At 43.8% G+C, this 53044-nt stretch carries 41 protein-coding genes and 2 pseudogenes; 22 read left to right on the top strand and 21 right to left on the bottom strand.

Annotation, left to right across the window (positions count from 1 at the left end; genetic code table 11):
- Positions 1–41 precede the first annotated feature (41 nt).
- Positions 42–1922 (bottom strand): ABC transporter ATP-binding protein, encoded by a 1881-nt coding sequence (locus V5G28_RS33815; protein WP_332986909.1) that lies wholly within the window; start codon positions 1920–1922, stop codon positions 42–44.
- A gap of 464 nt (positions 1923–2386) precedes the next feature.
- Here V5G28_RS33815 and V5G28_RS33810 point away from each other — a divergent pair, with 464 nt between their 5' ends.
- Both V5G28_RS33810 and V5G28_RS33805 read left to right on the top strand, forming a co-directional pair.
- Positions 2387–3889 (top strand): vWA domain-containing protein, encoded by a 1503-nt coding sequence (locus V5G28_RS33810; RefSeq protein ID WP_332986908.1) that lies wholly within the window; start codon positions 2387–2389, stop codon positions 3887–3889.
- Positions 3864–4850: a toll/interleukin-1 receptor domain-containing protein gene (locus V5G28_RS33805; RefSeq protein WP_332986906.1), complete on the top strand. Its 987-nt coding sequence runs from the start codon at positions 3864–3866 to the stop codon at positions 4848–4850. The genes V5G28_RS33810 and V5G28_RS33805 overlap by 26 nt, the downstream gene beginning before the upstream one ends.
- A 198-nt stretch (positions 4851–5048) precedes the next feature.
- Here the strand turns inward: V5G28_RS33805 and V5G28_RS33800 are convergent, their stop codons facing one another.
- The 3 genes from V5G28_RS33800 to V5G28_RS33790 all read right to left on the bottom strand — a co-directional run bounded on the left by V5G28_RS33800 (position 5049) and on the right by V5G28_RS33790 (position 10387).
- A complete protein-coding gene (locus V5G28_RS33800) occupies positions 5049–7298 on the bottom strand; it encodes a hybrid sensor histidine kinase/response regulator (protein ID WP_332986904.1) in 2250 nt (749 codons plus the stop codon).
- Positions 7299–7418: 120 nt separating this feature from the next.
- Entirely contained in the window at positions 7419–7844 is a 426-nt protein-coding gene (locus V5G28_RS33795) for a response regulator (protein WP_096571561.1), read from the bottom strand.
- 14 nt (positions 7845–7858) lie between these two features.
- Positions 7859–10387 (bottom strand): GAF domain-containing protein, encoded by a 2529-nt coding sequence (locus tag V5G28_RS33790; protein WP_332986903.1) that lies wholly within the window; start codon positions 10385–10387, stop codon positions 7859–7861.
- A 226-nt stretch (positions 10388–10613) separates the two neighbouring features.
- Here V5G28_RS33790 and V5G28_RS33785 point away from each other — a divergent pair, with 226 nt between their 5' ends.
- Positions 10614–10889 carry a GNAT family N-acetyltransferase gene (locus tag V5G28_RS33785; RefSeq protein WP_332986902.1) on the top strand — a complete coding sequence of 92 codons (276 nt, stop codon included), beginning with the start codon at positions 10614–10616 and terminating at the stop codon, positions 10887–10889.
- 38 nt (positions 10890–10927) lie between these two features.
- Here V5G28_RS33785 and V5G28_RS33780 read toward each other — a convergent pair whose 3' ends face one another.
- Both V5G28_RS33780 and hisG read right to left on the bottom strand, forming a co-directional pair.
- Entirely contained in the window at positions 10928–11632 is a 705-nt protein-coding gene (locus V5G28_RS33780; protein ID WP_096569931.1) for a class I SAM-dependent methyltransferase, read from the bottom strand.
- Positions 11633–11738: 106 nt separating this feature from the next.
- Positions 11739–12383 carry an ATP phosphoribosyltransferase gene (gene hisG, locus V5G28_RS33775; protein ID WP_096569933.1) on the bottom strand — a complete coding sequence of 215 codons (645 nt, stop codon included), beginning with the start codon at positions 12381–12383 and terminating at the stop codon, positions 11739–11741.
- A gap of 79 nt (positions 12384–12462) precedes the next feature.
- Here hisG and rppA point away from each other — a divergent pair, with 79 nt between their 5' ends.
- Positions 12463–13149 (top strand): two-component system response regulator RppA, encoded by a 687-nt coding sequence (gene rppA, locus V5G28_RS33770; protein WP_332986900.1) that lies wholly within the window; start codon positions 12463–12465, stop codon positions 13147–13149.
- 268 nt (positions 13150–13417) lie between these two features.
- Here the strand turns inward: rppA and V5G28_RS33765 are convergent, their stop codons facing one another.
- The 3 genes from V5G28_RS33765 to V5G28_RS33755 all read right to left on the bottom strand — a co-directional run bounded on the left by V5G28_RS33765 (position 13418) and on the right by V5G28_RS33755 (position 17172).
- Positions 13418–14434 (bottom strand): 1-acyl-sn-glycerol-3-phosphate acyltransferase, encoded by a 1017-nt coding sequence (locus tag V5G28_RS33765; protein ID WP_332986899.1) that lies wholly within the window; start codon positions 14432–14434, stop codon positions 13418–13420.
- 275 nt (positions 14435–14709) lie between these two features.
- The gene (locus V5G28_RS33760) at positions 14710–15894 is read right to left on the bottom strand and encodes an aspartate aminotransferase (protein ID WP_332986898.1); all 1185 of its coding nucleotides are present in this window, start codon (positions 15892–15894) and stop codon (positions 14710–14712) included.
- Between the two features lie 102 nt (positions 15895–15996).
- Positions 15997–17172 (bottom strand): iron-containing alcohol dehydrogenase family protein, encoded by a 1176-nt coding sequence (locus V5G28_RS33755; RefSeq protein WP_332986897.1) that lies wholly within the window; start codon positions 17170–17172, stop codon positions 15997–15999.
- 323 nt (positions 17173–17495) lie between these two features.
- Between V5G28_RS33755 and V5G28_RS33750 the strand changes: the two genes are divergently transcribed.
- Positions 17496–17984, top strand: coding sequence for a peptidoglycan-binding domain-containing protein (locus V5G28_RS33750; protein ID WP_332986896.1), 489 nt, complete (start codon positions 17496–17498; stop codon positions 17982–17984).
- 69 nt (positions 17985–18053) lie between these two features.
- Here V5G28_RS33750 and V5G28_RS33745 read toward each other — a convergent pair whose 3' ends face one another.
- Positions 18054–18587, bottom strand: a complete 534-nt coding sequence (locus V5G28_RS33745; protein WP_332986895.1) for a Ycf51 family protein — start codon at positions 18585–18587, stop codon at positions 18054–18056.
- Positions 18588–18722: 135 nt separating this feature from the next.
- Here V5G28_RS33745 and V5G28_RS33740 point away from each other — a divergent pair, with 135 nt between their 5' ends.
- From V5G28_RS33740 to V5G28_RS33715, 6 genes are all read left to right on the top strand, one after another.
- Positions 18723–19958 (top strand): hypothetical protein, encoded by a 1236-nt coding sequence (locus V5G28_RS33740; RefSeq protein ID WP_332986894.1) that lies wholly within the window; start codon positions 18723–18725, stop codon positions 19956–19958.
- Between the two features lie 7 nt (positions 19959–19965).
- Positions 19966–20613: a class I SAM-dependent methyltransferase gene (locus V5G28_RS33735; RefSeq protein WP_332986892.1), complete on the top strand. Its 648-nt coding sequence runs from the start codon at positions 19966–19968 to the stop codon at positions 20611–20613.
- Between the two features lie 198 nt (positions 20614–20811).
- The gene (locus tag V5G28_RS33730; protein ID WP_332986891.1) at positions 20812–21543 is read left to right on the top strand and encodes a glycosyltransferase; all 732 of its coding nucleotides are present in this window, start codon (positions 20812–20814) and stop codon (positions 21541–21543) included.
- On the top strand, positions 21536–22309 hold the full coding sequence (locus V5G28_RS33725; RefSeq protein WP_332986890.1) for a polysaccharide deacetylase family protein: 774 nt from the start codon (positions 21536–21538) through the stop codon (positions 22307–22309). Before V5G28_RS33730 ends, V5G28_RS33725 begins: the two co-directional genes overlap by 8 nt.
- The gene (locus tag V5G28_RS33720) at positions 22290–23015 is read left to right on the top strand and encodes a class I SAM-dependent methyltransferase (RefSeq protein WP_332986889.1); all 726 of its coding nucleotides are present in this window, start codon (positions 22290–22292) and stop codon (positions 23013–23015) included. Before V5G28_RS33725 ends, V5G28_RS33720 begins: the two co-directional genes overlap by 20 nt.
- Positions 23016–23143: 128 nt before the next feature.
- A complete protein-coding gene (locus V5G28_RS33715; protein WP_332986888.1) occupies positions 23144–23392 on the top strand; it encodes a hypothetical protein in 249 nt (82 codons plus the stop codon).
- A 40-nt stretch (positions 23393–23432) separates the two neighbouring features.
- On the opposite strand, the gene rfaE1 is transcribed toward V5G28_RS33715, so the two are convergent.
- The 3 genes and pseudogenes from rfaE1 to V5G28_RS33700 form a co-directional block, all read right to left on the bottom strand.
- On the bottom strand, positions 23433–24461 hold the full coding sequence (gene rfaE1, locus V5G28_RS33710; RefSeq protein ID WP_332986887.1) for a D-glycero-beta-D-manno-heptose-7-phosphate kinase: 1029 nt from the start codon (positions 24459–24461) through the stop codon (positions 23433–23435).
- Positions 24462–24586: 125 nt separating this feature from the next.
- Positions 24587–25239: pseudogene (locus V5G28_RS33705) on the bottom strand (DUF6391 domain-containing protein).
- A gap of 450 nt (positions 25240–25689) precedes the next feature.
- Positions 25690–25959: a helix-turn-helix domain-containing protein gene (locus tag V5G28_RS33700; RefSeq protein WP_073627546.1), complete on the bottom strand. Its 270-nt coding sequence runs from the start codon at positions 25957–25959 to the stop codon at positions 25690–25692.
- Between the two features lie 450 nt (positions 25960–26409).
- Here V5G28_RS33700 and V5G28_RS33695 point away from each other — a divergent pair, with 450 nt between their 5' ends.
- From V5G28_RS33695 to V5G28_RS33685, 3 genes are all read left to right on the top strand, one after another.
- A complete protein-coding gene (locus V5G28_RS33695) occupies positions 26410–27387 on the top strand; it encodes a carbohydrate kinase family protein (RefSeq protein ID WP_332986886.1) in 978 nt (325 codons plus the stop codon).
- A gap of 268 nt (positions 27388–27655) precedes the next feature.
- Positions 27656–28555 (top strand): AraC family transcriptional regulator, encoded by a 900-nt coding sequence (locus V5G28_RS33690; protein ID WP_332986884.1) that lies wholly within the window; start codon positions 27656–27658, stop codon positions 28553–28555.
- A gap of 172 nt (positions 28556–28727) precedes the next feature.
- Positions 28728–29156: a GFA family protein gene (locus tag V5G28_RS33685; RefSeq protein WP_332986882.1), complete on the top strand. Its 429-nt coding sequence runs from the start codon at positions 28728–28730 to the stop codon at positions 29154–29156.
- A gap of 402 nt (positions 29157–29558) precedes the next feature.
- Here V5G28_RS33685 and V5G28_RS33680 read toward each other — a convergent pair whose 3' ends face one another.
- The 3 genes from V5G28_RS33680 to V5G28_RS33670 all read right to left on the bottom strand — a co-directional run bounded on the left by V5G28_RS33680 (position 29559) and on the right by V5G28_RS33670 (position 33385).
- On the bottom strand, positions 29559–31061 hold the full coding sequence (locus V5G28_RS33680) for a calcium-binding protein (RefSeq protein ID WP_332986880.1): 1503 nt from the start codon (positions 31059–31061) through the stop codon (positions 29559–29561).
- Between the two features lie 435 nt (positions 31062–31496).
- Entirely contained in the window at positions 31497–31982 is a 486-nt protein-coding gene (locus tag V5G28_RS33675) for a gluconokinase (protein ID WP_332986879.1), read from the bottom strand.
- An 80-nt stretch (positions 31983–32062) separates the two neighbouring features.
- On the bottom strand, positions 32063–33385 hold the full coding sequence (locus V5G28_RS33670; protein ID WP_332986878.1) for a 3-isopropylmalate dehydratase large subunit: 1323 nt from the start codon (positions 33383–33385) through the stop codon (positions 32063–32065).
- A gap of 197 nt (positions 33386–33582) precedes the next feature.
- Here V5G28_RS33670 and V5G28_RS33665 point away from each other — a divergent pair, with 197 nt between their 5' ends.
- On the top strand, positions 33583–34914 hold the full coding sequence (locus V5G28_RS33665) for a hypothetical protein (RefSeq protein ID WP_332986877.1): 1332 nt from the start codon (positions 33583–33585) through the stop codon (positions 34912–34914).
- A gap of 609 nt (positions 34915–35523) precedes the next feature.
- Here the strand turns inward: V5G28_RS33665 and groL are convergent.
- Together groL and groES are read right to left on the bottom strand one after the other, a co-directional pair.
- Positions 35524–37164, bottom strand: a complete 1641-nt coding sequence (gene groL, locus V5G28_RS33660) for a chaperonin GroEL (RefSeq protein WP_073627768.1) — start codon at positions 37162–37164, stop codon at positions 35524–35526.
- Positions 37165–37251: 87 nt separating this feature from the next.
- On the bottom strand, positions 37252–37563 hold the full coding sequence (groES, locus tag V5G28_RS33655; protein ID WP_096569956.1) for a co-chaperone GroES: 312 nt from the start codon (positions 37561–37563) through the stop codon (positions 37252–37254).
- A gap of 246 nt (positions 37564–37809) precedes the next feature.
- Between groES and V5G28_RS33650 the strand changes: the two genes are divergently transcribed.
- Positions 37810–38193, top strand: coding sequence for a ferredoxin (locus V5G28_RS33650; RefSeq protein ID WP_332986876.1), 384 nt, complete (start codon positions 37810–37812; stop codon positions 38191–38193).
- Positions 38194–38637: 444 nt separating this feature from the next.
- Entirely contained in the window at positions 38638–39285 is a 648-nt protein-coding gene (locus tag V5G28_RS33645; RefSeq protein ID WP_041038172.1) for a response regulator transcription factor, read from the top strand.
- A gap of 134 nt (positions 39286–39419) precedes the next feature.
- Here the strand turns inward: V5G28_RS33645 and V5G28_RS33640 are convergent, their stop codons facing one another.
- The 3 genes and pseudogenes from V5G28_RS33640 to V5G28_RS33630 all read right to left on the bottom strand — a co-directional run bounded on the left by V5G28_RS33640 (position 39420) and on the right by V5G28_RS33630 (position 41573).
- Positions 39420–39728 carry an NIL domain-containing protein gene (locus V5G28_RS33640; protein ID WP_096569954.1) on the bottom strand — a complete coding sequence of 103 codons (309 nt, stop codon included), beginning with the start codon at positions 39726–39728 and terminating at the stop codon, positions 39420–39422.
- Positions 39729–39984: 256 nt separating this feature from the next.
- Positions 39985–40606: pseudogene (locus tag V5G28_RS33635) on the bottom strand (Uma2 family endonuclease).
- Positions 40607–40682: 76 nt separating this feature from the next.
- On the bottom strand, positions 40683–41573 hold the full coding sequence (locus V5G28_RS33630) for a LysR family transcriptional regulator (RefSeq protein WP_332986875.1): 891 nt from the start codon (positions 41571–41573) through the stop codon (positions 40683–40685).
- A 131-nt stretch (positions 41574–41704) separates the two neighbouring features.
- Here V5G28_RS33630 and V5G28_RS33625 point away from each other — a divergent pair, with 131 nt between their 5' ends.
- From V5G28_RS33625 to V5G28_RS33605, 5 genes are all read left to right on the top strand, one after another.
- Complete coding sequence (locus tag V5G28_RS33625; RefSeq protein ID WP_332986874.1) at positions 41705–43033, top strand: Na+/H+ antiporter NhaC family protein; 1329 nt, start codon at positions 41705–41707, stop codon at positions 43031–43033.
- 128 nt (positions 43034–43161) lie between these two features.
- Positions 43162–43671: a GNAT family N-acetyltransferase gene (locus tag V5G28_RS33620; protein ID WP_332986873.1), complete on the top strand. Its 510-nt coding sequence runs from the start codon at positions 43162–43164 to the stop codon at positions 43669–43671.
- A gap of 34 nt (positions 43672–43705) precedes the next feature.
- Positions 43706–44242, top strand: a complete 537-nt coding sequence (locus tag V5G28_RS33615) for a cation diffusion facilitator family transporter (protein WP_332986872.1) — start codon at positions 43706–43708, stop codon at positions 44240–44242.
- A 24-nt stretch (positions 44243–44266) separates the two neighbouring features.
- Entirely contained in the window at positions 44267–47395 is a 3129-nt protein-coding gene (locus V5G28_RS33610) for a two-partner secretion domain-containing protein (RefSeq protein ID WP_332986871.1), read from the top strand.
- A 333-nt stretch (positions 47396–47728) separates the two neighbouring features.
- On the top strand, positions 47729–52522 hold the full coding sequence (locus V5G28_RS33605; RefSeq protein WP_332986870.1) for a two-partner secretion domain-containing protein: 4794 nt from the start codon (positions 47729–47731) through the stop codon (positions 52520–52522).
- The last annotated feature ends 522 nt before the right edge of the window (positions 52523–53044 follow it).

Below are 53044 nucleotides of genomic sequence, written 5' to 3'. Positions count from 1 at the left end.
TACAGTTAAATGAAAATTTAAAATCTAACATCCAAAATTGTTCAACTTCCTAACATCTGTAAATTGTGCAAAGTGGCGTACATTCCTCCTGTTTGCAGCAACTCTTCATGACTTCCCTGTTCTATTAACTCTCCGCGCTTGAGTACAAAAATCCGATCCACATTGCGAATTGTAGACAGGCGGTGAGCAATAATGATGGCGGTACGTCCCACTAAAAGTTTATTTAAAGCTTCCTGAATTAAAGCTTCTGTCCCAACATCCAGACTAGCAGTTGCCTCATCCAGAATCAAAATTTCTGGGTTGCGAATTGCAGCACGCGCAAATGCTAAAAGTTGCTTTTGACCGCTAGAAAGATTTGTACCCCGTTCTCGGAGTTGGGTATCATAACCTTGGGGCAGTTGTTCAATAAACTGAGTGATGTTGGTTTTGGCTGCTGCTTGTTGGATTTCCTCAAAACTGTAGCTGTCCCCTAACGTAATGTTGCTTTTGACATCACCAGCAAACAAAAAACCTTCTTGCAAAATCACAGCCATGTAACGCCGCAGTTCTGCTTGGGGTATTTCCCGGATATCTATCCCATCCACCAAAATACGTCCTTGATTTGGTTCGTAAAGGCGACACAAAAGACGGATGATGGAACTTTTACCCGCACCTGTGGGACCTACTAATGCGACTTTCTCACCAGGATGAATGGTCAAGTCTAAATCCTTAATAACATAATCATCGTCTTTGTAAGCAAACCAGACGTGTTCAAAGCGGATTTCTCCGAGTTCAGCTTGTGAATTTTCCGTTGGGAACTCAGGATTATGACTTATTCCGTCTATATAACCCAAGCGAGAATCCAAAATTGAGAATCTGGGATTACCGCGATCGCGTATTTCTATCGGTTCATCTAAAATTTCATTCACGCGTTCTATAGCGGTGAAACCAGATTGAATGACAGTGAATTTTTCCGCAAACTCGCGTAAGGGGTCAAATAAGCGCTGGGCATATAATATAAATGCAGATAAGATGCCGAAAGTCAAGTTTTTGCCCAGTAGTAAAGAACCGCCCACCCACAAAACACCTGCAACGGCAATCAAGGCAATCCATTCCAGGGTTGCTGAAACCGCTGAATCATAAAAGATAGTATTATCTACCTCGTGGACGTAACGTTGATTATTATTGCGAAACAACTGTGCATTGAATTTTTCCCGCCGGAACAATTGCACAACATTTATGCCAATAATATTTTCTTGTAGCTGAGAATTCAGTACAGAAAGTTCTTCCCTGACCTTATAATTAGCTTTGCGGTATTCTTTTTGCAAGTATACTATAATACACGCTACTGGCAACAAAACCATCAGCAGCAAAAAAGCAAGTTGCCACTGCATAGAAAACATAAAACCAAGAATCACCAGCATGGAAAACAAATCTGAGACAATGCCGATCGCCCCAGTGGAAAAGACATCTCCCAACACTTCCACATCACTGGTAAGCCTGGTGATTAATTTACCTACGGGTGTTTTGTCAAAAAAGCGCACCGCCAGAGATGTGACATGATGAAACAAGTCTTGGCGAATTTCCGCAGTGATTTGCTGACCTAGCTTTTGTACCAAATAACCCTGAAAACCTGTAAATATCAATCGTACGCTGACTGTGATCAGTAACAAGGCTTCAATGATATTTAGCCCTTGTAACAACGGACGGTTTTTGAGAAACTCATAGGTGCTTGGTTCATTGCGAATCAGGGAGATTACTTGTCCAATCAGCAGTGGTTGTACAGCGTTAGCAACTGCTATTGGTACCAGCAGCAAAATACTAACGAAGAGCGATCGCCCATGACGACGGGCATAAGGTACGAGACGCAAAAATAACCGCCAGTCATTCTCACGCCGACGGTAACCTGTGTGAATTTTTTTTTGGGGTTTGGAAGTGCTCATAATAAGAGCATTATATTAATTTTTACAACACAAAAAGCACATCTCCTTAATGTAGTGTTTCCATTCCTACTTTGACACCATGCTAGAGGGCGATCGCTTGCCTTTAGTCTAAACTTCAGTAGGTATAAACTGCTTTGTAACTTATTGCAATTAGTGAAGGCGAACCTCCGGAATCATCTATGAAGATTGTGAAGTCTTAGAAGAACCCTTTTGGGTACTGCCAGTTATAGAGTGAGTCTTACACACTAGTAGTCCGCCAAATCAACTTTGCCTAGTTTGTAGTCAGGACTTTAGTCCTGAAAAAGCGATCTTCTCGCTTACTACCAAAGAAAGCAAACTTTGTTTGGTAAACCACTAGGAACAAAGTCTATTCAGAAGCTGGCAGATCTACGTCAGAAGAAATTTCTACCAGCTTCAATTTACATTTATTAACAGAGTCAGGAAACCCAAAACTGGAGGAAACAATGTCAACCGATCAGCTAAGTCTTCAGGTCATCGCTGAGCGCCCCGTTGTCCGTAATGACCAAATCTCTGACATTGACATAGCAATCGATCTTCTCACAACCAAGACTATTGGGCCGCAGTCAACCAACTATGCGATCAATCTCTGTATTGTGATTGATCGCAGTGGGAGTATGGCAGGTGAAAAGCTAGAGCAAGCAAAGAAAAGCTGCGTAGACATATACGAGAGTCTCAACTCGAGTGATCGATTAACTGTGCTTGCATTTGATGATGAAGTGATATCTGTTGTAAACCCTCAAACCCCTTCAAATTTAATTAAGGAGCGCATAATGGCTCTTGAGGCAGGGGGAGCTACTAATCTGTCCAAAGGTTGGTATCTCGGTCTTTTGGAATTGCAAACTTATACCACTGATAAGCATATTAACCGACTTATATTATTATCGGACGGGCAAGCTAACGCAGGAGAACAAAAGCCAAGTACTCTTGGTGCTGAGTCAAGCCGAGCGAGAAATGAGATGGGAATTACTACATCAACAATTGGTATAGGAACGGATTTCCAAGAGGATATTCTTGCTGCTCTGGCACATGAATCTGGAGGTCGGTTCAGGTTTATCGGTGAAGCTCGGATAGAAGATATTATCAAAGAGGAATTTGATGGGGCACTTTCAGTATTTTTAGAACGTCCTAGGATAGAGTTAAATCTTCTCCCTGGTGTCATAATAATACGAGAGCTCAACAACCTTCACAAAACCTCTGATCGCTATCTTATTCGACCAATTAAGGCAAACGATCAGTTCTGTTTTGCATTAAGACTGCGGGTAGATCCGTCTAAAGTTGACGGCAAAGAGTTAATCATCAGCGCAACTTTACTGAATGGTACAGACCTGGTGCAGAAAACCGAAACCAATTTAAGTCTTGGCTCCATGGAAGAATATGTTCAAAGCCCTGAAGATTCTCGTGTAGCAATGGTTGTAACAAAGTACTTAGCAGCCACCTTTGATGAAGAGATGGCTGAGGAAATGGGTACTGGAAATGTGACCACAATGCTTCAAATGCTGCAAAGCCAGTCCAACCTGATGAAGGAGTTAGAGTCTAAACTTGCAGGAGCTACAGCGATTTCTTGGGAGACAATGACAGAGCAGGAGAGGGAAAAAGCTGAAATGGAACGTCAGCGACATGAACGCGAACTTTCCCAACTTCGTATGGAAATTGAAGAAAATGAGGCACTTGCCGTTGTTATTCAGTTGACTGACCTTGCTCAGGGATTGGGGCAAGCAGAACAAGCAAGCAGGCTCATCGCGGTGTACCGTAAACTGTCCAAGGGTAGGGAAATGAGAAAAAAAGGATGGGCTGAGCGGGGAGACAGTGATGATTGGGTTGCTAGGAAAGTGCTTGAGGAAGCTTTGGATCTTGTAGATAGTCTGATGAATAGTTTTCCAGATATGCAAGAAGAGTTTTTGGACATCAGCGAGAGGATCAATGAGCAACTGGCAAATTTTTCCTAAGAAAGCATGGTCTCCAATTGGTAAAGTCTTAAGCGGTTTTGGTAATGGAGAGGGAGTTTACAAAACTGCCTATGCAATCAATGCAGATGCTGGTTCATTTTTGAATGGACGAGTGTCGGCTTACATTCGCATTGCAGGAAATCGACCAATTAATGGTGCAGGAGTTATTTGTCGTGCAAATAAAATGTATTCATTCGTTGCATTTCACGTTGTAACTGACGACAATTCTCCCGATTTATACAGTGTTCGCCTTGTAGCATTAAAATATGGCAAGATCCAATCATTAGTTGGTTTAAAGCATCCCATTTCAATTCCCAATCGCCAGTTTCATATTTCTCTACAGTTCTTTTCTGGTGAGATGATTGGGGAAGTAGTTACGGAGACTGAGACACACACTCTAACCTACCTTGTGCCAGAACTTCCATTTCCTGGCAACTGTGGTGTAGTTCGCTTCTATGGTTCATCTGTTACAGTACAAAAAATCCAGGTCGAGGAGATTAAAATGAAGCCAATTTTACCAGAGGAAGACAAGGAGAGCGAGCAGCCAACACATCCCATTTCTGTATTTCTTTCGCATTCTAGTGCTGACAAGAAAACAGTGTTAAAAGTGATTGAAGCTTTTAAAAACGCTAATATTTCATATTGGGTTGACCACGAACAAATCAAATTTGGCGATGGTATAGTAGCCAAAATTGAGGAAGGATTACAAAAAAGCAAATATGTTGTGGTATGCCTAAGTGAAAAATTAATAACCTCCGGTTGGTGTCGGGCGGAATATGGCGCTATTCTCTACAGGGAATTTAGCGGAGATACATCTAGGAGAGTTATTCCTCTCAGTCTCGACGGCTCAAATAACAGTAACGGCATACCCTTGCTACTGTCTGACAAGTTACGTGCTGATTTCACAAATCAAAATAATTTCTCAGAATTCATCCAATTTCTTCATGAATCTTCTAAGTAAAGGGTAAGACTTGAATTGCAAGTTTGAGCGATAATTAGGTTAAAATATGGATGCATCTGTAGAAACGCTTCAAACAGCGCGTCTGTACAGAAGTTGTACACAAAGAAAATACTTTATCTAACCCGTATTGGCTTAAATTTGACACTCCCTTCAGCTTCAGTCAAGGGAATGTCAATAGTAGGGCAACTATTGCCCACCCTAGTTTTCACTAAGAACCATCTGTAAAGTGTGCAATAATTCCTTGAGTGTGTAAGGCTTCGACAAAAATGTTTTGGCACCACTGCCCATAACTGCTGCCAGCTTACTGCTAGACATCAGCCCGCTAGAAGCAATAATTTTGACTTGTGGGTTAATTTTTTGCAAAGTACGCATCGCAGTTAAACCATCTAAGGCAGGTAGCATCATATCAATCAACACAGCACTAATTTCGTGCTTATGTTGGGCGTATAAGGCGATCGCCTCAATGCCATCATGAGCAGTGAGAATTTTATAATTGTATGTTTCTAAAGAAGCTTTGGTAATTTCTTGAATCGAGGGTTCATCATCCACAACCAGAATCAATTCTCCTTGTCCCGCCAGAATCTCCACCTCTTGTACTGGCTGTGCTTCCATTTCCTGCACTGCTGGTAAGTAAATCTTAAAACTCGTGCCAGATCCCACCTCACTATAAACGTTGACAAAACCACCGTGACTTTTGACAATGCCAATAACAGTGGAAAGACCTAGCCCTGTGCCTTTACCTTGTTCTTTAGTTGTGAAAAATGGCTCGAAAATTCTGTCTAAAACTTCACGAGGAATCCCAACTCCAGTATCCGAAACAGTCGTCACAGTATACGGTCCCGTTTTGGCTTCTAAGTGCATCCGCGCATAGTTTTCATCAATAAACAGATTTTCCGCACAGATGCTTAAAGTCCCGCCATTCGGCATAGCATCGCGGGCGTTGACACAAAGGTTCATCAGCACCTGATGAAGTTGTGTACCATCTCCAGAAACTAACCACAAATCTGGCACTATGTCAATAAACACCTCAACGGATTTAGGGAACGTCTCTTTAAGAATCTTCACCACTTCCCGGATCAGGTGTTTGAGTTGTAAAGCCATGCGCTTCCCTTCCACGCCTCGCGCAAATGACAAAACCTGCTTAACTAAGTCTGCTCCACGTTTGGCGCTGTTTTCTAGTATTTCCAGCAGGTGGTTATCTTGCTCGTAGACGTCAGGAAATTTCAGGGGTAACAATTGAGCCACTGCTAAAATCGGCGTCAGGATGTTATTTAGATCGTGGGCGATACCACTAGCTAAGGTACCAATACTTTCCAAGCGTTGGGCGCGGAACAATTGTGATTCCAAGAGTTTTTTCTGGGTGATATCTGTGTCAACGCTGAGAATGGATAAGGGCTTTCCTCGTTCATCACAGACTAATGTCCAACGGCTTTGTACGAGAATTTCCTTACGACTTTTAGTAACTTTACATACCTCACCCTGCCACTGACCTTTGCTGATAACGGTTGAAAGAGCTGCTTCTACTTCTGGTGGTATTTCCTTGTACAAAACCTCGTTGGCATTTTTGCCAAATACCTCTTGAGCCTGCCAACCGTACAAATTCTCTGCACTTTTGTTCCAGAATAAGATGCGATTTTCTAAATCTCGGACAATAATCGCATCAGTAGTAACATCAAGTAAAGCCGCTTGTTGGCGGATTTTCTCTTCAGCAAGTTTGCGCTCACTAATATCGATGCTAGCGCAGGTGATGCCTACGACTTCTTGCGACTCATTCTGCAATGGCTCTACAGTTAAATCGTAATACCGCATTCCAAGAGCCGTTGTAATAGAAACTTCCTCTCTCGTTCCTATACCCGTGGTGAGTACACGACGCTTAATAGTGGTTAAACGCTCTGCATCTTCAGCACAAATAAAATCGCTGTCTCGCTTGCCTAATATCTCTTGTGCCGTCACCCCAAAACCTGGATTATAGATCCAGGTGTAGCGTAACTCCTTATCTTGATTAAAGACAAAGATAGGAGAGTTCTTCAGAGCAACCCGAAATCGCTCCTCACTCTGTCGCAGAGCTTGCTCCGTTCGCTGACGCTCAATAGCATAACGCATTGAGCGCACCAGTAAGTCACCATTCACCTGCCCCTTGACCAAATAATCTTGAGCGCCTTCTTGCATTGCCCTAGTCGCCAAGGTATCATCATCAAAACCTGTTAACACGATAATGGGAATAGTAGGAGCCTGATGATGGACTTTGATAAACGTTTCTAGTCCCTCGCTATCCGGAAGTAAAAGGTCTAGCAAAATGACATCAAACCTTTCTTGCTCCAAAAAGCGCAGCGCCTCTTCTAATTCCTGCGCCTGCTTCAAGTGAAGCTTCACAGAGGTGACATCCCATAAAAACTCCTGCAACAGCCGAACATCACCCGGATTATCTTCCACTAATAAAATTTTCATTATTTTACTTATTTGTTATTTGTTAGTGGTTAGAGACGCGCTATGGCGCGTCTGTACATTTGATAGTGGTTAGTGGTTTTCTTCGCTCACTCCCACTCCAGAACTCCCCCCACTCCCTCATCACTCCTGTGGTAGCTTGACAACAGTGAACCAAAAGTTCTCTATAGAATGTACAATTTTGACAAATTGATCGAAGTCAACAGGTTTAGTGATATAGCAGTTGGCACAGAGGCTGTAAGCTCTGAGGATATCTTCCTCAGCTCCAGATGTTGTTAAAACAACCACAGGAATGCGCTTGAGGACTTTATCTGCTTTAATTTCTGCCAGCACCTCTCGCCCGTCTTTTCTAGGCAGATTGAAATCAAGCAGGATAATATCGGGGGTAGGCATTCCAGCATAATTTGCCTGTTTATGCAAGAATGCCATAGCCTCTACGCCATCAACCGCTACATTCAGGTTCACGGAGATTTTGCTATCTTCTAGGGCTATGCGGGTTAACTCCACATCGCCAGGGTTGTCTTCTACTAGCAAAACCTCAATAGGCATAATCACTTCAAAGTTCACAATTGGTTTGCCGCTCGATCAGGAATTGTAAAGAAGAAAGTTGCACCATGTTGCGGTTGCGACTCAATCCAGATATTTCCACCGTGACGTTCCACAATTTTCTTACATATTGCCAAGCCGATGCCAGTACCCGGGTACTTATCTCTGGTATGCAATCGCTGAAAAATTATAAAAATGCGATCGCCATATTGAGGTTCGATGCCAATACCATTATCGCGCACTGCAAATCGCCATTCTTGCCCTGTGGCTTCAACCTCAATATGGATTTGGGGCGGTTGTTCGCTCTTGAATTTGATAGCATTAGCAATCAGGTTCTGAAACAACTGCGACAGTTGCGTTGCATCCGCCATCACTTCCGGCAAAGTATCGCGGGTGACGACTGCGCCGCTTTCTTCAATAGCAAATTTGAGATTGGCGAGAGCGTTGTTGAGCACAGCATTACAATCAACTCGTTTAAAGGGCTGAGCACGCGTGCTGACACGCGAATAGCTCAACAAGTCATTGATGAGTGTCTGCATCCGGCGTGCTCCGTCTACAGCGTAGTCGATAAACTCATTCGCCCGATCATCAAGCTTGTCTTTGTATCGTCGCTCCAAAAGCTGTAAGTAACTCCCCACCATTCGCAATGGTTCTTGCAAGTCATGAGAAGCAACGTAGGCAAATTGTTCTAATTCCGCATTGGAACGAGCCAGTTCCTGACGTTGGCGGGTTTCTTGTTCTAAAAGTTGCGCTTGAGATAGGGCGATGCCTATTTGGTTTGCCAACTGTTGCAACAACTCAATTTCTGGGGTGTTCCAATTTCGGGGATGTTCACATTGATGAGCAATCAGCAAACCCCATAAGTTGTCCCTTTGCAGAATCGGTACTACCAAATTAGCTTTGACACCAAACTGCGCAAGAAATTCTTTGTGGCAAAGTTGAATGTTTGCTGTTTCCAGATTGGCGATCGCACTAACTCTTCCTTGACGATAAGGTTCTTGATAATCTCTTTCAAAGCAAGGGTCGAGGAGATCTTTTCCCAAGACTACAGGAAAACCTGGCAGCACTGCCTCTTGCACCACAGTTCCCGAACCATCTCCCCACCGCCTAAAGATGAGAACTCGATCAGCGTGCAGTAGTTTTTGGACTTCGGTGACTGCAGTTTGCAGAATTGTCTCAAGTTGTAAAGATTGACGAATTTTGAGGGTAATTTCGGTAAACAGTTGAGAACGTTTGTTTTGACGATTTGATTCCTCTTCTGCTTGCTTACGATCAGTGATGTCAAGCATGACACCAATCATACGAGTTGGGCTACCATCAGCATCGTAAATTCCAGTACCTCGTGCCAGTACCCAATGAACGCTATCATCAGACCAGATAGTGCGGTACTCTGCTTCATAATCTTTGCGTTGCTCTAAAGCTTGTTGCACAGACTCCTGAACGTAGGCGCGATCGCCTGGATGAATGTGTTCATACAGCGCAGTGTAGGAAAAGTCTGCTTGAGGGGGTAGACCAAAGTTTGCTTTGCACTCGTTGGAGGAAGATAACTCGCCCGTTTTCAAATCTAACTCCCAAGAACCGAGTTTAGCAGCGTGCAATGCCAGCTTCAATCGTTGTTCGCTCTCGCGCAAAGATGCTTCAGTTCGCTTGCGTTCAGTGATGTCGCGCGTCACTGCTAGCAAGGCAATAATTTCTCTATCAGAATCACGCAGGGGAACAGCGTGGGTTTCCAACCAGCGACGAGTGCCCTTAAGTCCAACAATTTCAAACTCCAGCACCCCCGATTCGCCTTGGAAAACCCTTTGAGTCAGTGCCTTAAAAGCTGGGCGATACTCAGCAGCGACTAGGGGATAAAGGGATTGTCCTTGGACTTGATTGAGGGAATCAGCTTCAATCATCGCCAGTCCAGCGGGATTCATCTCCAGCAATGTGCCATCTTTAGCAAGCAATTTTACACACTCTGGTTCTGACTCAATGATTGTACGGAGAAGATTTTCGCTGTGCGCCAGTTTCGCCTCAGTACGCTTGAGGTCCTCGGCAACACGCGATACCTCAGCTAAATTACGCCGAAGCTCGAGTTCGCTAATCACCTGGCGGGCTAGCGCCACAAGCGCTTCCACTTGTTTGTCGCTCAGTTGGCGTGGCACTTGGTCAATCGCGCAAAGAGTCCCCACCATATCTCCGTTCGGGGTAATTAGGGGTACACCTGCATAAAACCGCACATATGGATATGACACAACGACTGAATTCTTGGCGAAGCGTTCATCAACCCAAGTATCAGAAATCACCACTACATCTTGTCGTTCCTGGCAAAGGTAAGACAATCCCACGTTACGGGGCATTTCTGCGACATCCAAACCTATTTTTGCCTTAAACCATTGACGGTTTTCATCGATAAAATTGACTAAGACTATGGGAGTCCCACAAATGTAGGCAGCTAACTGGGCAATATTGTTGTAGGCTTCTTCAGGTTCAGTGTCAAGAATTTGATATTGCCGGAGGGCTTCAAGCCTCGCCGCTTCGTCATGAGTCATTATCGCTAACATAAATATTTATTAAAGCTTTTTAAAGTTACTTAATGCTTTGCTCTTTTTCTTAGTAAAAAAGGTGGCTTATGATGAGTCTATGTTGATACTTCTTATATTTTATACTACTTTTGGTAGATGCCATCTACAACAATCTCAAAGAAGTTTGAATTTTGCAACAATGCTTAGTAGAAACCTAGAAAGCTTTGACCGGAATTGATGGGATTCAAGTCTTGAATACGAACTAGTGTATACTCTTGCTCGCGGCTACTGGGGAAAAGGAATTGCCACAGAAGCCGCGAAAGTTAGTTTAAGGTATGGCTTCGAGGAACTAAAGGCACAGATTATGGCGTTAGCTGCACCAACAAATTTTGCTTCTGTGCGAGTCATGCTCAAGCTGGGGATGAAATATGAAAAAAACGCCTTCCTCTACAACAGAAAAGTCGTTTACTACGCCATCTCACGGCAAGAGTGGCAGGCGGAAGATTCTGTGTACATTTTGCGACAAATGCCAACAGACTAGAAGCCTGAAGCTATACAAACTTAGACAGGAAAACAATTTCAATTTTTAGTTGCTACCCAACCGCCAACCCAAAACCCTGTATAAAATCTGATGATATTTCCAAAGCCTGCTTGCTGTAATAATTCTAACTCTCTCGCCTCTGGAATGGGGTAAACACCTTTGTTGAATGTTTCTAGCAATTGAGCCATCCTTTCTGGCTTCATGCCCATTTCTTCCCAAAAGACTTTCAAAATGAAAATCATCTGCTCTAATTCACGAGTGCCTTTTTCACCAAACACATCTACCAAGATAAAAGCAGCTGATGGTTTCAAACGCTGAGCAATACTTTCAAGTAATGCCAGTTTGCTGCCATCATCTGGGAGAAAATGCATAACTAAAATGCAAGTTGCTGCATGATACAGGGGAGTCACAGGCAAATCGTGCGTATATCCTTGAAATAGCTTAACTCGCTCAGCTAAGCTGTGCTGCTGTATTTTCTCTTGGGCAATGGATAGCATATTAGCAGATGGGTCAACACCTAGCATCTGCCACTGTGAATTGCCCTTACCAAACTTGACTAACTCCCTCCCAGTACCAGCACCCACAATCAACAAATTAGATGTTTCGCTTAAGTGCGCTTTCAAACAAGACAAAGCCATTGTATGCATTGCCTCATAACCGGGTAAAGCCATCTGAGCCATGTTGTCGTACTCGTTGGTAGCAACTGGCGGGTTGGCGTCAAAATCTATAGTTTTTTCTGACATTGATTTGTAGTATTTTTGCTGAGATTGTCAGATTTTATTGCGTTCGTAGAGAAGAATTTTTGTGGTCATCCTGTGCATTCCAATTGGACATAATTATTACGTAGATTTAAACTGTAGACAGAACTGTTGAGCGCAGCTGCTCGACGCATCCAAGCAAATTACCCGTGTTTAAGCGATAACTCAAAGGATGGGCAATCAATCTTGCCGTACTTTCAAACAAAGTTTCAATCTCAACCAAACCATTCTCGCGTAAGGTTCGCCCTGTGGAAACCAAATCCACAATCGCCTCTGACATTCCCGTAATCGGACCTAGTTCTACAGAACCATACAGCGGTACAATTTCTACAGGTAAATCCAGACTGTGGAAATATTCTCGCGCACTATTGACATACTTAGAAGCGACTCGACCATGAGCTGGTAATTCTAGTGCCGAACGGTAAGGGCTTGATTGCTTTACCGCGACCGACATTCGGCAATGTCCAAACTGTAAATCAACCAAGTGGGCGACTTGCGGCTTTTTCTCCCGCAAGACATCATATCCGACGATACCGAGCTGTGCCTGACCATATTCTACATAAACCGGCACATCCTGTGCGCGCACTAGCAGCCCTTTGGCTTTGCCACTAGAGTCGGAAATCTGAAGTTGGCGGTTACTTGAGTCTAAAAAAGCACTAAAATCCAATCCCACATCTTGTAAGATGCGGATGCTATTTTTGAGAAGTTCCCCTTTCGGCAATGCAACAGTTAGCATAAGTAGCAGTCAGCGTTGAGCAATCAGCAAAATAATAATATCTGATAGCTAAGTACAGATGGCTAACTAATGGCTAACCATGCGAATTTTGGTTGTTGATGATGAAGTTGAATTAACAGACCCTTTGAGTCGCTTGTTAACTCGTGAGGGATACAGCGTTGATGCGGCTTATGATGGGACAAGTGGTAGCCAACTTGCACAAACTGGCAGTTATGACTTACTGATTTTAGATTGGATGCTGCCTGGCAAAACGGGGTTGGAAATTTGTCAAGAATTACGACGCCAGGGTAAAACCACACCCGTCTTGTTTCTCACCGCTAAAGATACTCTCGATGATCGAGTACAAGGTTTGGATGCAGGTGCAGACGACTATTTGGTGAAACCTTTTGAGTTGCGGGAGTTACTCGCACGAGTTCGCGCTTTATTGCGTCGTTCCGGTTCACCAAGCTCCAGTACAACAACTCCAAGGCTTACGGTAGCGGACTTAGAACTTGATAGTGAAAACCAAGTCGCTTATCGTCAAGGCAGGATCATTGACTTATCAGACAAAGAAAGCCAGCTTTTGCAATATTTTATGGAAAACACTGGACAATTGCTTACTCACGCACAAATTCTCCAATATCTCTGGAAAGATGACGAACCACCTAGCAGCAATGTCATTGCTGCATTAATTCGTCTGCTGCGGCGCAAGATTGAACAAGCAGGGGAAACACAATTAATTCATACTGTCTACGGTAAAGGATACCGCTTTGGTGTTTCTGCATAAATACTTGCTCACAATACTTGCTCACAATTCTCGCTCTACCCCACCCCCGGTTTTGTCTTGCGCCAAAACCTCCCCTCCCCCTTCGGGTTCGCCAGTCGCCTACGGCGGGAAACCCGCCTGCAGCGCTGGACTCACCGCAAGCGGGGAGGGGTAAGGGGTGGGGTAAACCAACGTGGAATAAAACTTGGAACGTGATAGTTGACACAGATAAGCAATGCTTTGTGTCCCCACAGCCAACTCAAAACTTTCCACTTGTAACTTTAATACTTCACAACTGATTTATTTCATATTGGAGCTTTTCTCGTAATTGTTGTGCTTTTTTATAAGCCTCTGCTCTTTCTGTCTTACTTTCCTTTAACTCGGCTGTATGCAAAGGTTGAATAAAGTAACGCAAGCGACTTCTCATCGCCCAAACTCCCATTGATGGAAAGAGAATAAATAATGGTATTAAAGGTGATATTGGCAAAAATGGTAGATTTAATAGCTTCTGCAATTTTTTAATATTTAAAGTCCAAGGATGTAAGTTTTCATTACCAATGCAAATAACAGGCAAAATGGGAACTTGATAACGTTGGCTTAATTGAAGAAAACTCAAATCAAATGTTTCTAACTGATAGCGTTTTGCCCAACCTTTCTTTGGTCCGCGTAAACCTTCTGGTGCATATAAGAGAATTTTGCGCTCTTGTATTGCAGCCTCAAAATCATTGAACTCTGCTCTCACACCACCCATAACCTTTGACCATCCGGGTGGTAACCACCAAATGATCCAAGGATGGTCAAACAAAGATACCCCAGCCAAGGGTTGCACCAACCATCCTCGTGTTTTACTTAATAGATAACCTAACGTTAAAAAGTCCCAGGGAAAACACATTCCTGCATGATTCATTGCTACAATCATTGGTCCTGTTTGTGGCAAATTTTCAATTTTATGCAACTCTCCCCGAAAATAATATTTAATAATTGGAGCAATAACTTCATCTCGAAAGGCTTTTTGATAATTTGGGTCAAATTCACCTATTTCACTACGAGGTGAACGACAGCCAAGCCGTAACCAGCGAATGAAAAGTGCTATGTAAAATCCGCCGGGAATTAAAAATAACCCGTATTCCAACCAATTCCAACCATCTGGATCTTGATGATAATGCTGCCAGTGGCGGTTGAATATAATCAGCCAACCAGGAGGATACCACAGACAAAACCAATCAAACCAGCCAAATTTGTAACCCTCAAGTAATGTTTTTTTCAATTGAGGGTTGAAAAGGTTATCAGAGTGTTGATTAATCACAATAGCTCAGATGTTTCCAAAACAATTGGCTTAATGGGTAATTTTAGCTTTAGAAACTTCTAGTTGCCATCTTACTCTGGACTAAGATGCCCTAATAACAAGGATATCTTGCGAGACAACGCTATTGAATGACTTAATGTTCTGATACTTTCGTTTCAGTAAACCTTGGCACATTGTGTACTTTTAGAAAACCACTAATGGACACAGATACACACAGATAAAAAACCTCTACCTGTGTATTCTGTGGGAAACCGCCCAAAAAATGTATACATTTATTATTGAAAGCGAATATTAGCTTGCTTAAAACGGTGCAAAGCTTCACCTAGGCGATCGCACTCCGCAATCAAGCTTATTCGCACATACCCTTCACCCGCAACGCCAAAAGCATTACCTGGCGTAACAACAACACCAGTTTGCTGCAACACCTTAAGAGCAAAATCTGTGGAACTGACGCCAACCGGACAAGGAACCCACAGATACATTGTCGCTTTGGTTTTACTCAAATTCCAACCCAACTGTGATAAACCTTGAACCACAAAATCGCGGCGGGTACGGTAGCGTTCTTGTACCTCATGTAAATAACTATCCGGCAGTTGCAATGCGGTTTCTGCTGCCGTTTGCAATGCCGCAAAAATGCCATAATCCAAGTTTGTTTTCAGCGTCCGCAAACCTTGTATAATATGACGATTCCCAACCACAAAACCGACGCGCCAACCTGCCATATTATAAGTTTTGGAAAGCGTATGAAACTCAACCCCAATGTCTTTGGCACCCGGAATTTCTAATAAACTCGTGGGTTGATAGCCATCAAAAGCTAACTCCGCATAACATAAGTCATGCACGAGTAAAATCTCATATTTGCGGGCAAAGGCGACAATTTCTTCAAAAAATTCACGCGGTGCAGTTGCAGCTGTCGGATTACTGGGATAATTAAAATAGAGAATCTTTGCGCTTTGGGCAACATCCTCAGGAATTGCCCCCAAATCAATAAGCCAGTCATTCTCTGGTTTGAGAATTAAGCTGTGAACTTTTCCCCCAGCAATGACTGGACCACGAAAATGAGCAGGGTATGCCGGAGAAGGGACTAGAATTAAGTCACCAGGATTAATGTAGGCTATGGCAAGATGCGCCAATCCTTCTTTAGAACCAAGAAGAGGCAAAGCTTCGCTATCTGGATCTAAATCGACTCCATAACGACGACGATACCAGTTTGTGATGGCGCGGCGGAAACTCGCTGTCCCCTCAAAAGGAGGATAGCCATGATTTGCCGGATCTTGCAAAGCTTTGATCGCCGCTTCTATGACTGGTTGCGGTGTTGCGCCGTCCGGGTTTCCCATGCCCAAATCAATCAAATCCAACCCTTGCTCTCGTGCTTTAGCCTTGAGTTCATCAAGACGAGCAAATACGTACGGTGGTAATTGCTGTATGCGTTCAGCTGGGGCAATCCAATCTAATGTCATCGAAAAAATTATGAATTATAAATTATAGATGAGAAACGCAGAATTATGAATTATCCAGTATTCACAACTCGTCGTTTCTCTGTGTCGGGTGTCGTTCAACAATCACTCAGCCTCATTCACAACAGACGTCAAACCCATATGAGTGCGTCCTTCTACTGGCGCAGTGGTGGAAACCATCGCCGCCATCAATTGTTCTACTGCAACTTTGAATGGGAGTCGGTGGATGTCAGAATGAGGAGATAAAGCAATTTCAGCAGCTTTTTGCAATTCGTTTAAGGTGATGTTCCCTAATCCTAAATCGCCCAATTTTTGGGGTAATCCTATCTCTGCATAAAACTTTAATAATTGTTGCCGTGCTGCTGCTGCGAGCTGATTGCCCTGTACCATCTCTTCTAAACGCAGTTGCACTAAGATCCCATAAGCAACTTTTTCGCCATGAATGCTGCCACTTTTAGAAAGGTGAGTTAAACCATTGTGTACGGCATGAGCCGCTACGGTACGGCATTGTGCGCCTCCTAGTCCCCCAATGACTCCAGCAAGGAGAACCGTTGCATCGACAACTTGTTGCCAAGCTTCGCTACCTGGTTCTTTAACAGCAGTGGCAGATTTTTGGAAGAGGATATCTCGCAAAACTCTGGCTTGTTGCACGGCGGCAATGATTAAGGTTTGTTCCGAGTGTCCGCTGCTGACAGAGGCTTCATACCACTTGGCGATCGCATCCCCAATTCCTGCTACAAGCGTACGTTGCGGGGCAGTTTTTATCAAGTCGTAATCGAGTATCAGTAAATCAGGACAACTTGCCAATGCGACATCATAGAGAAATGCCCCTTCATCAGAATACACATTCGACAGCGCAGTCCAAGCCGCACATGTCGCCGCTGACGTGGGAATTGTGACGACTGGTAACTCCAACTGATGAGCGATTAATTTCGCCGTATCGAGTGCTTTACCACCACCAATACCGATAATCACATTGGCTTTATGTTCTTTCGCTGCCTTGTGTAAAGCTTTCAAGCTGGCTTCACTACAATCAGGAGCATAAAAGGCTTGGGCAATATGCAACCGTTGGTGTTTTAGAAGTGGTTGTAGACTTTCCTGGGTGACAGCAAGAGTACGTTCACCTGCTACAATCAGGGGACGACTTCCCAAGCGGGCGATCGCATCAGTTGCCTGTGTTAATATTTGTGAGCCACGGATGACCTTTGCTGGAGCTACGGAAAGACCCAGTAACGGACTAGAGGTTTGAGTAGACAAAGTTTCAGTCGATTGATTAGGCATATAACTAATTAACAAATTAACAGTAGCACTTCCAGATATTTTGGAGAACTTTCCCCGATTAGGGAAGAGGTAACGGGTAATTAGTCCATAGTCCACAGTCCAATAAATTTTGACTATTCTCTTTACCCTAGTGAGCGTAATCACCAGATTTATATCTTAACAAAACATTAAGAAATATTGTATTTGTTAACACAAAAAAAATATGACTTTGTTAATATGAAGATAGTTTTTGAACCTCTCAGAATATCCCTAAGTGTGATGCGGCATCAGTAGTAAAAAAACTATTGTTAAATAAGAGACATTAATTTGTTTAGGGAGAAAATATGACATCTACCAGTGATGCCAGCGACACAATGGAACAGACGTTGGAAATACAGTTAAGTCAATTAGTCCTGCAGCAAGGCTTCAAGGGTAAAGCAGTAGAAGAACTGCAAAATCTCTTGTTTGCTTGGGGTATTTATACAGGACCAATCGATGGTGAGTTTGGATACCAAACAGAACATAGTGTCAAAAAATATCAACGGCGAGTCTTTTTGGAAGAAGATGGAATTGTAGCAGAGCGTACTTGGCGTGCGCTTTACACAGGTGCGCCAGTAGATATGCCACAATTGAGTAAAGGCTGCTACGGAGAGTTGGTGAAAAAGGTGCAGCGCATTCTGAAAACAACCTGTGATTATATAGGACGGGTTGATGGTAATTTTGGAGATCTGACAGAGTCAGCTTTGACAAGCTTCCAAAGGCGCTGCGAACTGTCGATAACAGGCGTAGTGGAAGAAAGCACTTGGTGTGCCTTAAGTAAAGTAGTCCAGTAGTAAAAGTCAGGTGAGGAATTAAGAGTTATGAGTTATGGATGCACAACTCTTAACTCGTAATTCATCACTCTAACTTTTCTGTGAGGTGGGCTGCTGTGGCAATTGGGCGAATTTGTCCTGGTAAATCTCGATCACCATTTGAGAATCTTCACGAGACGCGAGCGATCGCTTGACTTGACCCAGGTAAAGTGGTGTGGAAACTCCTGGTTCCGGGTGGACAACAGTACGCAATCGAATAGTCAATTGGTTTTCTGCCGGTGTACCCAAACGACCATAGGAATACAAATCACTAGCTGCTTGACGTAAGGTAGCTTCTAATTGTGATGGGGTAATTTGTGGTGGAATGGTAATAACCGCCTGAGTTGATCCGTTGTCATAAACCCGAGTGTATCTTACTGCATCTGGAATCACAGTGCGAGACAAGGGCGTCAACGAGAGAGCAAATAGACCAGCCGTCAGCACTAGCATAAAGCCAGTAGAACCCACAATCCGAAAGCGAATACCCCATTTCAAAATAAAAGCCAAAACTGTCAAGGCAGCAAATACTAATGTTGCAATACCCGACCACTGGGCGTATTTGAGAAAGTCAGCAGGTGTGAGCATAAAGGTTGGCTACTTAGCGTGTCTTCTTATTTCAATGTTGCCATAGCCTTGGAACACCTGTACTTTTGTTACTTGACACTTATTCACTGAATGGATGCAAATTGAATGCGTGACAAATACCAAAAGAAGTTGCATATGAACTTGCGTCTTCAAGTTTGCATCTTTATGACTGCTTTGGCAATTTTGATTACCCGAAGACCAGATGCACTTTTTAATGCACAATTTTGGGCTGAAGACGGCAAGTATTGGTACGGTGATGCTTATAACCTTGGGATAATCCATTCCCTCGTTTTGCCGAAAAGTGGCTACTTCCAAACTATTTCCAGGCTCGTCGGTGCTGTCGTCCAATTTTTCCCACTGGTATGGGCACCTTTCATCTTTAACCTGACTGCAATTGTGATTAAGATTCTGCCAGTTAATCTGATTGCTTCAATGCGCTTTTCGCAGTTGATACCAAGCCTTGATACTAGGTTATTTTTGGCACTTCTGTATCTGGCTTTACCCAACTCTTATGAGATTCATGCCAACATCACGAACGTACACTGGTATTTAGCACTACTAGCCTGCATGGTCGTGTTAGCGACACCCAGCAGCCTTCTTGTATGGCAAGCTTTCGACATCGGAGTCATCCTGTTGTCAGCATTCAGTGGACCTTTCTCACTTTTATTAGTTCCTATTGCTGCAGTATTTTGGTGGTTGCGTCGTAGGAGATGGTCATTCATCCTACTCTTAGGTTTAAGTGCGGGTGCTGTGGTTCAAGGCATAGCTATTTTACTTACTGGGCATTCTAACCGTTTTCATACGACCCTTGGAGCAACACCAGAGCTATTCGCTAAAATCCTTGCTAGTCAAGTTTTCTTAGGTGCTTTGCTTGGACAACATGGAAGTAAATTGATCAGTTCTGTTCCTTTTGGACATAACATAATAGCAATCCTGGTCACTGTTGCTGGAATCGCCGCATTCGTTTACTGCCTACTGAAAGCTTCCTTAGAACTTCAACTTTTCATTACCTTTGCTGCTGGAGTTTTCTGTGTATCGCTTTTGTCTCCAGTAGTCAGCGAAACTATGCCGCAGTGGAGCGTTTTATGGCGTCCCGGAACTGGGATTAGGTACTGGTTTATACCTATGATTGGTTTTGTAACAATATTAACTTGGCTGTTGGGTGCAACACGACCGCGTCAGCTACGGTTAGCTGCTAAAATTGCTTTGGTAATTATGGTTGCTGGTATTATAGTAGACTGGCGTTATCCTGCATTTGCTGACTTAAACTTCAAAAACTATTCAAGGCAGTTTGTTGAAGCACATAAAGGAACTAGAGTCACAATTCCAATTAATCCACCAGGTTGGTCTATGGAACTTATTAAGCATTAACGACGCTGTGATTGACAATATTCGCCGCACTTTATTAGAACTATACGATCCACTGCCACTGAGCGATCGCCTTTTTGTACGTATTCGCCTACTTTTGAGTAACTTATACCAGTTAGAGCATTACGTGCCAAAGGAAGGCATAATTCTTGATATAGGCTGCGGTCACGGTGTCCTGAGTAATTTACTAGCCATTACCAGTCCACAGCGACAAGTCCTTGGGATTGATATTGACGCGAAAAAAATTGCCGTTGCACAACGTACTATTGGTAACCGACGTAACATCCAATTTGAAGTTGGCGACGCCACCTTTTTGCCAAGTCGTTCCTACCACGCCGTTACCATTGCTGATGTCATGTACCTCATTCCCCCTGACACCCAACGTGCTATCTTGACAAGCATCGCTTCTGCCTTGGAACCAAATGGCGTGCTAGTTTGGAAAACCCACAGCCACCAGCCCCACTGGAAGTATGCCATAACCTATGCCCAAGAATGGCTTATGACTAAGCTTGGTCCTACCCAAGGTGCTGGTATATTTTTTATGGATACACAAGAGTCGATCCAATCTCTTCGTAATGCTGGGTTAGATCCAATTGTTGTGCCTATGCCTTCACCACGTCCCTACAGTGATATTCTTTTCGTTGGCAGTAAGTCATAGCACATTAAAAAACTGAGTATTTTGTCACTTTAGCGACACTTTTCGCAAAATTTGATTGTCCTTACCTATTAACGAATCAAAATAAGGTTGCTATGCTGAATAGCAATAAGTATATCCTCTAGTTGCATGAGTGTATCTATACACGATCATGTAATTAGTAGTTGGAGATACTTCATAGGTGAGGAGTGCTTGAGGACAATGAATACCATTTCCATAATCGTGCCCGTTTATAACGAGGCACAATGTATCGTTAATACCTTTGCATCAGTTGTTAAATTCGTTATCAAGAAACCTTGGTATGATTTTATTTTTGTTGACGATGGCTCAACTGATGAAACAAGAGAACTTTTAGAAACTCAAATCAAACTATTCAATAATAGCCAGGTTTCATTAATCTCTTATAAGAAGCATCTTGGCAAAGGATATGCTGTAAAAACCGGAGTCTTGTATGCCAATGGCGACTATATTTGCTTTTTAGATGGAGATTTAGCTTATTCTTTAGATCACCTTGATTTGGTTGTAGCCAAGCTAGCAGAATTTGATATTGTCATTGGCTGTAGAAACCTCACTCCAGAAAGAAGCAATGGTTCCAGCGCCCTGAGAGTACTAGCGGGTCAAATATTTAATATCATATCTAGAAGCCTGTTGAATTTGAAATTTACCGATATGCAAGCTGGAATCAAAGGCTTCAACAAATATGCGGCAAAAGACTTGTTTAAAACCCAAATAATTTCCGGATTTGCCTTTGATGTAGAGTTGCTATATTTAGCAAAAAAGAAAGGATATACCATTGGCGAAATTCCAGTGGTCGTTTGCAAGAAGCATTTACATAAACAATCAAAAGTCAAATCATTCAAACATTCGATAGAAATGCTCTTTAGTTTATTGCAAATTATATATAATGATGCTATAGAAAAAAAGTATGAATAGCCTGATTTTATTAAGTTTTGATATAGAAGAATTTGATATTCCAGAAGAATACGGGCAGAAAATTGATGAAGCAGTCAAATATGAAGTTTCTTACAAAGGCTTAAAAGAAATTATTCCAATTTTGGAAAGATTAAATATCAAAGCCACGTTTTTCGTTACAGCTAACTTTGCCAACCATTACAAAGCACTCATTCAGGAAATTTCTCAAGAACATGAAATTGCCTCTCATGGTTTCTATCACTCCGACTTTAGATTAGAAGATTTAAAGAAGTCACGGCAAACCTTAGAAGAAATAACCAACCAGAAAGTGGTAGGCTTTAGGATGCCTAGACTTAAGGAAGTGGATGACAGAGAAATAGCAAAAGCTGGATATGAATATAACTCGTCGATGAATCCTACTTATATCCCTGGAAAATACAATAACTTTTTCAAACCCAGAACTGCTTATGTCTCAAATAATTTAGTTAATATTCCAGTCTCAGTGACGCCGCTGATTAGATTTCCCCTCTTTTGGTTGAGTTTTAAGAATTTTCCCTTGTCGTTCATCAAATTAGCTTCTCAGCTTACTCTTGAAAATGACCGTTACATTAGTCTGTATTTTCATCCTTGGGAATTTACTGATATTACCAGCTTCAAAATGCCAAATTATATTACCAAGTACTTGGGGAAAGAAATGCTTGAGCGTTTGGAAAAATATCTAATATGGCTAAAAAGTCAAGGGGAGTTTATTTGCTTTTCAGAATTTTATGAAACCTTCAGAAGATAGAAATTACAAGCTGGCTGATTATTTAGCGCGTTCTAGCGATCGCTATACTTTAACTAAATACAAAATTGTCATGCAGTGGCTACCTAAAACCCCGAATCTGCGAGTATTAAATGCAGGATGTGGTTCTGGAGAAATGAACATCTTGCTATCGCTTTCTTCAACTTGGCAAGTGGATGCTTTGGATGTAGACGTTGAAGCTATCAACCTTTCACAAAAGTTAAAAATAGAGAATAATATTAAAAACCTCAACCTTTATCACACCACAATTGAAGACTACACAGCACCAGAAAAATACGATATTATCGTCTCTAACGATGTTTTAGAACATATCGAAGACGATCAAGCAGCGATAAAAAAGCTTTCGTATTTACTAAAACCAAATGGATTAATCTGTATTTCTGTACCAGCGCTACAATGGCTGTTTGGTTATCACGATGAAATGCTTGGTCATTATCGGCGCTATCATCGGCAAGAATTAATCAACAAATTATCTTTTGACTTTAATGTCAATAAATGCCGTTACTTTGGCTCAAGTCTTATTCCTATAGCCTTGCTTTATAGTCGATGGTTACGCAAAGCTTACCCAGTTGGCGAACTAGAACACCAGTCAATCACTACAAAAATCTTAGAATCTGTACTAAAATTTGAGTCTAAAGTGTCTTCCCCTATTGGCATATCATTAATAGCATTAGCAACAGCTACATAGGCGAAAATCGTGCCAGATTCCCGATTTCTTTAAGAAGTCGGGAATCTTGTTGTGAATCGTTTCCGAAACAGTGGAGTGGACAATTGTAGTTAGTTATTGCACCTCACATCACAATTTATAATTTTCGTATGAATGAGCCAAAGTTCCACACGGTAGACTCTGAATCTCTCAAAAACATTTCCGTTGAGCAGATTCTTCGCCAACACAACCCAGCATTAGAGAATGCTGATTATACAACTCCCGTACCTACAGAAAATCAGACCATTCCTCACCGCGACGGAACTGATCGCTACTATATAAAAGTGATAAAGGGATGGAATCCCATTGTCAAACCTAATCTTGATTCTGCATATCGAGGTCGTATTGGCGGATGTTAAGTTGCTCTTCCTGTGCGTCCTCAGCGTCTGGTGTGGTTAATTAACTTTCCTCCAACAACCGTTGCAACGCCACACTCATTTCTTCAGGTGTCGTCGTTGTCGTACCAAACCGCCGCACAACAATACTAGCCGCTAAATTTCCCAAAATAGCCGCTTCCCATGCCGACGCCCCAGCAGTTAAACCCAAAGTTAACGCCGCCACCACAGTGTCTCCAGCACCAGTTACATCAAATACCTTAGTCCGATTAAAAGCTGGGATGTGATGTTCACCACCCTCGCTGTCAAACAAACTCATCCCTTGCTCCCCACGCGTAATCAAAATATGCTGTGCTTGTGTCAATCCCAGCAAGTCTTGTCCTGCTTGAGTGACAGTTGCCTCATCAGTAATTGCATAACCTACAGCAAGTTCTGCTTCTGGCAAATTTGGCGTAAATAACGTTGCCCCCTGATATCGTTCCAGATGTTTTTGGGCGTCCACAATTGTTCGGGAAGCAGACAGCGCCGCCGAAATTACAGGCTGAGTCAGAGTTCCATCGCCGTAGTCAGAACATACTACAGCATCTATGGAATGAATTTGTTCTTTAATATATTGAGACAACTGCACTTGCAAATCTAAGTCTGGCAAATCGTCCGATTTTCGGTCTACCCGAACTATTTGCTGAGTCACTGATTGACGCGAATGACCAGAAATCCGCGTTTTCGTCACTGTTGGGCGATTGGGATCAACAAAAATACCATCAGTATTGATTTGTGCAGCTTCCAGGAGACCACGTAGCGCCCTTCCCTGTTCATCTTTGCCCAAAAGTCCTACTGCTAAAACGTTTGCCCCCAATCGAGCAAAGTTGTAAATCGCATTCGCCCCACCTCCTGGCACTTGCTTGGTGGTTTCATGGCGGAGAATTAACACTGGTGCTTCGCGAGAAATTCTTTCCACCTGACCAGTAAGAAACTCGTCTAAAGTCAAATCTCCAATGACTAGCACCCGTGCAGAGGTGAATTTGTCTAACAGGGAGAACAATCGGTCAGCCGAAGCACGCAGTTTAGGGGCAAAATCAGGGTCTAAAGACATATAAAAGAGAGTATTTAACACACCAGCCCATCATCTTACAACCCAAAACAGGAAAGTGGGGAGATGGGGCTATCAAGAGAGTGAGGAAGAAAAGTTTTCCTCCCTCCCTCTCTCCCTCCCTCCTCCTATTCCCGCCACTGCACCTCGACAAAATACGCCTGTCGTCCCCAAAGGTCACGTGTACGTGTAATATTTTCAATTTCTAAATTGAAGGGAATGGAAGTTGTCAGGTAACGCTGCGCCAAAGCACCAATGTCAGGAGCTAGTTCAGCGGCTGTTGTCGCCGCCAAGCCCAAACCTATCAATTGCTCAATTGGTCCTCGCGGTAGCAGCAGATGCATTCCCACTGCTAGCCCAGCTGTGAGCAGCATTCCTACAGATGCATTTGTCCCACAACGGGGATGCACAGCTAAATCCCATTCTCCGTTGGTAAGGCGATGGCGAGCAAGTGTTACCGCACGCCGCAAATTGCTGATATTTACCTCTCCATAGAGATAGAATCCCCCGTTCTAGACAAAACCCCCTAAAAGTTCGTTGTCAATTTGAAAATTGCTCGTCGGTCTTGTGCGAGCTTGGAAGTTTTTTGATGCACTCAGAACCCAAACTGTAGCGTGTTCCAGCGCATGAACCTGTCGCACCATTAAAATTTCTTTTAATCCAGGGATAAACGATAGATGCCTCAGTAAATCCCCATCTTGTGTGGGCTGAGGTGCTGTAAAATCAAGATTAAAAAAGTCAAAGGAGACGAGCCACCTTTAGTAAAAGCGGAAGTATTCATTGCAACACTGCTCCCTAAGCTGATGGAGCAATAGAGATTTCTTTTAAATGTAGCGTTTCAGCCTGTGGATGGTTGCTAAATTTTGTTGATTATCGGATCTATTTCAGTCTACTAAAGGCAAAATTTTAATAAGGACACATAGCGGCAACGAGGTTTTTCCTTCTTGAAAGCTGAGAAACCGTGGCTTCTGTGCTTTGTGGGTAAACCCAAAAAGCGCTTTCTGTCAAGCTTTCTGTCGCGCTGCTAGTGTCCTTGTGCCTACGGTTGAAACACTTTCCACAGTAAATATATTATTTATCATCTGAGGAAAAACAACCTTTATCCAGAACGACATAATCCAGTAATCTGTGGTGCTTGATTTTGATAGGTTTACACTTAATACGTAAGTTGTGAGGAGGAGAACAATAAGTTACCAGTCAAAATGAGCTTGGCAGTATACTAGTAATTCATTTATTCGTTCTGGTTAGGCAGAGGCAGGGGACAGCAATTTACATCATTCAAGCAGACTTTGCCCCAATGCAAAGCCCAGCGGACAAGAGCCACTCGGTTGTCAGTACCGGTCTTGGTGAGAATATTGCTGATATGGTTATCAACTGTACGCTTGCTTATTTCCAGTTTAGCTGCAATTTCTTGGTTAGTTAAGCCAGCGGCCACTAAGTCGATAATTTGCAGTTCTCTGTCTGACAGACTAACAGGGGTCTGAGACTCGCCACCAGCCATGAGCTATTTTATCCTCCCTAGTATATGTACTTAATCGCTCTTTCTCATTCTAGAAGATTCTTTTGTGGGTAGTTGTTTCAAATGTAAGCATAAATACTCTTTTTAGAAAAAGTGCAGTTTAGGGAGTTAGCGGAGGCATCCCCCCGCCCGTGCGACTGCCCTAGGGAAAAGAAGAATCAAGATTTCAAATTCAAAATATCCCCTATACCCTTATACTTCATACCCGTTCCAAAACGGTAATATTCAGTGAGAGTTTAAGTATAAAGTATAACTTTTTTTAAAAATAAAAGCCCACATATTACTGATGCAAAATGAACAGTAAAGAGCAATATGGACGGCTGATTTAAGAAACAAAAATAGCTATTTAATTGTATGAACGACTGCCGACAAAGTAGCATAAATTATTGTAGGTTTTATACTGGCAATTCCTAATCCAAAATCTGAAATTCAATGAGCAATCCCCGTGTTTTGTGCCTGGGTGAAGTTTTGTTTGACCGTTTAGCCGATCAACTGGGGCGAAAGCTAGAAGAAGTTGAATCATGGACTGCCTACCCTGGGGGAGCACCAGCGAACGTAGCTTGTGCTTTGGTGAAGCTGGGGACACCAGCAGCATTTATCGGCACCTTGGGTGAGGATGCACCAGGCAATGAACTGGTAGAGCTATTACAAAAAGTTGGTGTGGATACAACTGGAGTTCAGCGCCATCCAACAGCACCAACACGGCAAGTGAATGTTGTGCGATCGCTCTCAGGCGATCGCACTTTTGCCGGCTTTAAAGACTATGACACCACAGAATTTGCAGATACCCGCCTTAAGGCTGATAAATTACCTCTGAAGTTATTTGAAGCAGCAGATTTTCTGGTTTTGGGTACTTTGGAATTAGCCTATCCTGAAAGTGGGCAGGCAGTTCACCATGCCCTGAAGCTAGCAGAGCAGTACGATATCAAAATTTTGATGGATGTCAACTGGCGTCCGGTATTTTGGACAAATCCTGACATCGCTCCCCAAAAGATTCAAGAATTATTTAAGCAAGTAGATTTTCTCAAACTTTCAAAAGAAGAAGCCGAATGGCTATTTGACACCGCAGATCCTGGGGCAATTACTTACCGCCTTGATTCCATTGAGGGAGTGGTGGTGACAGATGGGGAAAACGGTTGCGCTTATTGCCTTGGGGAAAACGAAGGCAAAATACCTGCTTTTTCCATCCCCGTCGTTGATACAACGGGTGCGGGGGATAGCTTTGTCGCTGGGTTCATCCACCAGATACTCACTCATGGTATCCACAGCTTAAACGACTCCCAGACAGCTAGAAGAATCGTGACATATGCAAGTGCAACCGGGGCATTAACGACGACGAAACCAGGGGCGATCGCCTCCCAACCTACCGCAGATGAAGTGGAAGCTTTTCTGGCTTCGCATCAAGTTTAGCCACTAGCGCAAGTAGAGGTAAGGTGCAAGTAGCGAGCACTCTTTGCTGGGATATTATTACAACAAGAAGGCGGGAAGAAAATCTTCACCGCCTTTTGCTCAGAAAAATGACTTAATTCTTTCAGTAAGAAAACGTTAAGTTAAAGCTCCAAGTTAAAGAAATTTAAGTATTGTTCCCAAAAATGGAAATTGAGTGTAGTGCATCTGGTCGGATCTGCCGTTGCTGTCTGCCAATTTTCTCATTAGCTGATCCAAAAAGGTGAGAGTCATGTCAAAAACAGAACATGAATACTGCGCTGTAGAAAAGGCAATCTTAAAAAGCTTTAATCGTCAATCTCTACTCTCCAACGACGATTCGCTTTGGAACGGCATCCGCTTCCAGTTCACTCAAAGCAGGAGTGCAAGTGCATTGCCAGACGAGATTATCTTTCCAGAGAATGCGATTCATATTTATACAGATATGCCTTCTGGGTACTTTGTTGAAGCACGAATTAATGGACGGTTGCAAAAAAGCTCTCTTGTCACGGGTCATAGTCTCATCATTCCACGCGGCACAGCTTATTGGCAATCAGATAACCACAAAAGCAAAGGCATTACCTTAGGTTTGAATTTCGGTTTTCTTGAGCGCACTCTCTCTGAATCGATTGACCTAACTAGTCTTGAACTGCATCCTCAATTTCCAACGTTTGACCCGCTCATTTATCAAATTGGGCTGGCGCTAAAAGCTGAACTAGAACAGAATCGGCATTCTAGCCGCTTATATGCAGAATCTGCCGCGACGTTTCTTGCCACCCATCTTTTCCACCATTACGCCCAAGGCAAACAAAAAGAGCAAATCACAACCAGTGGCTTGCCTAAGTATAAATTACAACAGGTCATTGATTACATCCATGCCAACCTTGAGTGTAATATTGGCTTGACTGAATTGGCTGACTTAGCTCAGATAAGTCTGTCCCACTTCTCTCGATTATTCAAACAATCAACCGGATACTCACCCCATCAGTTTGTCATTAAATGCCGGGTCGAGCGTGCTCGTGAACTCCTCCTCAAAAGTGACTTATCAATCGCGGATATCACTTATAAAGCCGGCTTTGCGAATCAAGGGCATTTAACCAGTCATTTTAAGCGCCTGCTTGGAGTCACACCTAAAGTTGTTCGAGAGAAATAGCAGAAACGTGTAAAAACAGCAAAAACTTGTAAGACCAAATAAGAGTGCGATCGCTACTTTGGAAATCAGGACGCGCCGCAAGTGTCATATCTTGCTTAGTGAGCAAAGTATGCTGGCTGCACCCGCGTCCTAGAAGTCACAAAAGTTAGAAGTTCCAAGGAGAGACATTCTTATGGCGATAAAATTTACTGGTGGTTGTCTATGCGGATCTGTCCGCTACGAATGTTCAGCCGAACCGATTGCGATGGGAAATTGCCACTGTCGCGATTGTCAACGGGCGACAGGAAGTGCCTATGCCTCCGGGCTTCTCGTGCCGCAAAGTGCAGTCACCATCACCGGAGATGTGAAATACTATGACGTGATTGGTGATAGCGGAAGCATTGTTGGTCGAGGCTTTTGCCCAAATTGCGGTTCCCGATTATTTAGCAAGCCCCCAATTCCTGGGCTTATGGGCATTTTGGCAGGGAGTCTCGATGACCCAAGTTGGTTCCGACCTACGATGGACTTTTACACAGCTAGTGCCCAACCGTGGGATCACATGAACCCGGATCTGCCCAAGTTCGACAAGATGCCAGTAATGCAGCAGGGTCTCACATCATGATGAGAGCGAACAGTTGAAGAAGAAGTCAGCAATTCCTGATTCAGTATTGAGAATGCAATCAGGTAGGGATTGGGACCACTACCTGATTGTAGACCACCAAATCTATGTCCTTTGGACACGCTGCGCAAACGATAGGGGCATTAACGACAATGAAAGCAGGGGCGTCAAGCCTCCCAACCTACCGCAGATGAAGTGGAAGCTTTTCTGGCTTCGCATCAAGTTTAGCCACTAGCGCAAGTAGAGGTAAGGTGCAAGTAGCGATGTAGAAAATCGAGTGTTAAAGGAAGCAATAAATCCTTCCAAAAGTAAGGGGAGGGGGACACGGCGATGTGTGCCTCCTTACCCAATAAAGTCAAAGGTTTTGGAATTTTCGGTCAGTTAACTTTGCCGTGCTGCACTAGCTCACATGACTTGATTAGCAACAAAGATGCCTGTAGTACCATTCGCCAAACTAGCGTAGAAAGCGATTTGACCGACATCATTGAGTTCTTCTCCAAAAAACTCAAGGTTTGTCACCGTCGAACCAAACAGAGAATCGCCGGTGGCAATAACCTTATCAGCTATCGGATCTGATCCAGTAAAGATACCTTCACCACGGATATCGGCGTCTAGGGAAGCTAGAAAAGCGACATCTCCACTGTTATTAATAGAAGGATTGAAGTTAAAACGAGCAAAGGAACCAGTGGTATCAGCGATCGTTGTGATCACGCCATCGTTTTTGGTGAAGATGCCACTACCTCCTCCATCTAAATTTGCACCAAAGGCTACTGTTCCTGCATCGTTGAGCGAAGGGTTATCCAAGTAGAGATCGCCAAAACTGCTGAAAGATCCACTATTGTCAACAACGGTAGTAATTACCCCGTTGCTATAAGTGGATAGACTAACCGTACCATTAGAAGGTTGTAAAGTTCTATAAACTACCGTTCCTTCAGCATTAATATCAGAACTAGAGAACCTAACAAAGTTGTCGCTGGTGCCAACAATAGGAGTGAGCGCTCCACCATTACCAGTGAAAACGCTTTCGCCCGATGTATCTAGAAGAGCCTGAAAAGCTACCGTTCCCTTATCGTTGATAGAAGGAGAAAATACAGACGAAAAGGAGCCGCTCGTGTCAGCAATGGTAGAAGTCGCTTCACCGTTACCGACAAAGATACCAATGCCACCCGCGTCTACGTTAGCAGCAAAAGTCACCGTTCCTTGGTTGTTGAAGGAAAAATCGCTGTAGACGAAAGAAAAAGGACCGTTGGTGTCAGCAATAGTGGTCGTTGCTTTACCGTTACCAATGAAGATACCGTTACCTCCTGCATCTAATTCAGCAGCAAAGGCAACTGTTCCCGTATTGTTAATTGCAGGTCTAGGATAATTCGTGAAAGATTTAAAAGGACCACTGGTGTCAGCAATCTTCGTAAATCCATAACTTACAGCTTTCCCAGGCACGCTAATGAAATCGCTATTGTCTATCGTGCTACTGTTCACTCCTTGCAAGACTGCTAAAACCTGACTCGTGAGTTTATTAGTGATGATGGTGTCGCTGGCGGACGCCCCTGTACCTTGAAAAATGTTCAAATCTTCAAAAGTAAGCCCCTTCGTTAACTCAATTAAATCGTTTCCCCTGCCAAAGTCAGTAATCAAGTCCGCAGAAGCTAAGGTAGAGGTGCCTGTGTTTGTGCCAATGACAAAAACGTCGTCTCCCTCACCACCAGTGAGATTGTCCTGATCGTTGCTAGCATAGAGGCGGTCATTACCGTCTCCACCTTGAAGCTTGTCTTGATCATTTCCGCCGTCAACTAAGTCATTACCCCCTAGACCATTAATGGAATCATTGCCATCCGAGCCGAAAATGGTATCAGCATCATAAGTCCCAACGAAGGCGTCGTTTTGGACGGTACCATTGATGAGTGACATAAGTTGTATTTCTACTCCCTCAACTTAACAACCTTAGTGTTGTCCAACCCAAGTGTCTAAAACCGATCATCCTAAAGCTATAAGGCAAGCTCATAGGTGATTTAAGGAAAGGAACTGCGGTTGATGCAAAGTTATTTTGGGCTACCCTGAAATCCAAACAGCTGGGTCTTAGTAGACAAAAGCAAAACTTTTTCTGCTTTACAAAATATAAAAACTAATTTGATGACTTCAACCAGCTGTTCTATATCTTCAACGGATATTTATCTTTTCAGGAGGAATAACAGCGATTTTCCATGTTAATAGGCTCAAGCAACAAGAGCGCTTGTCAGCTGATTTTATCAGGAGCATCTAGTGGAATGTCAATGATGCGAAACATCTCTGCCATGATTTATCTTTTTAGCAAACATACCCATAACACTCCTCCCATCAACTCGCCTAAATCCCCAAACTCACTCTAATCTTCTGCACAATGACCTCTTGCGCATCGGAAACATCCACTGTAATTGCACCAGATGGCTCTTCAAGAGCATCAAACTGACTTTTAAGAAGTTTTTCGGACATGAAGTGGCTCTGACGCGTTTGCAGCCGCTTTTGAATCAACTCAAACGCTCCCTTAAGGTAAACCAACTTGACGCGTTCCTCATCCAAGACCAGAACCTGACGATAGGTGGCTTTCAATGCAGAACACGCTAATACCATATTTTTATTCTTTTGCAAGCACTGTTGTATTGCCTGTTGCAACGCCAGCAGCCAAGGCATCCTATCTAAATCGTTTAGGGGAATGCCGTGCCGCATTTTCTCTATATTTTCTGGCGAGTGGAAAGAGTCAGCGTCAGCAAATTCCCAGTGCAAAGAGTCCGCCAACAGTTGCCCAATGGTAGATTTGCCAGAACCAGAGACACCCATTACAAGAATAATCATCTGGGCAAATTTAGATTTTAGATTTTGGATTTTTAACCACGGATGTAGGCTTACGCCTACATCCGTGGTTTCATTTCTAATTAACTCAAAAACTCACGCGGATCTGTCACATACCCAGTGACTGCAGAAGCTGCGGCGGTGTAGGGCGAAGCAAGATAAACTCCAGCTTCTTTATGCCCCATACGTCCAGGGAAATTGCGGTTGGTGGTGGAAACACAAATTTCTGGCTCATTCATCCGCCCAAAGGTGTCTTTGGGACCACCCAAGCAAGCGGCGCAGGAAGGCGCAGCAGGTTCAATGCAACCAGCGTCTAAGAAAATTTCCGAGAGGGTTTGCTCTTGGTACTTGAGTGTAAACAGGTCTTCGTAGACTTTTTGGGTAGCAGGGACTATGTAGGTGGGAACCTTCACCTTGTGACCTTTAAGAACTTGTGCTGCATGGAAAAAGTCTTCTGTTTTGCCGCCCGTGCAAGAACCAATATAAACTCGGTTAATCTTGACATCGCTGCATTCGCGTGCCAAAGCGCGGTTATCAGGGGAGTGGGGTTTGGCAACGACTGGTTCTAATTTCGAGACATCATAGCGATGCTGACTGTAGAACTTGGCATCGGAGTCTGTATATACTGACTCAAAAGGTTTGTTGGTACGTCCCCTTAAATATTCAAATGTGGTGTCATCAGGAGCAATGGTACCATTCTTGCCGCCAGCTTCAATGACCATGTTGCACAAGGTCATCCGTTCTTCCATCGTCATTTGTTCAACGGCTTCCCCTGCAAATTCCATCGTCCGATAGGTTGCCCCAGCAACGCTGATATCGCCGATAATTTGCAAAATCAGGTCTTTCGCCAACAGGTAAGGAGGCATTTCGCCATCCAATACAAAGCGCATGGTGGCGGGAACTTTAATTAACAGTTTGCCAGTCCCCATGATGAAGCCAGCGTCTGTGTTGCCGATACCTGTGGCAAATTGACCAAAAGCACCAGCGTTACAAGTGTGGGAGTCAGTACCAAATAAGACTTCGCCTGGACGGGTGTGACCTTCTTGGGCTAGGGCGACATGGCAAACGCCTTTGTAGTCTGGGTTTGCCTTAAAGTTGGCACGGTCAGTAATGTCGTAAAAATATTTTATACTTTGTTCTTTAGCAAAATCACGTAAAATATCAACGTTGCGGTTAGCTCGTTCGTCGGCGGTGAAAATATAATGGTCGGGAATTAACACGATTTTTTCGGAGTCCCAGACTTTGGCGTCAGCACCAAACTCGCGTTTGAAAACACCGATGGTTCCTGGTCCACAAACATCATGTGTCATTAAAACATCAACATTGACCCAGATGTTTTCTCCCGGTTCGACGACCGAACGACCGGAGGCTTTCGCCAAAATTTTTTCTACAAGGGTCATGCCCATAGCGATCGCGTTCTTATGAAAGGGTACAAATTATATGCTACATGGCTCTTACTCTGTCAACCAAATTAAATTACTTTTCGATACTATAAACAAGTGTTTTTGGGTGGCTCTTGCGTTCACAATATCCTGCAATAGCCAGATGCCAAAATTCTCTCGAAACCTCTAACCTACAACTGTCGAATCCGAGAAATTAACTTGTGGATGCAATTTTAGAGCGATCGCACCAACTCAAACAAGACCTCACTGATTTTGTCTATGACGCTGAAGACGAACTCGCACAAGCACTGGAAACCTATGCTGCTGTAAAGTCCCGTCGTGGTAGCGGTGATAATTTTCAACAACAACTGATTATTGACTCGTTTATTACAGAAGGGCGAGTCGGTGACGACTCACCATTAGATTTGTTTATTCAAAGCCACCAAGATTTGTCCGAGAGCGATCGCAAACTGATCAAAAGTTGGCAGCGCACTTTTATTGGCTTATTTGCTATTACAAAAATTCTACCCGATGGCTTTGAACTTAGGAACTGGCTGACAGATAAACACTACACTGTCAAGCCGGACAATGCCCAAAAACTACAGGAAATATCTCGGTTAAAAGAGGGAGAAATTTTGCTGACTCGCATTTCTCCTGTAACTGACAGCTACTGGACGTTCTCTGGTCCTTACACGCAAATGGGTAAATTGGGCAAACCAAAACTTGCAGTAGCTATTGGTAATTTTAAAGAGAATTATAAAGAACATCTTTATGGAGATGCGCCAGAATTGCTAGAGGAAGCTTGGCAGTCTGTAGAAGTTTATCATCAGCAGTTTCTAGACTTTTTTGGCAGCGATGAAGTCACAATGCCGGGATACCAACTCAACAAAAAAATTGGTGAATTCCAAGAAATCTTAACGAAAAAACGCTTGGAAGAAGCAGGTGTTGATCCATCCAAATCTCTGGAAGAAGTAGCACAAGAAGCAGGCATTGGAGAAGAAGAAATCAAAGCAGTTGCAGAAGAATTTGGTACCGACTCTCAAGCCGTTTCGCAAATGTTTAACAACAAAAACGGCAGCAGCAAAATGGTAACGCCAAAAGTTGATTTACCTGCTGATCTCAAAAAAGCAGAACAGCTTACAGCTATATCCCATCCTCGTTGGGGGCAGATGTTTCTCCCAACCTATACCAAGGTAAAAGCAATTTTAGAAGCAGAAGATTGGCAAAGTGTAGAAGGTGCGGAAAAACTGATTCGTTTTTATTTACAAGATAAAAGTATTAATGCCTTCATTTGGCATCGGTTAGCTGAACAATATCCAACACAATTAGAAAAAGTGCTGCAAACATTTCTTCAACGTCCAGAATTTCAGCTTCAAAGTGACTTGGATGCTCTATTGCAAGAATACAATAAACCCATAGACCCAGAGTTACCAGAAATTGCCAGCGTCCCAATACATCTAAACAATTTATTTCAAGAAGCTGTCGTAGAGGTTCACAAATCTAAGCCCAAAGGGAAAAGTCAAAAGCAGTCAGCCAAGGGCTTTCAACAATAGACTTCTTGCAAAAGTATGATTAATACATATTTATAACCGCAGATGCACCCAGATAAACGTAGACAAATTATCTGTGTCCATCTGTGTTCATCTGTGGTTTTTTTTCATAAAGTTGACTTTTGTAAGAGGTTTAATAGACTTCTTGCACTCCCGAACTTTTTCTTAGTGTTCTTCTTTGCAACTTTGCGACTTTGCGCGAGACAAAATAATATTTATGCAATTTTGTCTAATGAAAGTTTGAAGATATACAGCGCTTTGCATCTAAATGGAGTACACCCCTCCCCAACCCTCCCCATGAATCGGGGAGGGTGCGCGACAGCGCGGGTGGGGTATCTTTGTACTTCACCAACTTGCAATCTGCTGTAAACAGGGGAAGTTGTACTTATACTTTTTCAGAAAAAATAATAAGGGATTTCCAAAAAATAAATTATCCCCTAAGAGTGGGGTGGGCATCCTGCCCGCCCAGTTAATAGGACGGGCTAGAAGCCCATCCCACAAGAAAAAATTGGATATTTTTTAATTTGGAAGTCCCTAAACAAAAAAACAGCCGCCTCCACAAAGAAAGCAGCTGTTTTATCAAAGGTGGGCAGAACCCACCCTACAAGAATTTTAGTAATCGAAGTCGCCGCCGCCCATACCAGCGCCAGCACCAGCAGGAGCGTTATCCTTTGGCTCAGGCTTGTCAACCACGATACACTCAGTGGTTAAGACCATACCAGCGATAGATGCAGCGTTTTGCAGAGCAGAACGTGTCACTTTAGCTGGGTCAACAATACCAGCTTCAAACAGATCAACGAACTCGTTCTTGGCAGCATCGTAACCAATGTTGAATTCTTTTTCCTTGACGCGCTCAGCAATGACAGCGCCATTCTGACCAGCGTTTTCAGCAATTCTCTTCAGAGGAGCAGCCAAGGCGCGAGAGACAATCAACGCACCAGTCAACTCTTCACCCTTGAGGTTGCTGTTTGCCCATTCTTCGAGCCCAGGAGCGAGGTGAGCCAGAGTTGTACCACCGCCAGGAACGATACCTTCTTCCACAGCAGCCTTGGTTGCGTTGATGGCGTCTTCCAAGCGCAGCTTCTTGTCCTTCATTTCGGTTTCGGTCGCCGCGCCTACCTTAACGACAGCCACACCACCAGCTAGCTTAGCCAGACGCTCTTGCAGCTTCTCTTTGTCGTAGGAAGATTCGGTTTCATCGATTTGACGACGAATTTGCTCAACACGAGCCTTAACAGCAGCTTCGTTACCTTCGGCAACAATGGTGGTGTTATCTTTGGTGATCGTGATGCGGCGAGCCTTACCCAGCGCATCCAGCTTGGTGCTTTCCAGCTTCAAACCAGCATCTTCGGTGATCACTTGACCACCCGTGAGGATACCGATGTCTTCCAGCAATGCTTTGCGGCGATCGCCAAAGCCAGGAGCCTTGACAGCAGCCACGTTCAGCACACCGCGTAGGCGGTTGACGACCAGGGTTGCCAAAGCTTCTTTCTCGATATCTTCGGCAATAATCACCAAAGGACGACCAGCGCGAGCAACTTGCTCAAGGACGGGTACGAGGTCTTGTACCAGAGCGATTTTCTTATCGGTCAGCAGGATGAAAGGTTCATCGAAAACTGCTTCCATCCGCTCGGGATCAGTCGCGAAGTAGGGAGAGATGTAGCCTTTGTCAAAGCGCATCCCTTCGGTGATTTCCAATTCGGTGGTCATGGACTTCCCTTCTTCCAAGGAAATCACGCCTTCTTTGCCCACCTTATCCATTGCTTCGGCAATCATCTGACCGACTTCTTCGTCGTTACCAGCAGAGATTGAACCAACTTGTGCGATCGCTTTGGAATCTTCTACAGGACGAGCGTGTTCTTTGATTTTTTCTACTAAGAAGTTGGTACCCTTATCAATACCACGCTTCAGCAAAATCGCATTCGCACCTGCTGCAACGTTCCGCAAGCCTTCTTTTACGATTGCATGAGCCAAAACGGTCGCAGTTGTGGTGCCATCACCAGCAGCATCGTTGGTTTTGGAAGCCGCTTGACGGATTAGAGCAACGCCAGTGTTTTCGACGTGGTCTTCCAATTCAATTTCTTTAGCGATGGTCACACCGTCGTTGACGATTTGTGGTGCGCCAAACTTTTTCTCTAGCACTACGTTCCGACCTTTGGGACCGAGGGTCACAGCAACAGCCTCAGCCAGAATATCCATGCCTTTTTCAAGGGCACGACGTGCGTTTTCGTTGTAGATAATGCGCTTTGCCATAATTGTCAAAGAATTTTGAAAAGAACAGTACGAATTTGTAGGTTGTCCTTTGCCCTTTGCCAATAATTCATGACAAAGGACTCATGACTATGAAACGATTGCTAGAATGTCTTTTTCTGAGAGCAGGACGTATTCGTCGGTTCCAAGTTTGATGTCGGTACCAGCGTACTTCGAGTAGAGAACTTTTTCTCCCACTTTGACATCCAGTGGCTGACGAGCCCCGTCATCTTTGAACTTGCCATCACCCACAGCGACAACCTCGCCCACTTGGGGCTTTTCTTTTGCGTTGTCGGGCAAATACAGACCACCTGCGGTCTTTTCTTCAGCGGCGCTTACTTTCACAAATACGCGATCGCCCAGAGGTTTAACTGTAGAAACGCTTAGAGATACAGCTGCCATACCAATTTCTCACCTTGTTAGCACTCTCGACTCCTGAGTGCTAATTTACCTAAACCCAGCATACAATGGCAACATTTTCTTTTGTACGGGTTCCCGAACTTTACTCATGCTATCCTACTTAAGTATAAATACTCAACTTTTCCTAGCTTTCAGGTTTTATTCGATAAAGGACGAATATTGATATATGGGCAACTTTATTTGCAAAGCTGGGATATTGATATAGAACAGTAATCAGGGAGCCGCGAATTGAGTAACACTACAGTGATCCAGTCCTACCTTCAGCTACCACACACCACAACACCACCAGCGAAGAAAGCCCTAAGTATTTCTCTAGAAACTTTAGGACTGTCAAAAATTCAAAGGGACATTTTCATCTGTGCTGTCCCGACAGTTTCTAAATGCTTCTCAAAATACACTCGTTTACCATTTTGGGAATACTTGAAAAACCGCCTCAAACAACTCAATCTTCGCCTACCACAAGATAGCAATTTTAGTTGCTTCTTTAGAAATAAACCCAACTGCTTGCAACTTTGTTGTTCTAGACTGATAATAGAGGATTCCCCGGATGCTGTGCGGTATCGCCCAACAATCCTGGAAGTAATTGTCGGATTATACGAGAACACTTATTAGGCAAGAATGTGGTAGAAGAATATGCATTTTTAACCCATCCTTTGCCAGAAAGTTCCCAAGTTTGTCGTAAAAAGCTTATAAAAGCTTAACATCCAACAAGGATATGGCACAGTAGTAAACAAATGAAAGTGCGGGTTAATTGTAATTTGGGAGCATTTTGAGACCAACAGTTACTTGTTAACCTGAATAATTATTATTTTCTCAGTGTTTTTTAACCCGCAACTTTCAAAGCGATATATAATAACGCATTATAAATACTACTGCTCTACGTATCCTTACTGGAATTTTGCCGTTGGTACAGAATTTCTTGAAAGTGATATCGACTTTTAGGATTTTATGCAGCAAGGGCAAGTTAAGTGAGAAAAAGCACGACACCTCCTTAATCCACCAGAGAGGATGACTATTCAAGACCTTGATGGATCAAGCGCGATAAGTGCCACTGCTATGAAAGAACCCAGCATGAAAGATCACAAACGACTTCTACTTATTGATGATGACCCTAACCTCATCTTGCTGGTGAAGGATTATTTGGAATTCCGGGGTTATAATGTCGTCACCGCCGAAAATGGTCGAGAAGCACTGGAAGTTTTAGAGCAGGATATTCCAGACATGATCATTTGCGATGTGATGATGCCGGAAATGGACGGGTATACTTTTGTAGAACAAGTCCGGCAAACCGAACGCACCAGCTGGATTCCCGTTCTATTCCTTTCAGCTAAGGGACAAAGCGCAGACCGAGTTAAAGGTCTGAATAAAGGTGCTGATGTGTATATGGTCAAGCCTTTTGAGCCAGAAGAATTGGTAGCACAAGTAGAATCTTCTCTGAAGCAGACCATTCGCTGGAAAGAACACCAAGCAAAAGGAGGGGAAAACGGTTCCCGCATTCAAGTTCCCTTCGATGTGCAGTTAACCCCAACAGAACTCAAAGTCGTGCAATTTGTGGCTCGGGGCTTAGCTAATCGCGAAATAGCTGAAGAATTAAATGTCAGCCAACGCACCGTTGAAAGCCATGTGTCCAATATGTTGGGCAAAACCAATCTCCACAATCGCACTGAACTAGCACGGTGGGCAATTGAAAATCAAATGGCATAAGTACACCTAGATGAGGAGCCACTGCGCCCTTGGGGCTTCCCTCCCAAGAGGCGTGCAAGTGGGGTGCGACTGCTGTTGCCGAGTGCTGAGTAGCTGGCTAACTCAGCACTCGTTACTCATTTGTCAGGACTTATTTACCAACCGTCTTCTCCACTAATGAATCGGTGCGAAATTTCTAAATTCAGTTCATTCAGGTAGGTTAAGGCGCTAGCAATCTGGAAAACAGTTCCTCGTAGTTCCAAATCAAAGCAGCCTTGTTGCGGCACATGACCATTGAGCTGGGCTGCAGCGATATTTACTATGATGCCGCAATGAGAAATGAGCCGTGACATGACTGGCTGTTCGTGTAACTCTTTGGGAATACGAACTGTAATATGAGTTGTGGTGCGTCGATTGTCTCGAAAATCGATAGTAGATTTACCCTGTTTGCTTGGAATTGCCATAATAGCTTTCCTTTCAAATGGTTTGATGCGGGTTTTATGTTAGACATTTTTTCTCCCGCCACAAAAATCTTGACACTAATCTTCTCAAATGGGTGTACTGTTATGACCCCCCAAATGACTTGTGTTGTGAATTTCCTGTTTATCGGTCGGAATATAGGATATTAATAATATTTTACATAATGAGATTCCAAAACGCAGAACAACCGCGAAAAGGCAAGGTGAAACTTGGAACAGAAGCGCTTCCCCACCTGTCGTGTCAGAGTTTTCGCATTTGACTAGCGCTAACAATTTGTTCGACAGTTAACTCTAGTTCACCGAAGGTGGGGGAAAGGATGCGATCGCTCCCCGTAAACTTTTGGATTTGATATTCGCCTCCTACTAACCGATAAACAGAAACTGTCGGGAGTTTGGGATTACCAAGATAGTTTCACCGAGGCGATCGCTAGATAATCTACAATCCAGTACTCAGGAATACCCAGTCGTTGATACTCGTCTAACTTGTCAACGTAATCATCTTCCCAGTTGCTTGATACAACTTCCACAGCCAACTGGATAGGTTCAGTTAAAGCAGCATAAGCCAAGACATTACTATTCCACAAAGAAGCACTTACTACGCTCACATCTGGATTTCTGCCTCGTTCTTCTCCAGAAGCAGTTACAGTTTTGAACACTACATCCTTGTCAACAATGTAATCGAGTTGCAAGCGCTTGATTTCATCATTGAAGGCAAACACTAAAAACCTTGCCACATTTTTATGCGCTCTGATTGGCTCCACCTGTACAATCTCCCCATTCACGAGTTCAAATATGCCGTAGCCATCAGGATACTGTTCAAGAAACTCTGCAAAAGTCAGCTTTTTTGATGTGGTAGTCGTCATGGGCGTAGCGATCCCCCTTATACTATTGCTGCTTCTTCCAATTTAGTTTAGAGTGCAGGGAGTTATGGGGAAGACATTAAGTAACTTTGACGATGTCCAGAAAAGCAAAGACTGCTCTCGGCAATAAAGCATCTGTAAGGATGGCTACCCCAATCACTCGCTCTAGCGGTACTGGCAAACTCCTCACTTCTATCTGTTCTAAAATGGGTTCAGCTGCAAGTCGAGCCATCACAGTCGCCCCCAATCCTTGCTTAACCATACTAAGAATCGTCGAATCTTCCCTCAGCTCGTAGTCAATCTTGAGAGTTTGACCAAATTGTAAAAAATGAGCGCTGACTGTTTTGTTATGTTGAGGACTACGAAGATTCACAATCATTGGATACTTTGCTAACTGTTCCCAACTCAGTGACACACCAGGAGCAATCGACCCAGGCGGTAGCAGCGCAACAAATTCATCTCGAAATAGCTCCCACGTCTGAAATTCCGTAGTAGTTGGCAGCAACGTGAAACCAACGTCCGCCTGACCTTCTCGCAGTGCCTGTTCTACCTCTGCATAGCGATCGCACTCAGTCATGACAACGCTAATCGTTGGCAATTTCTCGCGAAAACGGGCGATGACTTTTGGGAGTACGTGAGTTGCGATGCTTCTGACACAAGCAACCCGAACTTGTCCAGTTTGTAATCCTTTCTCTTGGTTGGCTTTTTCCCGAATCACCTCTAATAAGTGCAAAACTTGACGCGCTTCCTGAATCACCTGCTCTCCTATTGGCGTCAAAGTTGCACCGTACCGACCTCGAAAGAGCAACACAATTCCCAGTTCTTCTTCAAGTGTGGCGATCGCATGACTGACAGTTGATTGAGATAGCCCCAATTCTAGAGCTGCTGAACTGAAGTTGCCGTGGTTGGCAATAGCCACCAAAGCCCGCAATTGAGAGATTTTTAACTTGCTGTCGTTAACTTCACTCATCAAGCTAAGAAAAGCCTTTGACTATCTATCGATTTTATCGATAAAAGGTATCTAAGGAATACTTTGCTTTGTAATTTCGTAATCACTAAACTATTTAATGTTGCCGAATCAAGCATTTCCTTATCAAGAATATGAATTCATTATTATCTCTATTTTTTTGCTTTTTTATTTTACTGACTAGTGTTATTCAAGGTTATTTTGTTGCCTATCCGCTTTTACTTTCTCTGGTAATCCTCCTTCTGACTTTTTCTTTCCAAGGATTTCCCGTAAAAATTTTAATGACAATGGGATTGGTTAGTAGTCAAAAAGCTTTTCCAATCATCTTAATTTTATTATTAATTGGAGCAGTGACAGCTGTTTGGATGGCAGCCGGAACAATACCTGCTTTAGTGTACTATGGAACCCAACTCATCAATCGTCAATATTTCATTCTGTCAGCCTTTATCTTGACTAGTTTTATTTCTGTACTATTAGGTAGCTCCTTCGGTACAGTCAGTACTGTAGGAGTTCCCCTAATGATTATGGTGAAAGGAGAGGATATTAATCCTCACATAGTTGCTGGAGCAATCATAGCAGGAGCTTATTTTGGAGACAGATGTTCTCCTATGTCTTCTAGTGCCAATCTTGTTGCTAGCATTACCAAAACCAAGCTACAAAAAAACATAACAGCTATGATCTCAACTGCTTGGCTGTCTTTAATAGCTTCTACCCTTGTTTATTTAATCCTTTCAATTAGCAATCCTGTTGAAATTAATAATAGTAATTTTATTTCAGAAATTCCTACTTTGTTTCAAATTAACTCACTCGTGTTACTTCCAGCCTTTGCTGTTATAGTTCTTTGTCTTTTTAAAGTAGAAGTGAAAATCACATTACTAGTGAGTATTGGGATTGGATTCGTTTTAGGGATACTTGTCCAAGGCTATTCCTTCTTGCAGATGATGAAGTTTGTTTTGCTTGGCTTTGATTTAGAACCAAGAATGAATTTAAGTGAAGTTCTGACAGGAGGAGGTATTTTTTCGATGCTCCGAGTTTTGATAGTCGTCATTTTATCGACTTCTCTATCAGGACTAATCATTGGAACAAAAACATTAGCAACTGTAGAGAATTTTATCAAAAAAGCTTCTTCCAGAAGTCGCTTATTTTTAGGAACCACCATAGTTGGGTTAGCATCAGCCGCTTTTGGTTGCACTCAAACGCTTGCGATTCTCATGACTCACCAGCTTGTGAAGGAAAAGTATCAGCAACAGTTAGACAACTATCAATTAGCAACTGATATCGAAAACACTGCTGTTGTACTTTCACCTCTCATTCCTTGGAATATTGCTGGACTAGTACCTGCAACTATATTAATGACTGATTCAGGATTTATTCCTTATGCCGTTTATTTATATCTCATTCCGCTGTTTAATTGGGTTCAATTTAAGTTACCGGAATCGAAGATACAAGATAAGTTTGAATAAACTTACTGATTAGAAATAAGCTATGACGTATTTAACTTGCATTACCTGGGCGGGCAAGATGCCTACCCCACAAGAATTTTAAAAAAATAAAATATACAAATGAATCTTTGTTTAACTTAATTGACCCTATGCACAACAAACAGTTTTTAATTCGAGACGCCAATTCTAGTGATATTTCTACTCTTATGGAGCTAATTCGGCTGAAGGCGCAATTTGATGGCTGTCTGGACTTTCTAGAGGCTACACCGAAGAAACTGGAAGACACTTTATTTTGTGAAAATCCACTTGCCTTTGTTTTGTTAGCTGAGATTAACAGAAATGCTATTGGATTTGCAACCTATCACCGGATATACTCCACCTTTCTTGCTCAACCTGGAATATGGCTAGATGATTTATATATCAAAGCTGAATATCGCAGGCTTGGGATCGGTGAAGCGTTGATAAAACATTTATGTCAAATTACCCAAAAAATAGGAGGTGGAAGAATCGATTGGATAGTTGCAGTAAATAATACTCCGGCTATCAAGTTTTACGAAAAAATGGGCGCGAAAATTATCAAAAAGTCAAGGTTCTGTCGGTTGGATAGAAAGGCGATGTACGAGGCAATCACTGGTAAAGAACCGCAAGACCCCTCATAACAATTCGCTCATTGAAAATTCAAAACAGTTTCAGTTGGGATTTAAACCCCAACTGAAACTAAAAACCTCACCTGCCTTTCCCTCTCCAAAGCATCGGAGAGGGTTCAAGTTATTTAGTTCAGTAGGAATTTTGGTAGCAGCAGTGGTGATTTACTGGCTGAAATGGTGGTGGATTGACCCAATCATCAGCCTATTGATTGCTTGTTTTGCTGCTCTGGGCGCCATTCCCCTAATCTGGAGTAGCTTGGAAGTTTTGCTAGAGTATGCTCCCCGGTTGATCAAGCCTAGCGACGTTGAAGCCGCATTGCAATCGTTTCCGGGCGTGCGCCGAGTTGAAAAATTAAGAATTTGGGCGATCGCCTGCGGTGAAACTGCCCTGTGCGCCCACATACGTATCGAACCGTTGGATGCCCAACACCGGGATCAGTTGCAATGCCAGTTACACGCTTATTTGGTTGAAGCGTTTGGTATCCACGAATCGACGCTGCAACTGTCTAGCCACACTGCTACAAACTTGGTTCCTCTGCATCCGCTACTCAACCGCAACCAGGTTTCATATATTCACAAGTAACTACTTATGGTTTACTAAGTAATAATGCAAACGCTCTACAAAGCTGGAGGCGTGATGTCTAGGATAGGTTGCTGGGGCTGCTTACTAGGGGTTGCGATCGCACTTGGAAATACTTTCAATGCACATTCTGCTCTTGCTCAAATCACACCAGATGGGACTTTACCCAATAATTCCATCGTTAACATAAACGGGAATATCTTCAACATCACAGGCGGAACACAAGCTGGCGGTAATCTGTTCCACAGTTTCAAAGATTTCTCTGTTCCCACTGGTAACACAGCTTTCTTTAACAATACGGTTGACATTGCGAACATCATTAGTCGTGTCACAGGTGGGTCAGTTTCTAGTATTGATGGGTTGATCCGCACTTTAGGGACGGCTAACCTGTTTTTGATTAATCCGAACGGCATTGTTTTTGGTCCAAATGCCAGTTTGAATGTCGGTGGTTCGTTTGTGGCAACAACGGCAAATGCGATCCAATTTGGCGATCTAGGTTTTTTTAGCGCTACTAATCCAGAAGCCCCCTCACCGTTGCTGACAATTAATCCTTCTGCTTTAGTCTCCAACCAAATCGCTCAAGCCATCCGAAATAGCTCAGTAGCACCAGCAGGAACAGATCCTGCTGGATTTGAGGCTTTGGGTCTACGTGTTGGAGATGGTAAGAGTTTGCTGCTAGTAGGTGGCAATGTCAATATGGATGGTGGTTGGCTGAATGCTTATGGTGGTCGAGTCGAGTTGGGAGGATTGGCTTCTGCTGGAACTGTGCAGCTAAAGGTAGACGGCAACAATTTGAGCTTGGGCTTTCCTGATAACGTCACGCGATCAGATGTCTCTCTCAGCAATAGCGCTAATGTATATGTAGAAGCTGCTGGTGGGGGGAGTATTGCAGTCAATGCCCGTAATTTAGAGATTTTCGGAGGAAGTACCCTAACTGCCGGAATAGGGCAAGGCTTGGGGTCAGTTGGTAGTCAGGCAGGAGATATTAGCCTCAATGCTACAGGGGAAATAAAAATTGTAGGGACAGATAGCCGAATTGTCAACTTAGTTCGAGAAGAAGCAGTAGGTAATGCTGGTGAGATAACCATTAACGCCGGCTCCCTTGAAGTAACAAATGGCGCTCAAATAAATACCTTTACTCGTGGACAAGGTAATGGGGGAAATATAACCATTCAAGCAAGGGATGCAGTTACTTTTGATGGGGTAGATAGTGACGGAAATTACTATAGCGGTGTATATAGTGATGTGGAGGCTGGAGCAGTAGGACGTGGTGGAAATATTGACATTCAAGCTGGAAATGTTTTTATCAAAAATGGTGCAGAAATCAGTTCTAGCACCTCTGGTAGAGGAGATTCGGGTAAAATTTCCATTACAGCCCGTGACACTGTTTCTCTATCTGGACAAGGCACAAGTTTAATTTTAAACAGTGTTGATCCCGGAGGAGTAGGCAACAGTGGGGGTATCAGTATCAACACAGGTTCACTATTTGCGAGTGATGAAGCCGGAATTTTATCAAGTGTTAATGGACGCGGAAATTCTGGAGGAATATTCATTGAAGCCCGTGATACTGTTTCCTTAACGGGAGTAGGCGATCTTAATCTTGGTATAACCAACTCTGACGCTAGGGGAACTATCTTCAGCAGTACTGTTAATGCTGGAGGCGTAGGTAGTGGTGGTGATGTAGTCATAAAAACTGGCACTTTGCGTTTAGATAGTTCTCAAATAAATACAAGCACAGCAGGAACAGGTAATTCAGGTAACCTCATCATTGAGGCACGAGACCAAGTAGCCCTAGTGCAAGGGTCAGATATGTTCTCTGAAGTAATTTGCGCTTGTGAAAGACAAGGAGGGGGTGTAGGTGGAAACGGAAATGGCGGAGATATCCGGATTACAACAGGTTCCTTACTGCTAGATATTGGTGCTAACTTGCGTGCTGACACTGAAGCTCGTGGTAATGCAGGTAACATTATCATTAATGCGCGAGATAGTGTCACATTCAAGAGTGATTTAAAAGGATTTATCGGTGGTGCTTATACCCAGGTAGAACCTGAAGCGGTTGGAATAGGTGGTGATATAACAATTAATACAGGTACTCTATCCGTTTCTGCCTACCATGAAATTAACACCAGAACCCAAGGACAAGGAGAAGCAGGGAACATCTTTATCAATGCAGACGCAATTTCTTTGACAGGTTCCGAAGCCCGTATTATTAGTGCTGCTAGTCAAGACCAACGCCTTCCAGGAACTTTTGGTAATGGTGGAGATATCAACATCAAGACTAATTCTCTACTTGTAACTGATGGTGCAAAAATATCAGCCGATTCAGAGATTAGTAGAGCAATTGCAGGTGATATCAACATCAACGCTTCTCGACTTACCCTCAACCAAGGCACTATAAAATCTGAATCTGTAAGTGATGCTGATGGTGGCAACATCAATCTTAACACTGATCGCTTCCTCCTGCTGCGTAACAACAGCCAAATTTCCACCAACGCGGGTACTGCACAACTTGGTGGTAACGGCGGCAACATTACGATCAATACACCTTTGCTTGTCGCTGTTCCAGGGGAAAATAGTGACATCACCGCTAATGCATTCAGTGGCAGAGGTGGTCAAATCGAGATTAACACGTCTGGTCTGTTTGGAATTGAGCCTCGCTTTGAATTGACAGAAGACAACGACATCACTGCTTTTTCTCAAAGTGGAATCAGTGGCGAAATAGCAATCAATAGACCAAATGTTGAGCAGAGGTTGGAATCTGTTGAACTGCCCACAGTACTAGCTGATATATCAAACATCATAGACACTAGCTGTGCTGCCGTTGCTAGCACAGATTCTGATACAGAAAAAAACAAATTTACTATCACCGGACGCGGCGGTTTGCCTCCTAGCCCTTACGAACCCCTCAATACTGATGTGGTATGGTTAGATACTCGTTTATCAACGATTGCCCAGAGGGCAGTGGCTTCGCCAATCGCATTGCAACAGCAGCGTTCAGAGAAACCTGCTGCCAAACCACCGTCTAAAGCTGAAACCGTGAAAATTGTCCCCGCAACAGGTTGGGTGTTCGACGGCAAAGGGCACGTTACGCTAATTTCTCATACATCAGGTGGCAATGGTTTGGGGTCTACTCCTGCTAGGTGCCCCAAACAGTAATATCATGTCCGAATGAACACTTATAGTCATTGTGGCATGGCGACACAATCCCTGCTGCCTTGCATAATTTTTTCATTACGATCGCCCTTTTGCACACTGCCCCGAATCGCGATTGCACAGGTGCCACCCCTTACGGCGCTCGCCCGATTTCTACATTTCCGAAGTATCACCCAAGCAAAACGTGCTCTTTTTAACCAACTTCATAAGTTTGAACAATACTAAGTTCTGTTTGTTACTGAAAGTTAAGCCCAGTTGTTAAAGCAACTACGGCAAGTACCACTAGTTGTGGTTTACTGAGTAATCATGTAAACGCTGTAAAAAACTGAGGGTATAATGTCTAGGATAGGTTGCTGGGGCTGCTTGTTAGGGGTTGCGTACGCACTTGGAAATACTTTCACTGCACATTGCGTTGCTCAAATTACACCGGATGTGACTTTACCCAATAATTCTATTGTCACTCCCTCTGGTAACATCATCAATATCACTGGCGGAACACAAGCAGGAAACAACCTTTTCCACAGTTTCCAAGAATTCTCTATTCGCACTGGTAACGGAGCTTTCTTCGATAATGCTGTTAGCATTCAAAACATCATTAGCCGAGTCACAGGTGGGTCGATATCTAACATTGATGGTTTCATCCGCGCTAACGGTGCAGCTAACGTGTTTCTGCTCAATCCGAATGGGATTATCTTTGGTCCAAATGCCAGTCTTAATGTTGGCGGTTCGTTTGTAGCAACAACGGCAAATGCGATCCAATTTGGCAATATCGGCTTTTTCAGCGCTGATAATCCGAATGCACCCACTCCACTGCTGACAATAAACCCTTCAGCGTTGCTGTTCAATCAACTCCCAACTGCCATTACCAACCGTTCAATAGCCGCCGCAGGAACAAATCCAGCAGGCGTTGAAGTCACGGGTTTGAGAGTACCAGACGGCAAGAGTTTGCTGCTGGGGGGTGGAAACATTAACCTTGAAGGTGGCGCACTCAGGGCTTATGGTGGGCGTGTCGAGTTGGCAGGATTGGCGGCACCGGGAGTTGTGGGACTAAATGTTGCAGAAAATACTCTCAGTTTCAGTGTACCTAATGTTTTGCCTCGCGCCGATATATCCTTAAGTAATGCGGGTGAGATCAATGTCCGTGGTGCAGATGGCGGGAGTATCGCCATCAATGCTCAAAACTTGAGTTTGGCAGGAGAAAGTAAATTAAGGGCGGGGATAGACACGGGACTGGGTACGCTTCAAAGCAAGGCGGGAGATATTGATATTAATGCAAGAGGGGCAACGACTTTAACTGATGGCAGCTTTATTGCCAATGTTCTCCAAGAAACATCTGTAGGTAAAGGTGGCAATGTCAATATTACTACTGGCTCACTTGGGCTTATCAATGGCAGTTACCTAAATAATGACAACTATGGGCAAGGGGATGGTGGCAACATAAATCTTAATGTCCGCGATGCCCTTACTTTGGCTGGAGTAGATCAAAACGGATTCGGCAGTGCCATCACCAGTAGCGTGCGATCGCAAGCCATCGGTAAGGGAGGTAGTATCAATATACAGGCTGGCTCAGTTTCCTTAGCCGATGGCGCTTATCTGAGTGCCAGCACTTTTGGAAAGGGGGATGCTGGCAATGTCTCAATCCTGGCTTCTGACGCTGTCTCCCTCTCATTTGCCGACATTTATAGCAATGTAGGAACTGGAGGAGTAGGTAATGGTGGCAACATAAATATCACCGCATCTTCACTCTCCTTAAAAGATGGCGCTCAACTACAAACTATACTGCGTGAGGCTGATACCCAGAATAACCTCCTAGGAGGTCGTGGAAATGCGGGAAATGTTAACATTAATGTCCGTGGTACGGTAACTCTTGCTGGGGTGAAGGACGGATTTAATAGTGGCATTTTTAGCAGCGTGGGAACTGGGGCAGAGGGCAATGGCGGTAACATTCAGGTTCAAACTGGTTCCCTCTCACTTACTGAGGGTTCTGAATTCAACACCAAAACTTTAGGGCAAGGAAATGCAGGTAATATCACCATCAATGCCCGCGAGGCGATCGCCTTAGATGGTGCGGGGGGCAACAGCATATTTAGCCGTATCATTACTTCTGTTAACCCTGAAGGTGCGGGCAATGCGGGAAATATCCAGATAACAACAGGCTCACTCAGATTAACCAATGATGCCTTTATCAGTAGCAGCAGCTTAGGAAAAGGCGATGCAGGAAATATCACGATTGATGCGCGCGATCGCATTAGCTTTGACGGTAATAGCTCTGCCTCAAGCACTGTGGGAAGACAAGCTGTCGGTAAGGGAGGAGATATCCGGGTGACAACTGGCTCACTCTCATTGGCTAATGGCGCTCGACTGACTACTAACGTTTCGGGGCAAGGTAACGCAGGTGATATCACGATTGATGCCCGCGATACAATTAATTTAGATGGCGTAGTGGGTGATGCAATTAGTGGTATTCAAAGCAGTTTGCTAAGTGGTGTCGGTAAGGGAGGAGACATCCGGGTGACAACAGGTTCCCTTTCTGTTACCAATGGCGCAATACTATCTAGCGACACGGATGGGCGAGGAAATGCAGGCAATATCACCATTAATGCCCGTGATACAGTTACCTTTGAAGGCATAGGAAAGGATAAACTTTTTGGCAGTGGTGCAAGAACTGAGCTGGGAAGTAATGGTGTAGGTAATGGTGGAGATATCCGCGTCAATGCTAGGGCGTTGTTCTTAAAAAATGGTGGTCAACTCAATGCTAATAGCTTGGGGCAGGGTAATGCAGGCAGCATCACCATTGATACCCGTGATACAGTTGCCTTTGACGGCGTAGGTAGTAATGGACTTCAAAGCGCTGCAAATACTATAGGAGGTCAAGGCAATGGCGGAGATATCCTAGTGACCACCGGAACCCTGTCATTGACTAATGGCGGTCAGTTGTTTACCTCTGCACGAGGAAATTCAGGCAATATCACTATTAATGCCCGTGAAGCTGTTAACTTTGATGGCGTAGGCAGCAACGGACGCTCTAGTATTGCTCTTAGCGAATTATTATCTGGAGGAGTAGCTGGTAAGGGCGGAGACATCCAGGTGACAACTGGTTCTCTTTCTGTTACCAATGGCGCTCAACTCAATTCCAGTACTAGTGGGCAGGGCAATGGCGGCAATATCACCATCCATGCCCGCGATACTGTTAAATTTGATGGCACTGGTAGCAATCAAGCTTCCAGTGGTGCTTACAGCATAGTAAAATCTGGTGGCATAGGCAATGCAGGAAATATCCAAGTCACAACTGGATCGCTATCTTTAACCAATGGCGCTCAACTCGCTGCTAGCACCTTTGGTCAGGGGAACGCAGGCAATATCAATATTAACGCCCGCGATGCCATTACCTTCAACGGTACAGGCAGCAATGGTCGCTCTAGTGGTGTCTTCAGCACGATAGAATCTGGTGGCGTGGGCAATGGTGGAGACATACAGATAAAATCTAGTTCGCTTTCCTTAGCTAATCAAGCTCAACTCAATTCCAGCACCTTCAGTAGCGGGGATGCAGGTAACATTTCAGTAATGGTAGATAACGCAATTTCACTGAATAACAGTTACATTATAGGTTCTGTAGCACCTGGGGGCGTTGGTCAAGCAGGTGATATTGATATTCAGACACGAACTCTTGAATTAACAAACGGTGCTGAAATCAATTCTGCTGTTTTACGACCGTTTAGAGGACTACCTGCTGCTAGGGGAAGTGGGGGAAATATTCGCATCAATGCCTCGGATTCTCTGACAATTTCTGGGGTCAGTTCTCGCGGATTTTCTAGTGGAATATTTACTGCCAGCGATCGAGAGACATCGGGAGCAGCAGGAAACATTATAGTCACTACAGATAAATTTGCAGTACGAGATGGTGCGATTGTCTCTGCTCTTACCTCTAATTCTGATAGTGGAGGCAACATTACGATTAACGCTCGCACCTTTGAAGCCATTAATGGTGGCCAAGTGAGTACCAACACGCGCAATATTGGTAATGCTGGAACTATAAGACTCAATGTCAGAGATAGCATTACCCTGTCTGGAAGCGACCCAAATTTTGTCGAACGAGTCGCCCAAGTGAGGGAACGGTTACAACTGCCTGGAGAAACTGATCGGTTAGAGGATGTTATTTTTAACGAAGGTTCTACCAGTGGAATCTTTGCCAACACTACTACTGGTTCCACAGGACAAGGCGGTAGCATCTTCATTAATCCTGCCCGTCGAGTCACAATTAGAGATGGGGCAAAAATATCAGTCAATAGCGATGGTACAGGTAATGCAGGCGATATCACGCTACGAGCAGGTAATCTAACTCTTGACAATAAAGCCTCGATTTCTGCTCAAACTGCTAGCAGCCAAGGCGGTAATATTAATTTAAATTTGGCAGAAGTCTTATTACTGCGTCGTGGCAGTCAAATCTCCGCCACTGCAGGTAGTGCTGGCGCTGGCGGCGATGGCGGTAACATCACCATTGATGCCCCCCGTGGCTTTATCGTTGCTGTCCCAAATGAAAATAGCGACATCACCGCCAATGCGTTTAGCGGTCAGGGAGGAAACGTTACAATTCGGGCTGCTGGTATTTTTAACATCGCACCACTCTCTCGACAAGAGCTTGAGCGGTTACGTCCTGATGATTTAGACCCGAATAACTTATTAACTAATGATATCACAGCGGTTTCGCGGCAAAATCCTACTCTGGGCGGTCAAGTCAGTCTTAACACACCCGATGCTGACCAAAGCTTAGGACTAGTGGAACTACCGACAGTAGTAGTCGATACCTCAAACCAAATAGACACTAGCTGTGCTGCCTTTGGGAACGGAAAGGCTAGTCTCATTGTTACCGGACGCGGCGGTTTGCCTCCTAGCCCTTACGAACCCCTCAGTTCTGATGTGGTATGGTTAGATACTCGCCTGTCAACTATCACTTCGCAACAGCAACGTTCAGAGAAACCTGCTGGCTTACCACCGTCTAAAGCTGAAACCGTGAAAATTGTACCCGCAACTGGTTGGGTGTTCGATGGCAAAGGGAACGTTACGCTGATCTCTCACACCTCAGGTAATACTAGTTTGGGATCTACTCCTGCTGGGTGCCCCAAACAGTAAAACTATATAGGGACTTCCAAATTAAAAAATACCCAACTTTTCTTGTGGGATGGCCTTCTAGTTCCTCGCAGAAACCGGGCAGGCAAACAAGCTTTTAGAGATTGCCTCGTTCCCAGTCTCAGGCTGGGAATGCCTGTTGTTGGGTGGCTCTGCCTGCCTTACAGCAGTTTTCACTTATTTAGACCAATACAGTTCAGTTAAGGATTGATCCTCCCTAGCCCTCCTTAAAAAGGAGGGAACTAAGCCCCCTTTTTAAGGGGGTTGGGGGATCTTAACAAAACTAAACAGCACTCACTGAACCGTATTGTTATTTAGACCACATTTATAAGGGTTCTTCTTTGCGTTTAGAGCGTAGAGCGCGACACAAAAAAGGTCTATTTACTTGAAAATAGCTGTAACAGCGGCAGAGCCGCTTCAAGGGCATTTCCAGGTTCCACCTGGAAACGAGATTATAGAAGTGTGAACCGTTCTACACACTGGGCGGGCAAGATGCCCACCCCACAAGATTGGATAATTTATTTG

The sequence above is a fragment of the Scytonema sp. PRP1 genome, from assembly GCF_036697665.2.
Lineage (GTDB): Bacteria > Cyanobacteriota > Cyanobacteriia > Cyanobacteriales > Nostocaceae > Kalymmatonema > Kalymmatonema gypsitolerans.
The sequence above is the reverse complement of the archived record's forward strand: the minus strand, read 5'-3'. Positions and strand labels throughout refer to the sequence as shown.

Bases quoted from the DNA above. Each gene is read 5' to 3' on its own strand.
- V5G28_RS33815 (WP_332986909.1), bottom strand. From the start codon at position 1,922: ATGAGCACTTCCAAACCCCAAAAAAAAATTCACACAGGTTACCGTCGG.
- V5G28_RS33810 (WP_332986908.1), top strand. From the start codon at position 2,387: ATGTCAACCGATCAGCTAAGTCTTCAGGTCATCGCTGAGCGCCCCGTT.
- V5G28_RS33805 (WP_332986906.1), top strand. From the start codon at position 3,864: ATGAGCAACTGGCAAATTTTTCCTAAGAAAGCATGGTCTCCAATTGGT.
- V5G28_RS33800 (WP_332986904.1), bottom strand. From the start codon at position 7,298: ATGAAAATTTTATTAGTGGAAGATAATCCGGGTGATGTTCGGCTGTTG.
- V5G28_RS33795 (WP_096571561.1), bottom strand. From the start codon at position 7,844: ATGCCTATTGAGGTTTTGCTAGTAGAAGACAACCCTGGCGATGTGGAG.
- V5G28_RS33790 (WP_332986903.1), bottom strand. From the start codon at position 10,387: ATGTTAGCGATAATGACTCATGACGAAGCGGCGAGGCTTGAAGCCCTC.
- V5G28_RS33780 (WP_096569931.1), bottom strand. From the start codon at position 11,632: ATGTCAGAAAAAACTATAGATTTTGACGCCAACCCGCCAGTTGCTACC.
- hisG (WP_096569933.1), bottom strand. From the start codon at position 12,383: ATGCTAACTGTTGCATTGCCGAAAGGGGAACTTCTCAAAAATAGCATC.
- rppA (WP_332986900.1), top strand. From the start codon at position 12,463: ATGCGAATTTTGGTTGTTGATGATGAAGTTGAATTAACAGACCCTTTG.
- V5G28_RS33760 (WP_332986898.1), bottom strand. From the start codon at position 15,894: ATGACATTAGATTGGATTGCCCCAGCTGAACGCATACAGCAATTACCA.
- V5G28_RS33755 (WP_332986897.1), bottom strand. From the start codon at position 17,172: ATGCCTAATCAATCGACTGAAACTTTGTCTACTCAAACCTCTAGTCCG.
- V5G28_RS33750 (WP_332986896.1), top strand. From the start codon at position 17,496: ATGACATCTACCAGTGATGCCAGCGACACAATGGAACAGACGTTGGAA.
- V5G28_RS33745 (WP_332986895.1), bottom strand. From the start codon at position 18,587: ATGCTCACACCTGCTGACTTTCTCAAATACGCCCAGTGGTCGGGTATT.
- V5G28_RS33740 (WP_332986894.1), top strand. From the start codon at position 18,723: ATGAACTTGCGTCTTCAAGTTTGCATCTTTATGACTGCTTTGGCAATT.
- V5G28_RS33730 (WP_332986891.1), top strand. From the start codon at position 20,812: ATGAATACCATTTCCATAATCGTGCCCGTTTATAACGAGGCACAATGT.
- V5G28_RS33725 (WP_332986890.1), top strand. From the start codon at position 21,536: ATGAATAGCCTGATTTTATTAAGTTTTGATATAGAAGAATTTGATATT.
- V5G28_RS33720 (WP_332986889.1), top strand. From the start codon at position 22,290: ATGAAACCTTCAGAAGATAGAAATTACAAGCTGGCTGATTATTTAGCG.
- V5G28_RS33715 (WP_332986888.1), top strand. From the start codon at position 23,144: ATGAATGAGCCAAAGTTCCACACGGTAGACTCTGAATCTCTCAAAAAC.
- rfaE1 (WP_332986887.1), bottom strand. From the start codon at position 24,461: ATGTCTTTAGACCCTGATTTTGCCCCTAAACTGCGTGCTTCGGCTGAC.
- V5G28_RS33700 (WP_073627546.1), bottom strand. From the start codon at position 25,959: ATGGCTGGTGGCGAGTCTCAGACCCCTGTTAGTCTGTCAGACAGAGAA.
- V5G28_RS33695 (WP_332986886.1), top strand. From the start codon at position 26,410: ATGAGCAATCCCCGTGTTTTGTGCCTGGGTGAAGTTTTGTTTGACCGT.
- V5G28_RS33690 (WP_332986884.1), top strand. From the start codon at position 27,656: ATGTCAAAAACAGAACATGAATACTGCGCTGTAGAAAAGGCAATCTTA.
- V5G28_RS33685 (WP_332986882.1), top strand. From the start codon at position 28,728: ATGGCGATAAAATTTACTGGTGGTTGTCTATGCGGATCTGTCCGCTAC.
- V5G28_RS33680 (WP_332986880.1), bottom strand. From the start codon at position 31,061: ATGTCACTCATCAATGGTACCGTCCAAAACGACGCCTTCGTTGGGACT.
- V5G28_RS33675 (WP_332986879.1), bottom strand. From the start codon at position 31,982: ATGATTATTCTTGTAATGGGTGTCTCTGGTTCTGGCAAATCTACCATT.
- V5G28_RS33670 (WP_332986878.1), bottom strand. From the start codon at position 33,385: ATGGGCATGACCCTTGTAGAAAAAATTTTGGCGAAAGCCTCCGGTCGT.
- groL (WP_073627768.1), bottom strand. From the start codon at position 37,164: ATGGCAAAGCGCATTATCTACAACGAAAACGCACGTCGTGCCCTTGAA.
- groES (WP_096569956.1), bottom strand. From the start codon at position 37,563: ATGGCAGCTGTATCTCTAAGCGTTTCTACAGTTAAACCTCTGGGCGAT.
- V5G28_RS33645 (WP_041038172.1), top strand. From the start codon at position 38,638: ATGAAAGAACCCAGCATGAAAGATCACAAACGACTTCTACTTATTGAT.
- V5G28_RS33640 (WP_096569954.1), bottom strand. From the start codon at position 39,728: ATGGCAATTCCAAGCAAACAGGGTAAATCTACTATCGATTTTCGAGAC.
- V5G28_RS33630 (WP_332986875.1), bottom strand. From the start codon at position 41,573: ATGAGTGAAGTTAACGACAGCAAGTTAAAAATCTCTCAATTGCGGGCT.
- V5G28_RS33625 (WP_332986874.1), top strand. From the start codon at position 41,705: ATGAATTCATTATTATCTCTATTTTTTTGCTTTTTTATTTTACTGACT.
- V5G28_RS33620 (WP_332986873.1), top strand. From the start codon at position 43,162: ATGCACAACAAACAGTTTTTAATTCGAGACGCCAATTCTAGTGATATT.
- V5G28_RS33610 (WP_332986871.1), top strand. From the start codon at position 44,267: ATGCAAACGCTCTACAAAGCTGGAGGCGTGATGTCTAGGATAGGTTGC.
- V5G28_RS33605 (WP_332986870.1), top strand. From the start codon at position 47,729: ATGTCTAGGATAGGTTGCTGGGGCTGCTTGTTAGGGGTTGCGTACGCA.